The sequence below is a fragment of the uncultured Psychroserpens sp. genome (assembly GCF_947501425.1).
Classification (GTDB): Bacteria; Bacteroidota; Bacteroidia; order Flavobacteriales; family Flavobacteriaceae; genus Psychroserpens.
Map to the genome: position 1 here is coordinate 230,687 of NZ_CANMVN010000002.1, position 57,671 is coordinate 288,357.

At 34.0% G+C, this 57,671-nt stretch carries 62 protein-coding genes and 1 riboswitch (2 of these 63 running past the window's edge); of the genes, 33 read left to right on the top strand and 29 right to left on the bottom strand.

Going from position 1 to position 57,671, the window contains the following annotated elements:
- The 3 genes in view from Q0951_RS03525 to Q0951_RS03535 are tightly spaced (each overlapping or abutting the next) and all read right to left on the bottom strand, a layout consistent with a single transcriptional unit that may run on beyond the window.
- Positions 1-622, bottom strand: the 5' portion of a protein-coding gene (locus tag Q0951_RS03525) for a hypothetical protein (protein WP_299334318.1). It extends 542 nt beyond the left edge of the window; only the first 622 of its 1,164 coding nucleotides appear in the window; its start codon is at positions 620-622; its stop codon lies off the left edge, out of view.
- Positions 603-1,145, bottom strand: coding sequence for a hypothetical protein (locus Q0951_RS03530; protein WP_299334319.1), 543 nt, complete (start codon positions 1,143-1,145; stop codon positions 603-605). The genes Q0951_RS03525 and Q0951_RS03530 overlap by 20 nt, the downstream gene beginning before the upstream one ends.
- Positions 1,129-1,674: a sigma-70 family RNA polymerase sigma factor gene (locus tag Q0951_RS03535; RefSeq protein WP_299334321.1), complete on the bottom strand. Its 546-nt coding sequence runs from the start codon at positions 1,672-1,674 to the stop codon at positions 1,129-1,131. The genes Q0951_RS03530 and Q0951_RS03535 overlap by 17 nt, the downstream gene beginning before the upstream one ends.
- 109 nt (positions 1,675-1,783) lie before the next feature.
- On the opposite strand from Q0951_RS03535, the gene Q0951_RS03540 reads away from it, so the two are divergent.
- A complete protein-coding gene (locus Q0951_RS03540) occupies positions 1,784-3,100 on the top strand; it encodes a hypothetical protein (protein WP_299334324.1) in 1,317 nt (438 codons plus the stop codon).
- On the opposite strand, the gene Q0951_RS03545 is transcribed toward Q0951_RS03540, so the two are convergent.
- Together Q0951_RS03545 and Q0951_RS03550 are read right to left on the bottom strand one after the other, a co-directional pair.
- Complete coding sequence (locus tag Q0951_RS03545) at positions 3,097-3,510, bottom strand: hypothetical protein (RefSeq protein ID WP_299334326.1); 414 nt, start codon at positions 3,508-3,510, stop codon at positions 3,097-3,099. The two genes, Q0951_RS03540 and Q0951_RS03545, sit on opposite strands and share 4 nt — an antisense overlap.
- Complete coding sequence (locus tag Q0951_RS03550) at positions 3,491-4,081, bottom strand: sigma-70 family RNA polymerase sigma factor (protein WP_299334329.1); 591 nt, start codon at positions 4,079-4,081, stop codon at positions 3,491-3,493. The genes Q0951_RS03545 and Q0951_RS03550 overlap by 20 nt, the downstream gene beginning before the upstream one ends.
- A gap of 138 nt (positions 4,082-4,219) precedes the next feature.
- Between Q0951_RS03550 and Q0951_RS03555 the strand changes: the two genes are divergently transcribed.
- The 3 genes from Q0951_RS03555 to Q0951_RS03565 all read left to right on the top strand — a co-directional run bounded on the left by Q0951_RS03555 (position 4,220) and on the right by Q0951_RS03565 (position 6,009).
- Entirely contained in the window at positions 4,220-4,567 is a 348-nt protein-coding gene (locus Q0951_RS03555) for a DUF6249 domain-containing protein (protein WP_299334332.1), read from the top strand.
- 115 nt (positions 4,568-4,682) lie between these two features.
- Positions 4,683-5,663, top strand: coding sequence for a hypothetical protein (locus Q0951_RS03560; protein WP_299334335.1), 981 nt, complete (start codon positions 4,683-4,685; stop codon positions 5,661-5,663).
- The gene (locus Q0951_RS03565) at positions 5,656-6,009 is read left to right on the top strand and encodes a DoxX family protein (protein ID WP_299334338.1); all 354 of its coding nucleotides are present in this window, start codon (positions 5,656-5,658) and stop codon (positions 6,007-6,009) included. The genes Q0951_RS03560 and Q0951_RS03565 overlap by 8 nt, the downstream gene beginning before the upstream one ends.
- On the opposite strand, the gene Q0951_RS03570 is transcribed toward Q0951_RS03565, so the two are convergent.
- Positions 6,010-7,488, bottom strand: a complete 1,479-nt coding sequence (locus tag Q0951_RS03570; RefSeq protein ID WP_299334340.1) for an aminopeptidase P N-terminal domain-containing protein — start codon at positions 7,486-7,488, stop codon at positions 6,010-6,012.
- Positions 7,489-7,677: 189 nt separating this feature from the next.
- Here Q0951_RS03570 and gcvT point away from each other — a divergent pair, with 189 nt between their 5' ends.
- From gcvT to Q0951_RS03600, 6 genes are all read left to right on the top strand, one after another.
- A complete protein-coding gene (gene gcvT, locus Q0951_RS03575) occupies positions 7,678-8,748 on the top strand; it encodes a glycine cleavage system aminomethyltransferase GcvT (protein WP_299334343.1) in 1,071 nt (356 codons plus the stop codon).
- Between the two features lie 22 nt (positions 8,749-8,770).
- Positions 8,771-9,604, top strand: a complete 834-nt coding sequence (locus tag Q0951_RS03580) for a sugar nucleotide-binding protein (RefSeq protein WP_299334345.1) — start codon at positions 8,771-8,773, stop codon at positions 9,602-9,604.
- 117 nt (positions 9,605-9,721) lie between these two features.
- Complete coding sequence (locus tag Q0951_RS03585; RefSeq protein ID WP_299334348.1) at positions 9,722-10,012, top strand: 4a-hydroxytetrahydrobiopterin dehydratase; 291 nt, start codon at positions 9,722-9,724, stop codon at positions 10,010-10,012.
- 45 nt (positions 10,013-10,057) lie between these two features.
- Complete coding sequence (locus Q0951_RS03590; protein ID WP_299334350.1) at positions 10,058-12,115, top strand: S41 family peptidase; 2,058 nt, start codon at positions 10,058-10,060, stop codon at positions 12,113-12,115.
- Between the two features lie 2 nt (positions 12,116-12,117).
- Positions 12,118-13,152, top strand: a complete 1,035-nt coding sequence (locus Q0951_RS03595; protein WP_299334353.1) for a hypothetical protein — start codon at positions 12,118-12,120, stop codon at positions 13,150-13,152.
- A 73-nt stretch (positions 13,153-13,225) separates the two neighbouring features.
- Positions 13,226-13,948, top strand: a complete 723-nt coding sequence (locus tag Q0951_RS03600; protein ID WP_299334355.1) for a YebC/PmpR family DNA-binding transcriptional regulator — start codon at positions 13,226-13,228, stop codon at positions 13,946-13,948.
- 125 nt (positions 13,949-14,073) lie between these two features.
- Here the strand turns inward: Q0951_RS03600 and Q0951_RS03605 are convergent, their stop codons facing one another.
- A complete protein-coding gene (locus Q0951_RS03605) occupies positions 14,074-15,303 on the bottom strand; it encodes a glycosyltransferase (protein WP_299334358.1) in 1,230 nt (409 codons plus the stop codon).
- 11 nt (positions 15,304-15,314) lie between these two features.
- On the bottom strand, positions 15,315-15,782 hold the full coding sequence (locus Q0951_RS03610; protein ID WP_299334360.1) for a heme-binding domain-containing protein: 468 nt from the start codon (positions 15,780-15,782) through the stop codon (positions 15,315-15,317).
- Positions 15,783-15,830: 48 nt separating this feature from the next.
- On the opposite strand from Q0951_RS03610, the gene Q0951_RS03615 reads away from it, so the two are divergent.
- Positions 15,831-16,397 (top strand): adenylosuccinate lyase, encoded by a 567-nt coding sequence (locus tag Q0951_RS03615; RefSeq protein ID WP_299334363.1) that lies wholly within the window; start codon positions 15,831-15,833, stop codon positions 16,395-16,397.
- On the opposite strand, the gene Q0951_RS03620 is transcribed toward Q0951_RS03615, so the two are convergent.
- Positions 16,394-17,374, bottom strand: a complete 981-nt coding sequence (locus Q0951_RS03620) for a DUF1028 domain-containing protein (RefSeq protein ID WP_299334366.1) — start codon at positions 17,372-17,374, stop codon at positions 16,394-16,396. The two genes, Q0951_RS03615 and Q0951_RS03620, sit on opposite strands and share 4 nt — an antisense overlap.
- Positions 17,375-17,463: 89 nt before the next feature.
- Here Q0951_RS03620 and purB point away from each other — a divergent pair, with 89 nt between their 5' ends.
- Positions 17,464-18,807 carry an adenylosuccinate lyase gene (gene purB / locus Q0951_RS03625; RefSeq protein WP_299334368.1) on the top strand — a complete coding sequence of 448 codons (1,344 nt, stop codon included), beginning with the start codon at positions 17,464-17,466 and terminating at the stop codon, positions 18,805-18,807.
- A 4-nt stretch (positions 18,808-18,811) separates the two neighbouring features.
- Positions 18,812-19,009, top strand: coding sequence for a hypothetical protein (locus Q0951_RS03630; protein WP_299334371.1), 198 nt, complete (start codon positions 18,812-18,814; stop codon positions 19,007-19,009).
- Positions 19,010-19,156: 147 nt separating this feature from the next.
- Here Q0951_RS03630 and Q0951_RS03635 read toward each other — a convergent pair whose 3' ends face one another.
- Genes Q0951_RS03635 through Q0951_RS03650 form a run of 4 tightly spaced genes read right to left on the bottom strand, consistent with a single transcriptional unit; the run spans position 19,157 to position 21,294 of the window.
- Positions 19,157-19,699 carry a DUF4252 domain-containing protein gene (locus Q0951_RS03635; RefSeq protein ID WP_299334373.1) on the bottom strand — a complete coding sequence of 181 codons (543 nt, stop codon included), beginning with the start codon at positions 19,697-19,699 and terminating at the stop codon, positions 19,157-19,159.
- A gap of 10 nt (positions 19,700-19,709) precedes the next feature.
- Entirely contained in the window at positions 19,710-20,279 is a 570-nt protein-coding gene (locus Q0951_RS03640; protein WP_299334375.1) for a DUF4252 domain-containing protein, read from the bottom strand.
- A 12-nt stretch (positions 20,280-20,291) separates the two neighbouring features.
- Positions 20,292-20,798 (bottom strand): hypothetical protein, encoded by a 507-nt coding sequence (locus Q0951_RS03645; protein WP_299334377.1) that lies wholly within the window; start codon positions 20,796-20,798, stop codon positions 20,292-20,294.
- Positions 20,785-21,294: a sigma-70 family RNA polymerase sigma factor gene (locus Q0951_RS03650; RefSeq protein ID WP_299334379.1), complete on the bottom strand. Its 510-nt coding sequence runs from the start codon at positions 21,292-21,294 to the stop codon at positions 20,785-20,787. The genes Q0951_RS03645 and Q0951_RS03650 overlap by 14 nt, the downstream gene beginning before the upstream one ends.
- A gap of 169 nt (positions 21,295-21,463) precedes the next feature.
- Between Q0951_RS03650 and Q0951_RS03655 the strand changes: the two genes are divergently transcribed.
- Entirely contained in the window at positions 21,464-22,900 is a 1,437-nt protein-coding gene (locus Q0951_RS03655; RefSeq protein ID WP_299334381.1) for a S41 family peptidase, read from the top strand.
- 34 nt (positions 22,901-22,934) lie between these two features.
- Here Q0951_RS03655 and Q0951_RS03660 read toward each other — a convergent pair whose 3' ends face one another.
- Complete coding sequence (locus Q0951_RS03660; protein ID WP_299334383.1) at positions 22,935-24,905, bottom strand: TonB-dependent siderophore receptor; 1,971 nt, start codon at positions 24,903-24,905, stop codon at positions 22,935-22,937.
- A gap of 26 nt (positions 24,906-24,931) precedes the next feature.
- Positions 24,932-25,148, bottom strand: a riboswitch (cobalamin riboswitch).
- 239 nt (positions 25,149-25,387) lie between these two features.
- Here Q0951_RS03660 and Q0951_RS03665 point away from each other — a divergent pair.
- Genes Q0951_RS03665 through Q0951_RS03675 form a run of 3 tightly spaced genes read left to right on the top strand, consistent with a single transcriptional unit; the run spans position 25,388 to position 28,310 of the window.
- Entirely contained in the window at positions 25,388-26,494 is a 1,107-nt protein-coding gene (locus Q0951_RS03665; RefSeq protein WP_367179737.1) for an ABC transporter substrate-binding protein, read from the top strand.
- On the top strand, positions 26,495-27,505 hold the full coding sequence (locus Q0951_RS03670; RefSeq protein WP_299334389.1) for an iron ABC transporter permease: 1,011 nt from the start codon (positions 26,495-26,497) through the stop codon (positions 27,503-27,505).
- A gap of 10 nt (positions 27,506-27,515) precedes the next feature.
- Positions 27,516-28,310, top strand: coding sequence for an ABC transporter ATP-binding protein (locus Q0951_RS03675; RefSeq protein WP_299334391.1), 795 nt, complete (start codon positions 27,516-27,518; stop codon positions 28,308-28,310).
- A 4-nt stretch (positions 28,311-28,314) separates the two neighbouring features.
- Here Q0951_RS03675 and Q0951_RS03680 read toward each other — a convergent pair whose 3' ends face one another.
- Positions 28,315-28,674 carry a hypothetical protein gene (locus tag Q0951_RS03680; protein WP_299334392.1) on the bottom strand — a complete coding sequence of 120 codons (360 nt, stop codon included), beginning with the start codon at positions 28,672-28,674 and terminating at the stop codon, positions 28,315-28,317.
- 88 nt (positions 28,675-28,762) lie between these two features.
- Between Q0951_RS03680 and rmuC the strand changes: the two genes are divergently transcribed.
- Entirely contained in the window at positions 28,763-30,085 is a 1,323-nt protein-coding gene (rmuC, locus tag Q0951_RS03685) for a DNA recombination protein RmuC (protein WP_299334394.1), read from the top strand.
- An 8-nt stretch (positions 30,086-30,093) separates the two neighbouring features.
- Positions 30,094-30,645 carry an acyl-CoA thioesterase gene (locus Q0951_RS03690; RefSeq protein ID WP_299334397.1) on the top strand — a complete coding sequence of 184 codons (552 nt, stop codon included), beginning with the start codon at positions 30,094-30,096 and terminating at the stop codon, positions 30,643-30,645.
- Here the strand turns inward: Q0951_RS03690 and Q0951_RS03695 are convergent.
- Genes Q0951_RS03695 through Q0951_RS03705 form a run of 3 tightly spaced genes read right to left on the bottom strand, consistent with a single transcriptional unit; the run spans position 30,642 to position 34,400 of the window.
- Complete coding sequence (locus tag Q0951_RS03695) at positions 30,642-32,933, bottom strand: TonB-dependent siderophore receptor (protein ID WP_299334400.1); 2,292 nt, start codon at positions 32,931-32,933, stop codon at positions 30,642-30,644. The genes Q0951_RS03690 and Q0951_RS03695 overlap by 4 nt on opposite strands.
- Positions 32,917-33,828: a FecR family protein gene (locus Q0951_RS03700; RefSeq protein ID WP_299334403.1), complete on the bottom strand. Its 912-nt coding sequence runs from the start codon at positions 33,826-33,828 to the stop codon at positions 32,917-32,919. Before Q0951_RS03700 ends, Q0951_RS03695 begins: the two co-directional genes overlap by 17 nt.
- Before the next feature lie 47 nt (positions 33,829-33,875).
- Positions 33,876-34,400, bottom strand: a complete 525-nt coding sequence (locus Q0951_RS03705) for a sigma-70 family RNA polymerase sigma factor (RefSeq protein ID WP_299334405.1) — start codon at positions 34,398-34,400, stop codon at positions 33,876-33,878.
- A 107-nt stretch (positions 34,401-34,507) separates the two neighbouring features.
- Here Q0951_RS03705 and Q0951_RS03710 point away from each other — a divergent pair, with 107 nt between their 5' ends.
- From Q0951_RS03710 to Q0951_RS03735, 6 genes are all read left to right on the top strand, one after another.
- Positions 34,508-35,581, top strand: a complete 1,074-nt coding sequence (locus tag Q0951_RS03710) for a hypothetical protein (protein ID WP_299334407.1) — start codon at positions 34,508-34,510, stop codon at positions 35,579-35,581.
- A 136-nt stretch (positions 35,582-35,717) separates the two neighbouring features.
- Entirely contained in the window at positions 35,718-36,101 is a 384-nt protein-coding gene (locus Q0951_RS03715; RefSeq protein ID WP_299334408.1) for a hypothetical protein, read from the top strand.
- Between the two features lie 26 nt (positions 36,102-36,127).
- Positions 36,128-36,895 (top strand): T9SS type A sorting domain-containing protein, encoded by a 768-nt coding sequence (locus Q0951_RS03720; protein WP_299334410.1) that lies wholly within the window; start codon positions 36,128-36,130, stop codon positions 36,893-36,895.
- A 338-nt stretch (positions 36,896-37,233) separates the two neighbouring features.
- On the top strand, positions 37,234-38,082 hold the full coding sequence (locus tag Q0951_RS03725) for a DUF5777 family beta-barrel protein (RefSeq protein ID WP_299334412.1): 849 nt from the start codon (positions 37,234-37,236) through the stop codon (positions 38,080-38,082).
- Positions 38,083-38,093: 11 nt separating this feature from the next.
- Positions 38,094-38,459, top strand: coding sequence for a hypothetical protein (locus Q0951_RS03730; RefSeq protein ID WP_299334414.1), 366 nt, complete (start codon positions 38,094-38,096; stop codon positions 38,457-38,459).
- Between the two features lie 20 nt (positions 38,460-38,479).
- Positions 38,480-39,016, top strand: coding sequence for a YceI family protein (locus Q0951_RS03735; protein WP_299334417.1), 537 nt, complete (start codon positions 38,480-38,482; stop codon positions 39,014-39,016).
- Between the two features lie 48 nt (positions 39,017-39,064).
- On the opposite strand, the gene Q0951_RS03740 is transcribed toward Q0951_RS03735, so the two are convergent.
- From Q0951_RS03740 to rpmH, 4 genes are all read right to left on the bottom strand, one after another.
- Positions 39,065-39,835, bottom strand: a complete 771-nt coding sequence (locus Q0951_RS03740; RefSeq protein ID WP_299334419.1) for a T9SS type A sorting domain-containing protein — start codon at positions 39,833-39,835, stop codon at positions 39,065-39,067.
- Positions 39,836-39,964: 129 nt separating this feature from the next.
- The gene (locus tag Q0951_RS03745) at positions 39,965-40,840 is read right to left on the bottom strand and encodes a T9SS type A sorting domain-containing protein (protein ID WP_299334422.1); all 876 of its coding nucleotides are present in this window, start codon (positions 40,838-40,840) and stop codon (positions 39,965-39,967) included.
- 138 nt (positions 40,841-40,978) lie between these two features.
- Positions 40,979-43,831 (bottom strand): carbamoyl-phosphate synthase large subunit, encoded by a 2,853-nt coding sequence (gene carB, locus Q0951_RS03750; RefSeq protein ID WP_299334425.1) that lies wholly within the window; start codon positions 43,829-43,831, stop codon positions 40,979-40,981.
- 101 nt (positions 43,832-43,932) lie between these two features.
- Entirely contained in the window at positions 43,933-44,094 is a 162-nt protein-coding gene (rpmH, locus tag Q0951_RS03755; protein ID WP_033961596.1) for a 50S ribosomal protein L34, read from the bottom strand.
- Positions 44,095-44,344: 250 nt separating this feature from the next.
- Here rpmH and Q0951_RS03760 point away from each other — a divergent pair, with 250 nt between their 5' ends.
- The 3 genes from Q0951_RS03760 (at position 44,345) to Q0951_RS03770 (ending at position 46,626) form a co-directional block, all read left to right on the top strand.
- Positions 44,345-45,244, top strand: a complete 900-nt coding sequence (locus Q0951_RS03760) for a DUF6263 family protein (protein WP_299334428.1) — start codon at positions 44,345-44,347, stop codon at positions 45,242-45,244.
- Positions 45,234-45,794 carry a DUF2892 domain-containing protein gene (locus tag Q0951_RS03765; RefSeq protein ID WP_299334431.1) on the top strand — a complete coding sequence of 187 codons (561 nt, stop codon included), beginning with the start codon at positions 45,234-45,236 and terminating at the stop codon, positions 45,792-45,794. The genes Q0951_RS03760 and Q0951_RS03765 overlap by 11 nt, the downstream gene beginning before the upstream one ends.
- A 145-nt stretch (positions 45,795-45,939) precedes the next feature.
- The gene (locus Q0951_RS03770; protein ID WP_299334434.1) at positions 45,940-46,626 is read left to right on the top strand and encodes a hypothetical protein; all 687 of its coding nucleotides are present in this window, start codon (positions 45,940-45,942) and stop codon (positions 46,624-46,626) included.
- Here the strand turns inward: Q0951_RS03770 and cls are convergent, their stop codons facing one another.
- The 3 genes from cls to Q0951_RS03785 are packed head-to-tail and all read right to left on the bottom strand — an operon-like array spanning position 46,627 to position 49,734.
- Complete coding sequence (gene cls, locus Q0951_RS03775; RefSeq protein ID WP_299334435.1) at positions 46,627-48,081, bottom strand: cardiolipin synthase; 1,455 nt, start codon at positions 48,079-48,081, stop codon at positions 46,627-46,629.
- Positions 48,082-49,023 carry a lytic transglycosylase domain-containing protein gene (locus Q0951_RS03780; protein ID WP_299334436.1) on the bottom strand — a complete coding sequence of 314 codons (942 nt, stop codon included), beginning with the start codon at positions 49,021-49,023 and terminating at the stop codon, positions 48,082-48,084.
- A gap of 42 nt (positions 49,024-49,065) precedes the next feature.
- On the bottom strand, positions 49,066-49,734 hold the full coding sequence (locus tag Q0951_RS03785; RefSeq protein ID WP_299334438.1) for an alpha/beta hydrolase: 669 nt from the start codon (positions 49,732-49,734) through the stop codon (positions 49,066-49,068).
- Positions 49,735-49,850: 116 nt separating this feature from the next.
- Here Q0951_RS03785 and Q0951_RS03790 point away from each other — a divergent pair, with 116 nt between their 5' ends.
- Positions 49,851-50,147, top strand: coding sequence for an N-acetyltransferase (locus Q0951_RS03790; RefSeq protein WP_299334440.1), 297 nt, complete (start codon positions 49,851-49,853; stop codon positions 50,145-50,147).
- Positions 50,148-50,191: 44 nt separating this feature from the next.
- On the opposite strand, the gene mtaB is transcribed toward Q0951_RS03790, so the two are convergent.
- The gene (mtaB, locus tag Q0951_RS03795; RefSeq protein ID WP_299334443.1) at positions 50,192-51,517 is read right to left on the bottom strand and encodes a tRNA (N(6)-L-threonylcarbamoyladenosine(37)-C(2))-methylthiotransferase MtaB; all 1,326 of its coding nucleotides are present in this window, start codon (positions 51,515-51,517) and stop codon (positions 50,192-50,194) included.
- Between the two features lie 92 nt (positions 51,518-51,609).
- Between mtaB and Q0951_RS03800 the strand changes: the two genes are divergently transcribed.
- Positions 51,610-53,244 carry an ABC transporter substrate-binding protein gene (locus Q0951_RS03800; protein WP_299334446.1) on the top strand — a complete coding sequence of 545 codons (1,635 nt, stop codon included), beginning with the start codon at positions 51,610-51,612 and terminating at the stop codon, positions 53,242-53,244.
- Here Q0951_RS03800 and Q0951_RS03805 read toward each other — a convergent pair.
- The 3 genes from Q0951_RS03805 to Q0951_RS03815 all read right to left on the bottom strand — a co-directional run bounded on the left by Q0951_RS03805 (position 53,231) and on the right by Q0951_RS03815 (position 55,676).
- A complete protein-coding gene (locus Q0951_RS03805; protein ID WP_299334449.1) occupies positions 53,231-54,130 on the bottom strand; it encodes a hypothetical protein in 900 nt (299 codons plus the stop codon). The genes Q0951_RS03800 and Q0951_RS03805 overlap by 14 nt on opposite strands.
- Before the next feature lie 17 nt (positions 54,131-54,147).
- A complete protein-coding gene (locus Q0951_RS03810; protein ID WP_299334452.1) occupies positions 54,148-55,323 on the bottom strand; it encodes a GlmU family protein in 1,176 nt (391 codons plus the stop codon).
- Between the two features lie 101 nt (positions 55,324-55,424).
- The gene (locus Q0951_RS03815) at positions 55,425-55,676 is read right to left on the bottom strand and encodes a type B 50S ribosomal protein L31 (protein ID WP_299334454.1); all 252 of its coding nucleotides are present in this window, start codon (positions 55,674-55,676) and stop codon (positions 55,425-55,427) included.
- A gap of 161 nt (positions 55,677-55,837) precedes the next feature.
- Here Q0951_RS03815 and Q0951_RS03820 point away from each other — a divergent pair, with 161 nt between their 5' ends.
- From Q0951_RS03820 to Q0951_RS03830, 3 genes are all read left to right on the top strand, one after another.
- The gene (locus Q0951_RS03820) at positions 55,838-56,371 is read left to right on the top strand and encodes a DUF4199 domain-containing protein (protein ID WP_299334457.1); all 534 of its coding nucleotides are present in this window, start codon (positions 55,838-55,840) and stop codon (positions 56,369-56,371) included.
- A gap of 43 nt (positions 56,372-56,414) precedes the next feature.
- Positions 56,415-57,362, top strand: a complete 948-nt coding sequence (locus Q0951_RS03825) for a glycosyltransferase family 2 protein (protein ID WP_299334460.1) — start codon at positions 56,415-56,417, stop codon at positions 57,360-57,362.
- A 76-nt stretch (positions 57,363-57,438) separates the two neighbouring features.
- On the top strand, positions 57,439-57,671 hold the 5' portion of the coding sequence (locus tag Q0951_RS03830) for a phospho-sugar mutase (RefSeq protein ID WP_299334462.1). It continues 1,495 nt past the right edge of the window; 233 of the gene's 1,728 nt are visible here — the first part of the coding sequence; the start codon lies at positions 57,439-57,441; its stop codon lies beyond the right edge, outside the window.

The window sequence follows — 57,671 nt, forward strand, 5'->3', positions numbered from 1 at the left end:
CATTGGTCACATCATCTAAAAATGAAATTTGTGCCTGATTCCCTATAATTTTAACGTTTACAAAAGCAGGTAGTTTGATTACAAATCGGCTCTTATACATTTTAACACGTTTAAAATCTATATCTTTCTTCTCACCATTTTCACTGAGCATTTTTAAGTTTTTAAAAGGCAAATTTTTAAACTCACCTCCTCTTATCTCTTGTAATAAAGAATCTTTAGATTTTCTCTGAATGGTATCATTAGCTTTACCAAATTTAAAATCGGTATCCTCTAAAGTTAACCCAAAAGGAGCGTCAAGCTGGTAAGCCACTTTTGAAATATTTTGAAAACTGGAGGCATTAAGCGTTACCGTATTTTCAAATTGTACCGCTTCAATTTTAATGTCATTTAAAAAAGACTCCATTTCTTTTTTAGAATATTGGCTAAACTCAATAGTGTAGTCGAAATGAACTTTCCCATCTGTGGAGGCTTCAATAGCAACTGTAGTATTCTCTAAATTTAGGAGGGTTGCGGTGCTTTTATTGACCTCAAAACTTTGAGAATACACCGTTTTTTTCTGTGCGGAAACTGAAACTGATGTGATGAGCATCAGCGTCAATAGTTTAAATGTTAATCGTTTCATAGTGTTCGTTTTGTTGATTTAATGATTTGATATGTTCTTGAATATCTTTTAAAAGCTGAAGTCGGGTTTGAAGATTTTCAACTAAAGCTTCTATAACCATAATATTGTTATTGTCAGCTTTAAATTGTTTTGAGATATCCTTATAATCTTTATCCAGATCATCCAGTTTAGCTCTGTATCGTTTTACTAATTTATCATCATTAGCAATACTTATAAAACTCTGCCATTCTTTATCAATATTTGCCAGATATTGCTGTTCTATAAGCTCAATCTGAGTTTCTATTGGTGCTTCTTCTACAACTTGATTAGTGACATTTTCAGTAGTTTTGAAGATGGTAAAGGCCAGTGCCACAAAAAGGATCACAATAGCAGCTACTTTAAACATATAATTAGTACTGAGTTTTGACTCACGTCTTGGTCTTGACGCTTTCAACTTCTCATAAAATTCTTGTCTATGGCTATCTGGTAAACGTTTACCTGACGCGTCTTCGTCTTTAAAAAAATCTCTAATATCTTGCTTCATTGTAATATGTTTTTATAAGGTTTTGAAGTTGTAATCGACCTCGTCTTAAATGTGTTCTGCTGGTTTGTTTAGGAATATCAAGAATGCTTGATATTTCCTCGTGATCATAACCTTCAATAAGGTATAACTTAACTACAATCTGATACTTATTTGATAACTTCTCAATTGCATTGAGTACTTGTTGCTTGGTGATTTCTGAATGAAACTCCCAATTATTATCATCTTCTATCGTTAAATCATTTAGTTCTGATTCTATAAAATTCAATCGCTTCTTTTTCAATTGATCAATACACTGGTTAATCACTATTCGCTTGAGCCAGACTCCAAAAGTGAAATCAGACTGGTAACTATCCAATTTTGTAAATGCTTTTAGAAAGCTGTCTTGCATAGCATCCTTTGCGTCTTCTTCATTTAAGTATCGACAAGCAATTTGAAACATAGCATCACAGTAAAGATCGTATAGCTGCATCATTGCTGCTTCATCTCCTTTCTTGCAGCGATCAATTAAAATGGCATTTGCTTTAGACATTTGGTATTGGTTAGTGTTCAATATTAAAAACGACAGAAAAACTCCTGCGTTTCAAAATTCTTGATTTTTTTTCACAAAAGTGATTATCTTTAATCTCAAAATCCAACCAGTGAGTCAAGATTATAACAATCCTGCGTTTAAAAAACTACTTCAAAAACTCCAGGAAGAGAGTTGGCAGTTAGAACTGCTTATTTCTGGTTTTGCCATTTTTGGTTTGTTTCAGGCAGCTAACCCATTAGGTATTGCAGCACAAGAAGCTAGAAATAATGAACAAATATTCTTGTTTATTATTCTTATCGTAGCTTCAGTGTCATGTTATATTTTATTATTTAATCTTCTATTGCATGTCATTTTACGAGGACTATGGATTGGTGCTTTAGGACTCCGATATGTCTCTGGTGATATTGATTATGAAGAATTAAAATACAGTCCGAGATTCACAAAATACCTCAGAAAAAAAATTGGTTCTTTTGATCGCTATATTGGAAGTTTAGAAAACTATTGTAGCATTATTTTCGCAATATCTTTCCTATTGATTTTTTATGTTATTGCCTTTACACTAACAATAGCGTCTATAGCACTTATTGCTTTTTATCTCATAGATAATGACAACAGTATACTCATGACTGTTGGTATTATTCTTGTGATTTTTATTGTCTTTGGAATGTTTTTTACATTTATTGACTTTATTACCCAAGGATGGTTAAAGAAAAAGAAATGGACATCTGCTATTTATTTCCCAATTTATTGGGTTTTTAGTTTTATTACACTCTCTTTTTTATACCGACCACTAGTTTATAATTTTTTAGATAACAAATTTGGTCGAAGAATCAGTCTTATTTTAGTTCCTTTATATTTTCTTATTTTAATAGGAACAAGTCTTAGATATGAAAAGTCTAACTACATAAAACTAGGAACATCATCTAATGAATTTAGAGCAAACACATCTAATTATGAAGATTTATTAGACAAGGATAAAGGTCAGTTCATAAGAAATGCCGCTATTCCGTCTAAAGTGATTTCAGAAAATTATCTGAAAGTATTTATTGTCTATAATGAATATACCGAAGATGTCATTTTTGATTTCAAACCAGAATTAAAACCAAAAAACGATGTCCGTGGATTAGGATCTGACATTCGTTTTAGTAATGATTTTAGTGACAATTCAAGACGTGATAGCCTAAGACCTATATATATGAAAACTCTTAACGACATCTATTCGTTTAAAGTAGATTCTCTGGAGTTAGACTCAGAATTTGTTATTAGCGAAAGTAAAACTGGACAGTTTGGATTTGAAACCTATTTAGATTTAAAAGATGTGGCCAATGGGAAACACCTGTTGAAAGTCTATAGAAAGCGACTCAGAAATAAGGACACGTTATACAGCAGACGTGCAACCATCCCGTTTTGGCATTTTAAAGATTAAGCCTCCAGTCGCTTATCAAAATAACGCTTAAGCAACGGAATTTGCACACAAAACATGAGTCCGAATAATACTATCGAATATATCATAGTTTGAGACATATTAAAACCTGATAATGGATTGGAAATTTCATAATTCAGGAAACGATCAATACCTATCTCACTCAACCAGCCGCTTTCAACATTAGAAGAACCTAAAACCAAATATCCTAAAACACCAACAAAAACAATTGCAAGTAAAGACCAAACACGTTTAGATATCAAAGGCACGTAGGTCGTAGCTTTAGAACTATTTAAGGCCGTTATTTGAGACATGACCGTTTGTGTAAAATCAAATGACGGACTCTCTATTGCTGATTCCCCTATCACTTTTCGAGATAGGTTATCTAAATGTTTATCTGCGTTCTCGTTCATAATGTTCAATAATTTCTGGTTCTAATTCCGACTTTAATATAGTTGCCAATTTTTTTCGGCATCTAAACAATTTCACCTTAATTGAATTTACAGTGATACCTACTATCTGAGAAATGTCATCTAAAGATAGGTCATCAAAATAATATAAGGTCAATAAAAAACTATCTTGACTTGGCAATCGTTTAATACATCGCTGTATCGCTTCCTCTCGCTCTTTAGTTTCTATTTGGTCTAATGCGGTATCCATGGTTTTTACCTGATGTGCTGTAAATTCGTTGATTTCAACATCATTCAAATGCTTTTTGTTCTTCTTTATACGATCCAAACATGTATTGTAGGCAACACGATAGATCCACGTTGAAAACTTAGAATCACCTTTAAACCTATCTAAAGACCTATACGTTTTTATAAATGTATCTTGTGCTACCTCTTCAGCTTCTTCTCTATTTTTCAGCATTCGCAACGCCAAAGTGAACACCAGATCTTTATAATTATCCACCAGTATCGAAAATGCATTTGTATCGCCTTCGATGATTTGATTGATGAGTATTTGGTCGTTGTTGGTGGTCATTTTGTGTTAAGACGACTTCATTAACCTTTAGGTTACAGTTTCAGAAGAAAAAAAAATTAAAAAATCTGTAACCAAAATTCAAAACCTATCGTCATAAGCTCAGAACATTTAAAATTAATCAATTAAAAACGAAACATTATGGGATCAGAATTAATCATTATACCAATCATATTTGGTGCTATCTTTGGAGTCTTCTATTTATATTTTTCAACACGAAACAAGGAACGCTTAGCACTTATTGAAAAAGGCGCAGATGCCAGTATTTTTATGAAAGGCAAACAACAAACAGCACCAATTTGGAAGGTCCTTATACTCAACCTCGCTCTATTACTTATGGGAATAGGTGTTGGAACATTCATTGCATCTGTACTGGATAATTACACCACATTAGACGAAGACGCTGTGTATCCTGCCACTATATTTTTCATGGCTGGTGTTGGACTTTTTATTGGCTTTAACATGACCAAAAACTTAGATAAAGAATAAAACATATCTAACCAATCCATTTGAAAACCACTGTTAATCTGCAGTGGTTTTTTTATTTACATAGACTTAATGTGTATATTTAGCCATAATGAACTCCATTCTACACATCATGCAAATGAAATACAAACTATGCAACCTACTGCTTTTGAATCTCGTGTTTTTTTCGAATGCACAAACTAAAATCATTGATGAAGACACCAAATATCCTGTCTCATATGCTACGATTTCATTTGGTGACGGACAAGGCCTATTTGCTGATGATGACGGCATGTTCATCTTTACAAAAAAACTGTATCCTGATGTAGATTCCTTATTTATTTCAGCTCTAGGGTATAAAGATGTAGCTTTAGCAACGTCTAATATACCTGAGCTTATAAACATGCAGGTTGAAGCTGACAAACTTGATGAGATTATAGTTAACGCTAAAATAGATCGCAAGTATAAAAAGGAAAGTATAAAACCCTATCTGGATGATGATTATTACAAATGCTGGTTGCCAACCATAGAAAGTGAGATTGCTATATTTTTTCCTAACGGAAATGAGAAACTTAAAAAAATCACTTCTGTTGTTTTTCCTTTTGCCTTAGAATCCAGAGACTGGAAAAAGCGTAAACGTTCCAATGCTGATAAACGTAAATTTTCTACCCTATTTAAGGTGAAATTCTATGAGAATAATAATGGACTTCCTGGTAATGTAATGACTTACACAAACATTGTATTTAGAGTTACTGAAAAAAATGGAGATGAGTTTGAATTGGATGTATCTGAACACAACCTTTTTATACCAGACAACGGGTTTTTCGTATCACTTCAGGTATTAGGCTACACTGACCAAAATGGAAAGTTATTACCAAATAAAAAGTACAAAGAGATTAAAGGCAAAAACGGAACTGTTAAAATACCAACTAACTTTAGACCTCTACTCCCATTTACGGATGAAATCAACTCCTATAACACCTATGTAAAACGCGTGTTTATTAGTGGTAATAACTGGGTTCAGTTTAAAAAAGGTAATGGTATTGAATCTAGTTTGCTACGCACCAATCTCAATAATTATGGTGTTGGTATTAATTACAATGTTTATAAAGATGAATAATCCCTGGCATTTATACCTTATGGCTGCGATGTACTTTATTGCAGGTGTCATGCATTTTGTTAAGCCTAAAATGTACATGCGTATTATGCCAAAATATTTACCAAAACACAAACAATTGGTTTATCTCAGTGGAAATGCTGAAATGGCGTTAGCTCTTGGATTATGTATTTCCAGTTTACGAGATATAGCAATCTATGGTATCATAGCCATGTTAACTGTATTTCTATTGGTACACTTTTACATGCTCTCGAGTGAAAAGGCTGGAGCAGGTATTCCAAAGTGGATTTTGATCTTGCGTATTCCGTTACAATTTGGATTGATGTATTGGGCCTGGTGGTATTTGTAATTAATCCAACTTAGGTAATTTCAATTGTCCAAGCACACTTTTTTGCTTCATTAATTTTTCAATCTCATCTGCTGTTCGAGGAGCTTCGGCAGATAAATTAACTGGTCCATTTTCGGTGATTAAAATATCGTCCTCAATACGAACAGCTATTCCATACCATTTAGGGTCACAGTCACTTCCATCTGGAATATAAATTCCTGGTTCAACAGTAATAACCATATTAGCTTTTAAACCACCATAAGTCCCTGGATCATGGACATCTAAACCAATGTGATGTGAAGTCCCGTGAGGAAAATACTGTCGTGCATCACTAGCACTTTTTGCGATACCTAAATCAACTAAACCTTGATAAATTACTTCTCTTGCAGCCGTATCTGGTGAGCGCATAGTATTACCAATTACAGTAGCTGCAATACCTGCTTCCTGTGCCCTATAAACAATGTCGTAAATAGCACGTTGTTCATCATTAAATTTTCCGTTTGCTGGAATGGTTCGTGTAACATCTGCTGTATATCCGTGATATTCTGCTCCCAGATCCATAAGCACCAGATCATTCTCAACTTTCATTTTAGAGTTTTCAATATAATGCAGCACACACCCATTATTTCCTGCGCCAACGATACTAGGATACCCCTCATATTCACTCCCATATTTTTTGTAGATATACTCATGAACACCCTGAATCTCAGTTTCAGACATTCCGGGATGCATAGCCTTCATAATTTCGCGTTGTCCCATTGCCGAAATACGTACCGCTTTCTTTAGCAACACTAATTCTTCGGGAGTCTTTACTTCACGTAGAGAAGCCATTAATCGGTATAGTGTTCTAGTATCTGTCTTAACGGTTTCAGCCTCTACATTGGTGTTAGCATCTACTTCAACATCATCGGTTTTATTTTCAATAGTATAATTATCCACAAGTTTAATCTGCGTTTTAAACGATTGAATAAGATCGTATAAATCAGCATTGTTTCGCGTATTTCTATAATCATCTGCAAAATCAAAATACAACACACTATCAAAAGCGGTAAAATCAATACCAGAATTTAAAAATGAACTTCCTGCAGAAGCATGTTCAAAACCTAGCTTTACTTTAGCACCTTCTACACCTAGTCGTCTTCCTGTCCATTGCTCAGCTCTTGGGTTTCGTTCTTGCACGTATAGTTTTTCATTGAATTTATTTCCTGTTTCATCGGTTTGTTCTTCTGAAAAAATGACCAACACAGCATGAGGTTCTTTATACCCTGTTAAATAGTAAAAATTTGGGTCTTGATGATAGACATAATCAACATCATTAGCACGATTTCTCACTGGATTAGCGAAAAATACTGCAACGCTATTGGCTGGCATCGACTTGCGTAATGCATCCCGTCGCTCTTTGTGGAATTCCTTACTTAGATAATCTTCAGGTAAGCCCTCTTGAGCAAATCCGATAACTATGGAAAAAAAGAATATTAGAACTGTTACAATAGCTTTCATAATACAATCGTTTTAAGATTCTGAAAATTAAGAATAATTAAACGCTTCCAAAGAAAAGATTATAATATTAACATATTTTTAATGGCGTAATATGTATAAAACTCTTCCGAAGAATTAATTATTTTCGATACTTTTGCGAAACAAATTTTGAATACAAATTACCAAGTATTATCAACTAAAAACAATAAGATGAAAAACACAGCTTTAACCGCAACTCACGAAGCTCTTGGTGCTAAAATGGTACCTTTTGCAGGCTATAATATGCCCGTACAATACGAAGGTGTAAACATAGAACACGAAGCCGTAAGAACTGGTGTTGGTGTGTTTGATGTATCTCATATGGGTGAATTTTTAATCGAAGGTCCTAATGCTCTTGATCTTATTCAAAAAGTATGTAGTAACGACGCATCAAAACTAACTGTTGGGAAAGCCCAGTATAGTTGTTTACCTAATGACGATGGTGGCATTGTTGACGATCTTATTGTATATAGAGTTAAAGATGAAACTTACTTACTTGTAGTCAATGCTAGCAATATTGAAAAAGACTGGAATTGGATTAGTTCAAAAAATGATGTTGGTGCAGACATGCGTGATTTGAGTGAAGATTATTCCTTACTAGCCATTCAAGGTCCGAAAGCGGTTGAAGCCATGCAAAGTTTATCAAGCCATGATCTTTCAGGTATTAAATTCTACAACTTTGTGGTTGGTGATTTTGCAGGAATTGAACATGTGATTATTTCGGCAACTGGTTATACTGGTAGTGGCGGATTTGAAATCTATTGCAAGAACAATGAGGTAAAACAAATCTGGGATAAAGTAGTTGAAGCTGGTGCAAAACCTATTGGATTAGCAGCACGTGACACCTTGCGTTTAGAAATGGGCTATTGTCTCTACGGAAATGATATTGATGATACAACATCTCCTATTGAAGCTGGTTTAGGATGGATTACCAAATTCACAAAAACATTTACAAATTCTGAGGCCTTAGAAGACGAAAAACGTCGTGGACCAAAACGCAAATTAGTCGCTTTTGAATTGGATGAGCGTGGTATTCCTCGTCAAGGATATGATATTGTAGACTCTAGTGGAAAAACCATTGGAAATGTAACATCTGGAACCATGTCGCCAAGTTTAGCAAAAGGTATAGGCTTAGGGTATGTACCAACAATTTTTAGTGAAGTTGGTAGTAAGATCAATATACAAATACGTAAAAATGCAGTACCTGCTACTGTGGTTAAACTTCCATTTTACAAAGGATAGTTTATGCTTTGAAGTGTGATTAATGAAGGAATTTGAAAGTAAACATCGAATCTTAATTTTAGGCGCCAGCGGCTTTATAGGTAATGCCATCTACAAAGAGCTATGTGCTTATTTTAAGACTTTCGGTACCTATCGTATTCCGAAGAAACACTACCAGAACAACCATCATTTTTTCCAGTACAATGTTGAAGAAGACGATGTTTATGAAATCTTAGAAGCCACAAAACCTTCAATAATAATTTCATGCTTACGTGGTGATTTTCGTGCTCAAACCATTGCTCATCAACATATTGCCGAATACCTTTTAGAGCATGATAGTAAGATTATATTTTTATCTTCTGCTAATGTTTTTGATGCTTACAGTAAGTATCCGAGTTACGAATTCGACAAAACCTTAAGTGATAGCATTTATGGACATTTTAAGATCAAAATTGAAAATATGCTACTGCGCCTTCCAAAGGAAAAAGTAGCTATTGCCAGATTACCAATGGTCTTAGGTTCTCAATCACCAAGACTTCAGGAACTCAAACAGCATTTGGAAGATAAAACCGCTATTGAAATCTTTCCAAATATCATCATGAATGTGACAACCGACTCAAAAGTCACTCAACAAATTCATTACATGATCAATAGGAACAAATTTGGAATCTTTCATTTGGGCAGCACAGATCTTGTACATCATGATGAGTACATCAAAGATATTATCAAACAGTTATCTTCTAAAAACGGTGTGACTTTTAAACATGTATATACAACAAACGAAGATCGTTATCTCGCTGTACTCCCAAAATTCAATAAACTACCAAAACACTTAGAGATAACCAGCTCTGAAGTTCTTGATGATCTCTTAAAGTAAATTAAAGAGCCGTTTAAAGTAAAAATTATTCTGTTCGTCTTTTTTTATAGTTTCAAACACTTATATCTATTATTTTAGGTTAAAATATCTTACATTTAAATAAAAATAAGATTGACTATGAGTTTGATGAAAGACGAGAACATTGAAAAAAGACTACTTCGTTTTCCCGATTGGGAACACAGAAACAATACGTTGTATGCCGAATTTGAATTCGATAATTTTAAAGATTGCTTTAGTGCAATGAGCAGAATTGCTTTTGAATGCGAAGCTCAAAACCATCATCCTGAATGGACTAATGTCTATAACGTTTTGAAAATATCTTTATCTACACACGATGCTGACGGTATCACAGAAAAAGATTTTAAATTGGCCGAAGCTATTGAGGCCATTGTTGAAGTTCAAGACTAATTTTGGTTCGATTTTTGATCCTAAAACCCTATCTATTCAGTAGTTATGCTTAAACGCTTACTCTTATTACTTTTTGTTTGTACAATATCCTTTGCTTTTGGTCAAGAGGATAATTTGTTTTGTGAACAGGTACAAGCACTACAAAAAAAGGTGAGACAAAATCATTATCAACCTAAACGAATCAATGACAGCTTATCTACTTATGTATTTGATCTGTTTCTAAAAAGTTTAGATGATGATAAACGTTTACTTACTAAGAGTGATGTGGAAACTTTTGAAAAAGACCGCTATGCTATAGACGATTACATTAAAAATAATACTTGTGATTTTATCAATAAATACATTGAGGTATTGTCTGAACGCATTTACAATTCAAAAAAAATAATCAGCGCTTTAGAGAATGAAATTTTCGATTACTCTGGTAAAGACACACTTCGCTTTAAACCTGAATCCACTTTCCAATACTTTAAAGATGATGTTGCTATAAAACGCTATTGGAGCAAACGAATGCGTTATAATATTCTGCATACTTTAGTTGAAAATGATTCTACATTAGAGCGACTTGTAAAGAACTTTAAAACCTTAGAAGCTGACTTAAAACCTAAGCTAATTCAAAAAGAACTTTGTAAACTTGAGGAATTACAGAACCGACTGGGAAGTATTGAGAGTTTTGTAAAAGAGTCCTTTTTAAATGCTTATCTGCATTATCACGATCCCAACTCTACATTCTTCTCTGCTACTGAAAAAGACATCTACGAAAACTCCTTATCTAATGATGCTTTATCCTTCGGAATAACCACCGCAAAAAATGACAATGGAGATATTGTTATAGCTCATATCACTCCTGGTAGTGCAGCTTTTAATGATGGAAACTTTGAGGTTAACGATATAATAAAATCACTTCAAGCCGATTCTGAAACACTGGAAACCTATTGTGTATCCAATAATGATGTTCTGGCATTTACTACCGACAAAAAACACAATACAGTTATTTTTAAGATTAAAAAGCAAAATGGCGCAGTAAAAGACATCAAGCTTACCAAGACCAAGACTAAGATTGAAGAGAATACTGTATCTGGATATATTATCGAAGACAAAACAAAAATTGGATACATTAATATTCCAAGTTTTTATTCAGATTTTGAATCACCAAACGGATTAGGTATTGCAAATGATGTAGCTAAAGAGCTTTATAAGCTTCAAAAAGAAAAGATTGAAGGCTTGATTCTGGATCTTAGATTTAATGGTGGTGGCTCTATGAGAGAAGCTGCTAATCTTTCGGGAATGTTCATTAATAAAGGACCACTTTCAATTTTAAGGTATAACAATGGTGAAACATTCACCATAAAAGATTTTAATAGAGGATCTGTATTTACAAAACCAATTGTAGTACTGGTAAATAATTACAGTGCTTCTGCATCTGAATTCTTTGCAGCAGCTATGCAAGATTATAACAGAGCTGTAATTGTTGGAACTACAACACATGGTAAAGCTTCAGCTCAAGCTATTTTACCATTATCTAATAATGAAGCTCTTGGATACTCAAAACTAACAGTAGAAAAATTTTATCGAATAACTGGTAAAAGTCATCAAGCTAAAGGTGTTGTACCTGATATCATGTTACCAAATATTTATGACGGTTTTAAAACTCAAGAACAGTATGAAACTTTCGCGCTAAAAAACGATTCAATACCTACAACGGTTAAAATTCCGAAGTTAAAACCTTTACCAATTCAAAATCTTAAGAAGAGAAGTCTAACTCGTATTAGTGATGATTTACCTTTCAAATCTATCAAAGATCTTAATCAGCTTATTTTAGAGAACTACTTCAATTTAAATCAAGAGTATCAACTCACATTAGAAAATGTGCATAAGGACATGACAGACTATCGTAAACAATGGGAAGTTTTCAATGAGCCGATTCTTTCGCATCAATCTAATTTCGTAGTAAAAAATTCAGCTTACACTAAAGAAATCGTGAGTTATAATGAAGATCAGAAACTCCTAAACAAAACTGTATTAAACGATATCAAGCAAGACATTTACATTGAAGAGGCACAAGCCATACTTCAAGATTTAATAAATTTAATCCCTCTAAACTAAACATGAAAAAGTTTACCCTTATCACATCACTGGTTCTAGTGTTTGTGAGTTCTACATTGACTGCCCAAAATTTTAAAACCGCATCAGAATATCTAGATTTTGTTGGAAAAGAACAGCAAGCTGTAACTAAAAGCATGTGGAAATACACCAAAGCTGTTGCTCATAGTAAAAGTGATAGAAGTATTGATGGCAAACGAAAAAACTTATTAAAGACAGTCGATAGAGCAATTGCAAAAATTCAAAAAGCCAATGGTTTTGATGGCGATGATTATAAAAATAAGGTACTGAAACATATGACCTTTAATAAGAATTTGCTCAATCATGATTATGCTAAAATCATTGACATGAAAGAAGTTGCTGAACAATCCTATGATGCTATGGAAGCTTATATTTTAGCTCAGGAAATGGCTGACAAAAAAATGGAAGAATCACAACAAGACTATGAAAAAGACTTTTACGAATTTGCTGCTAAACATAATATCAATATTATAGAAAGTGAATCTGATCTTGGTAAAAAAATGAAAATTTCTAATGAAGTTTTTGAGCATTACAACGATCTGTATTTAACCTATTTTAAAGTCTACATAAATGAGGTATATCTATGGGAAGCTGTAGAGTCCAACGATGTAAGTGCCATTCAACAAAACGCTAATGCATTAAGTGCTGCAGCAAAGGAAGGCTTAGAAGTCTTGAAGACCAAAACCACTTATAAAAATGATACCTCAATTATAAATGCTACTAAAAAGGCATTTGAATTCTTCATAGATGAGAGTGAAAATCAAATTCCTAAAATAACCGAATTCCTGATCATCAATGAAGATTTTGAGAAGATCAAAACAACCTTAGAGCAAACTTCAGAACGTAAGCGCACCAAGGAACAAGTGGACAATTACAACAAAAAGGTAAAGTCTATCAATAAAGCGGTGAAAACTTATAATAAGGTTAACGCAGATCTTAATACAAAGCGTCAAAATATTATTAACGGACTTAATAATACTAACGCTAACTTTTTATCTAAACATATCCCTAAAGACTAGTAAGACGTATTGTCAATTCGATATAATTTCAATAATTTTGGGATTCATTAAAACTACTTAAAACAGAATACGAATGGGAAGAGCGTTTGAATTTCGCAAAGCAAGAAAAATGAAACGATGGTCTGCAATGAGTAAAGCCTTTACACGTATAGGCAAAGACATTGTAATGGCTGTAAAAGAAGGTGGACCAGATCCTGATAGTAATTCTCGTTTACGAGCAGTCATCCAAAATGCGAAGGCTGTTAACATGCCTAAAGATAACATTGAGCGTGCTATAAAACGTGCTTCAGATAAAAGTCAGGGAGACTTCAAAGAAGTGATTTTTGAGGGTTATGCTCCACATGGCATCGCTGTATTGGTTGAAACTGCAACCGATAATAATACACGTACTGTAGCCAATGTACGTAGCTATTTTAATAAGTGTGATGGTAGCTTAGGAACATCAGGGTCAGTTGTGTTTATGTTTGATCACACCTGTAATTTCAGAATCAATGCTGAAGGTTTAGATCCGGAAGACATTGAATTAGAATTTATAGATTATGGTGCTGAGGAAGTCTTTATTGACGATGACGGTATTTTAATATATGCACCTTTTGAGAGTTTTGGAGCTATTCAAGCCGAATTAGAATCTCGTGGTATTGAGATCCTATCCTCAGGTTTTGAACGTATTCCACAAGTCACAAAAAAGCTAACTCCCGAACAAGCTGCTGACGTGGAAAAACTTCTTGAAAAAATTGAAGAAGATGATGATGTACAAAACGTATATCACACCATGGAGGAATCTACTGAAGATTAATTATATCATACTGAGCGGAGTCTAAATGACAATGATATTTTATTTGTCACACTGAGCGTAGCGAAGAATCTCAACATACAATGTAGATGCTTTTCTCATGACTCCTTCCGAATGACACAGATACCTCAAGAATTTTTAGCTTCAATCCACTTACTCATAAACTTAGTACTTTGCATGGTATGATGCTGAAGCATTTGTCCGATAAAATTCTGTTGTCTATATGTTTCTAAATCTTCTAGTACATTGGTTAAACGTCTGGTGAATTCTGATTCATGTAGAGCTTTTGAAAATTGGTTTTGCAATAGTTCAAACCCAAGATCCTGCTGCGTCTTCCAAAGTGATTGCTCTTGATATAAAGTCACTGCATGAGAGACAAACTCGTCAGCAGTATCACAAATAAAAGGCTCTTTTACATCATCAATAATCCCTTCTACTCCAATGGATGTTGATACAAATGGTGTTCCATTTCTCATAGCATCAAACAGTTTTCCTTTCAATCCTGCTCCAAACCTGATTGGTGCTAAAAGCACCTTAGCCTTCTGCATGACGTCATCAACATTTTTAGTAAATCCCTTAATCAAAAATCCTTCTTGTTCATTATGCAATTGATGAACCTTTTGGGAAGCATAAGCACCATAATTGTGTAATTGAGCATTTGGAAGTTGTTGCCTTATACCTTTCCATATCGTATCCTTCAAATATAGAAGCGCATTGTAATTGGGTTCATGAAGAAAATTTCCAATACTTATAAAATGTTGACGTGATTCAAAATCAGGAATTGAAGCTCTTTTTTCTTCGGAAATATCTGCTATCAAAAATGGTAAATACTGAAGAATTGCCTCATCCATCTTAAACGTATTTTTGAGTAAGGACATTTCAGCTTTAGAAATGATTAAACTTAGATCACATCGGTAAATACTGGCAATTTCTCGCTTTGCAGTATCACTAAAGAGATGATGATTTGTTAACTGAGTACCAGATTTATATGCCTGTTGTCTTGCACGTCGTAAAAAGTGCAGATCTTCAGTGTCTAAAAGTTTTAGAGCTTTAGGACATTTGCTGGAAACACGCCAGCCAAATTGCTCTTCAGTCATAAAGCGATCAAACAAAACCACATCAGGTTTGAGCTTTAAAATGAAATCGTCAAAACCCGAGTCATTGAGCACTATAGTAACTTTCTCTACACCTACAGAAGAGAGGTCAAAAGCATTATCACTTTTAGCACATGCACTTGCAAAAGTGATATGATAATCTAGCGATTGAAAAAAAGAAATAAGCTGCATCATCCTGCTACCAGCAGCAGAACTCTTAGGCTCTGGCCAAACAAAGCCTATGATAAGTAACTTTTGTTTCAAAAGAGTGTTAATTATTGTGGCTTTGGTTCCAGGCTATATTTAAGTCGTACATTTTTAGCCCACTCCACAACAAGTTTAATTTGCTCATCAGTTAGATTACCATGAGTATAAGTATAAGAAGGCAGAGGCATATGGGTTTCTTCAACTTCTTCTATCAATTCTTCCAGTTTGTGATCCTTTTTCTTAAGAGAATATGATTCCCATTCAGAAACATTAAAATCACCTTTCCCATGCTCTATATGATCTGCTATCCAATAGTTGACAGGTGTAATGCTATTGTACCAAGGATATTTGGTCACATCACTATGACAATCAAAACAGTTGGTTTTTAAAATCTCATGAACGTCATTTGGCGGATTGGTATCTGCTATAAATGCATCTATGGACGCCATATCACCTTGATTCTTATCTGGAGCAAAAAATTGCATGATGATGAATACAATTAATAGCGCAACAAGGATTTTTTTTATAATTTTCATCTATTTAATATTATGTAATTTAGAAGCGTTAAAAATAAGAAAATCAATTTGACTACCGAAGAACTTTATGAAGAATTAAATTACGTTAATCACTCTCGTGAGAAACGCTTGTATTATGCAAATTTGGTCATTGCTAATCCTGAACTTATTCCAAAATTGTTGGATATTTTATTTATGGTAGATGACAAAATATCCTGCAGAGCTGCTTGGGTATTTGAATTTATGTGTGGAGAACGTCTTGAGGCTTCAATTCCGTATTTAGATAATTTTACTGAAAACATCCATCGTGTCCATTTGGATTCTGCAGTTAGACCAGTAGCTAAAGTTTGCGAGTATTTGATCACGGCTTACTATTCAAAACATAACAATCAAATCAAATCTGTGTTACTTGCTAAACATAAAGAGCGCATTGTAGAAGCTTGTTTTGATTGGATGATTAATGATGAAAAAATTGCACCCAAAGCTTATGCTATGAATACCTTATATCTTCTGGGTCAAGATTATGATTGGATTCATCCAGAGTTAGTCATGATTCTGGAACGCGATTACCAAATGCAAAGCTCAGGATTTAAAGCCAGAGCGCGACATATTTTAAAGAAAATAAAAAAACACTAGAGTTTTAAAATCTGTTTCAATTCCTCTTCGGAAATTGCTAAGAGTTTACTTTTCATCAATCGTGCAGTCAATTCTCGCCAATTCTCATCTTGCTTAAAGATTGATTTCAAAATTGGGAAAGCCTTTTCAAACTGCCTGTTATTTAGCAAGTTTATGGCATACCAGTATTGCATTTCCAGGTTTTCAGGAAATAATTGCTGCGCATTTAAATACATGTTTTCAGCCAGTTTAGAATCTCCAGCTTCCATTGCCAGATCGCCTTTATTCATAAAATCGTAAGCCTTATGCATTTCTATTAAACGCTCCAATTCGGCAACAGGATTCTCATGGTCTTCAACCCGAAGATCCATAATGGTATCTTCCCATGAATTGCCTGTGGCTTCCCCTTTCACTATTAATATTGCTGCAGATTGTTTTCCGCGAATATCTCCTTTTTCACTTTGAGCTGCTTTCATCGCAGCCATAATTCGCTCACTCAAGGATCCTTGTGTGTTTTCAAAAGTATCAGCCATAGCATCCCAAACTGTATTTTTGAGCATCATATTGGCTTGAACAGAAAAGTTTTTTCCTTGTCGATGCCCAGCAGCTTCAATACATAAATTGCCAGTATGCGTCGCGACATCACCATTAGCATTCAAAAAGGCAACTTGTCTATACATTTTTCCCTCATCATTAGCAATTAATGCATCAAGAGCTTGTTGCGGACTTAGACCTTGCTCCATCAATGCTAATCCTTTTGGCCCATAACTAGGATTAACTAACGATTGTGTAGCTACTACACCAACTCCTGCCTTACCATAAGTTACCGTAGTTCCAACACTAAACCAATGCGACTGCACTGCAACACCAATATCACCAGTTACAGAGTCTCTGGCAACAATAGAATAGGTATGTGTGAACGGTTCAGATTGTTTATACATTTGAGAATACATGGATTGGAAACTTAAAATAATTATGAATAAAAATACCTTGTTCATTGTAAATAATTTTATGTCCTAAGATAACCAAATTATCTTCAATTTACGGCTTGATTTTGCTATCTTTGCTGCTTCAAAACACACAACTAATGTCAATATCATCCCTTAATGCCATCTCTCCTATCGATGGTCGATACAGAAGTAAAGTCAGTAATCTCGCTCCATATTTCTCAGAAGAAGCACTTATAAAGTATCGTGTTCTGGTTGAAATCGAGTATTTTATTGCTTTGTGCGAATTTAATTTACCGCAACTCTCAGATATTGACTCTACTGTGTTTGATGAGTTAAGAGCCATTTACAAAACTTTCACACCTGAAGATGCTCAGGCTATAAAAAACATTGAAGCTGTTACCAATCATGATGTTAAAGCCGTTGAATACTTTATTAAAGAACAATTTGATAGATTAAATCTAAGTAAGTATAAGGAATTTATTCACTTCGGATTAACTTCACAAGACATAAATAATACGGCAATTCCATTAAGCATCAAAGAAGCGATGAATGATGTGTATGTTCCAGAATATTTTGAGCTTTTAAAAAAGCTTAAGGCTCTTGCTGAAGATTGGAAAGCCATTCCTATGCTTGCCAGAACACATGGGCAACCTGCTTCACCTACTCGATTAGGTAAAGAAATACAAGTATTTGTTGTTCGTTTAGAAGAACAATTCAATTTACTTAATGATATCCCAAGTGCTGCAAAATTTGGTGGTGCTACCGGAAATTATAATGCTCATAAAGTAGCCTATCCTGACATGGATTGGAAGAGCTTTGGAACCAATTTTGTACAATCAACACTAGGGTTACAACATTCCTTCCCAACCACGCAGATAGAGCATTATGATCATATGGCAGCTTTATTTGATGCATTAAAACGAATCAACACCATTATTATTGACCTCGATCGTGATATTTGGACTTATGTGTCGATGGACTATTTTAAACAGAAAATCAAAAAAGGAGAAGTTGGAAGTAGTGCTATGCCACACAAAGTAAATCCGATAGACTTTGAAAACTCTGAAGGTAACTTAGGTATTGCTAATGCTATTTTTGAGCATCTATCTGCTAAATTACCAATATCGAGATTACAGCGTGATTTGACCGACAGTACTGTGTTGAGAAATGTAGGTGTGCCTTTCGCACATACACTTATTGGATTTAAATCAACACTGAAAGGACTGAACAAATTACTACTTAACGAGTCAAAGTTTGCTCAAGACCTAGAGAATAACTGGGCTGTGGTTGCTGAAGCCATTCAAACCATTTTGCGTCGTGAGGCCTACCCTAACCCTTATGAAGCACTGAAAGGTCTAACTAGAACTAACGAAACAATCAATGAACGCTCTATTTCAGAATTTATTAATACCTTAGATGTTTCCGAAGCAATTAAAGCTGAATTAAAAGCCATTAACCCAAGCAATTATACTGGAATCTAAACCGTTGAAAACACCTACTAGAAATACATTGACACTTGTCTTCTCTGGACTTATCGTCTCTGGATTCTTCTTATCTGGTCTTTTAGATATTCTGGATTACCTCATTGTTAAAGCTATTTTATTTTCATCATTTGCCTTACTCGGTATTTATTTAATACTTATTATTTTAAAAGACTCTGAAAAACCAACAGATCAGAAATGACTTCGGTAATTTTTGATATAGATGGTACATTGATATATTCAACAGTTGAAGACACCCTGTGCTTTTCTAAAGGCATATAACCCTAAAAGCAAAAACCACCTCAAAATATTGAAGTGGTTCCCTATTAACATTTTAAATAAGGGTCAGTTATTTAAAAAACTTTGTAATGCTTTTGATTTGGCTTTCTTCAATATTACTTTCATCGAGTACTTTAGCCAATTGCATGATCTTAGTAAAATTCATATCATCTCCAAGAATTCTTACAACTGCAAATCCTGTATCAAATGAATGTCCGAGAAGTACAAATTCATCCACGTCATCACCATCTCCAATACATTTAACTACGAATTTCCCTTCGGTTGCATTTCCGCGCATTAACTCTTCATACTTAGGATCTTCAAGGATCTCTTTCAATATCTCATACTCGGCCTGCATTTTATCCTGATTTGTATCATCGGCAACATAAGCGATCATGCTTAACTTATCTACAGATTCATAAGCTTCCTTTTGCTCTTTTGTCAATGCTTCTTCGTCAATTTTAAGCATACTTACCGGGACATCTAATGATGTATATCCTGGCTGTAATTCATTGTCCACGTAGAACGTTTGCAATGTTAGATCCTGGTTGCAACTTTGTACAGTCACAACCAGAATTAACATCTTGATTATAGTTTTGATTGATGTTTTCATGAGGTTCATATTATTGTTTTTTACCTACTTTTTCTAAATTCTTTCCTCCAGGAACATTCATTGAGCTTGTAATTTTAGAGATTTCTCTTAAATCAATGTCTCCAGTGATAGATACTACAACAGTTTCAAACTCACGCTTTTCACCATTAATTGTAATATCAGAATCTTTAGTAAGTTCTTTCAAACCCGAAATATGCATGAACAACTCTTTAACATGATTTTCATCTTTTCCTTCTTTGACATAAAACTTCACGGTTTGATTCCCATCTTTGAAACGCATTAATTCTGCAAGATTAGCTGTTCTGATGTGCTTTTCTGCATCTGCTTTCATGCTGGCAGCAATACCTTTATCACCAGTGCTTAAGATTTTTACGCTTTCAATCTTCTTTGCCATTTCCATGAATTTCTGAGCATCAGGATCATCAAGATCGATGTCGATACTTGCGATCATACTGAACATTTTCTGATTGATAACTCCAGAGCTTACGCCTTTCATGTCTTCGTATTTTTCAAACATACTCTGACCAAAAGACACTGCACTTGTTAAAGCTATTGCGATGATTAATATTAATTTCTTCATAATTTCTAGTTTTTACTTGTTTTGTTTTTTCTTTGATTTAAAAATTTTATTGGTTGTTTCTGAAAATTCAGAAACGTGTTCGAATTTCTCCACACCTTCAGAAAGTTTGTTAGACATCAAGCCAAAAGCTGCAATGTTACTTTCTCCCTGACTGAATTTTGATCCTACAAGATCAAAAACTTCTACAGCTTGGTTATAAGCCATTCGTTCTTCTTGTGTAAGATCTGATAGAGGATCTGTATTACCTCCAATTTGTGTAAAAATTCCTAAAGACAGAACTAATAATGCGGCGACAGAAATCCATTGATATATGTAGTTTTTTCTAGGTTTTAATGGAACGTCCTTTGTATATAGTTCTTGTTTAGTGTTGTTAAAGTATTGAAACATGGTTTGGTACGACTCTAAATGAGGAGCGACATTGTCTTGAGCAAAATACGTCTTGAGTTGCTGCTCTTCCTTTAGGGTTGTTTCACCATTGTCATACTTTTCCAGTAATTTTTCTATACTATTTAATACCATAACGATGTGTATTAGTTAATTTTTCTCGTATTGTTTTTCTGGCTCTTGATAAAGCGACTCTAATGGCTGTAGGATTCATATCTACTACTTTCGCAATCTCGTCAAAGTCATAATCTTCTATATCTCTGAGCTGTAATATTATTTTTTGCTGTTCTGGCAATTCTTCAATAATTCGCGATACCCAATCTACACTATCTTTATTTTCAACCTGCTTTTGTAACGCGGTGTTATTATCTTGATAATTACTATGAACGATTTTCAAATTTTGTGCCTGTTTTGATTTTAGTCTATCTAAACAAAAATTCTTTGTCATGGTCATCGAAAAGGCTTCTACATTTTTGTATTCGGCGATTTTCGCTTTGTTCTTCCACAATCTCAATAAAATCTCCTGCGTAGCATCTTCAGCTTCTTCTGTAGAAACTAAAAGTCGTTTCGCTAGTCTAAAGACCTTATCCTTAAAAGGCATTACTAATTTTGTAAAATCAGTTGTTGTCATTTGTGGTTTGTTAGTTCAAAACGAGTGATTATTTCGCTTCTTATCATTACGACGAGTATGTATCAATTTTGTTACACGATATTTTTTAATTTACAATAATGTAAGTAAATTTATAGTTTAATAGACCAATAGCCCATTGGTTTATGTTATAAAATTGAAAAAGAAAATTATGCGACTACTCAAACTAAGTCTACTGTTACTGGTAGCCCTGTCACTTACAAATTGTTTTGAAGATAGAGATGATAATGCCATTTCAGCCAGTGAGATTAATGATTTTGTATGGAAAGGCATGAATGTAGTATACCTTTATAAAGATGATGTTCCTGACCTGTCTAATGATCGTTTTACGTCTAATGAGGAATATGCAAACTATCTCAACAGCTTTGCAATGCCAGAAACTTTATTTGAAAGCCTGATCTATGAACGTGAGACCATTGATCGTTTTAGTGTAATTATTCCTAATTATATCGAATTTGAACAAGCATTGGCCGGAACTTCTAAAAGCAACGGATTAGAGTTTAATTTTTATTTAAAACCAGGTAGTGACACAGAAGTCTTTGGTATTATAAGATTAGTACTTAACAATAGTGTTGCAAGTGGTTTAGGATTACAACGCGGACAAGTTTTTGATGCTGTAGATAATACACCATTGAATACTAATAACTTAAACACATTATTAAATCAAGACACTTACACGCTTAACTTAGCTGCTTACAATGATAATGGTACCGAAACTGTAGATGATGATACCATCGATTCTTCTACTGAAACCGTCATGCTCACCAAAGAAGTTTATACTGAAAACCCTGTACATCAAACTGAAATTATTGATGTAGATGGTGAAAATGTTGGATATCTGGTATACAATGGGTTTAATTCAAATTTTAATAATCAGCTTAATTCTGCATTTGCTGAATTTCAGGCCAACAATATTCAACACCTAGTTTTAGATCTCAGATATAATCCTGGAGGATCCGTAAACACCGCATCACTACTTGGAAGTATGATTACTGGACAATTCAATGGCGATATCTACTCTAAATTGGTGTATAATAACGACTTGCAAGAATTAAATTCAAACTTCAATTTTGTAAATAGTTTTGATGGTAATTCTATTAATAGTTTGAATTTAAATAAAGTTTATGTACTCACTACGCAAAGATCTGCATCTGCCAGTGAGCTTGTAATAAACAGTTTAAGCGCTTACATTGATGTGGTTCAAATTGGTGATGCTACCACAGGTAAAACTCAAGCCTCAGTAACCATTTACGACTCTCCTGATCTATCAGCAAATGGTGTCAATCCTAATCATACTTATGCAATGCAGCCTTTAGTTGCCAATTCTTTAAATGTGAACGACCTTGCAGTACCTTCAACAGGTTTAACTCCAGATATAACGCTTGTAGAATCCCCTAGAAATTTTGGAACCTTAGGCGATGTAAATGAGCCGCTTTTGGCTGCTGCTATTGCAGACATACAAGGTCTAGGTCGATTTAGTTCACAAACTGAATTTAGATCACTGAAAAACAGGGTTAATATCAAACCTTTTGAAGAAAGCATGTATATTGAAAACGACTTGTTTCTGGATCGATTACAATTTGAATAACATAAAAAAGCCACTTTTTCAAGTGGCTTTTTCATTATAAACTTAGCGTAAACCCTATATTAATATTTCGTCCCCTGGTTGTATAACCAAATAACTCTTCATACGCTTCGTTCAATACATTGTTCATATTTGCAAAAATTGTTACCCTATCTTTTGCTATTTTATGGCTCACATAAAAATCTAATAGGCTAAACGACTCTAAATTAACGGTTTCACTTGCAAAAGTATCACTGTTAAAAAAGGCATCGTCACGATCATCATTAAACTGATAGCTTAAACTCATAAACGTTTTGTCATTTACTTGATAATTTAGAGCTGCATTGACTTTAATTTCCGGAATTCTTAAATTCAGGTCGTCATCTACCTTAGTATAAGTAGCATTAGTTCTCAACTTTAAAGATTTTGTCAATGCTACGTCAGCTACCAATTCTATTCCGCTTGCGGTAAATTCATCTTCTATGTTTGTATACTGAAATACAAAATTTCCTTGATCTACGAAATCCACAAAGTTTTTTTCATTTCGGTTGAAATATACTACACTAATAGTAGCTTTATCTTTAACGCCTAACTCTGCTCCAATTTCAATTGTAGCATTCTCTTCTGGTTGTAATTCTGCATTTCCGAAGGAGGGTTCAAACAACTGAAATAGTGAAGGTGCAATAAACGCTGTACTATAACTGGCTAAACCTTTAACGTAGCCAAAATTGAGATCTTTTTTAAATGACGGATTCACGCTATACACCAAATGTGTTCCATATTCACTATGATTATTAATTCGTAAACCAGCGTTGACATTTAATCCAAAATTTGAAACATATACTGCATTGACATAAGGATCAACAATAGTAAATGTAGCATCCTCAGGATTGATATCCTGGTTAAAATCTGAACTTCCAAAAGGAATGGAGAAGCTTTCAATGTCATTTTGCTGAGCATTAACACCCAGAACTGTATAGAACTGATCATTAAAATTATAACGATTGTACAAATCGGCAACATAGCTATCAGCATTAAACTTTGTTGGAAATCCCGATTCAATTTCTCTCTCTACATTGTTATATGCAGCATTAAGTGTAATGCTTCCATTCTTATATTTAAATTCTGGAGATATACCAATTCTATACTGATTGGTCAATGACACATTATCTGCATCTGAAAAGTTAAAACCGTCATCAAATTCAGCTTTAAAATCGTCAAAACTTGCATAAGCATTCAGTTTGAATGTATTAGAAAACTTGTAGCCCAATTTCAAATACCCATTGTAGGTATTGAAAGCGTCGGCCTCTTCACCAGCTGCTAAAGCCGAGAGTCCGTTTGTAAATTGATGTCCGAAACTTGCCAAATAAGTAAACGCATCCAAAGTTCCATTGATAGAAATACTGTTTAAGAAATTCTCTATAGCATAATCATTCTCGTCTTGTGATTGATTGCTACCCAAGGTACTTCTCAAATTAACAGCAAAATTATCTTTTGAAGCTTCTTTCAGTTTAATACTAATTACAGCAGTTGCGGCTCCAGTACCATAGAGTGAACTAGATGCTCCTTTTAAGATCTCAATACTTTCCACCTGATCAGCATTAAGTAAACGGAGGTCATAATCATTGGCAATCTGCGACGCATCAGTTACAGCAATCCCATCGATAAGCACCAGTACTTGTCGGTTTCGACCACCACGCACAAAGTAATTCAAGTTCTGACCTGCATTACTACGTGTACCATTAATTTCAATACCAGCAGTAGCATTAATGACGTCTGCAACTGATCTTCCTTGCAGATTTTTAAGTTCTTTTTGTGTGATCTTGGTAATGACCTTACCAGAATTTTCTCGTTTTAACTTGAATTTTGAATCGGTGATCACCACCTCATCTAATTGTTCAATGCTTAATGAATCGGTTTGCTGTTGTGCAAAACCCAAACTAGATATACCAATAGCCAGTATACCAAAAAGTCCTGTTTTTGTGTACATTGTAATATAATAATTACTCGGAATCGCATGGATTATCATACGCAAACTTTTATCCCGAAAGTTTAACTTTGATGTTTGAATTTGGCAGGTCTCCTGACTTGCGTCTTGCTATTGGTCTTCCCATTCTGAAACTATTAGAACAGTGACATTGAAGGTAATAGCAAGCTTTGTAGCTTACAGTTGCGGGAACAGTTCTGGACTTGAAAATAATTTTTCGCACCAGATTCCCTTTTAATCAATACCAATTAAAATTAGTATTGAACCTAAATTCGCAGCTAAGGTAGATGCTTTTATAAATAGAAACTAATAAATTCTATTTTTTCTTATTCATTTTATAAAACAGATAAATAAATCCAATTAAAAAATGAAGGAATATGAGGGCACCTGCTATATATATTATTACATTTGAATTATCACTCATAATCATAATTTTAATCAAATTTAGAAATCATATTTCGATCTTGCAGTTACAAATGTTACACAACAAACACATAATTATTATCTGTTTCTTACTTCTCATTGTGACAAGTTGCAAAGAGGATAAAGGCTTAAGTAGAACACTTCCGCCTTTACAAGAACAAAACACAAATCTATATGCTGAAGGATTTGCAATTGATCATAGTGAGCTCTTCGATGTGCTGCATATTAAAAACCCATGGCCTAAAGCAGATAAACATTATAAGTTTGCTATGATACCGAAGGAAAATGCGCCTAAAGTAACACTAAATAAGAATGAGTTTGATGGGATCTTAACCACACCTATTCAGACTATTGTAGTGACTTCTACCACGCATATTCCAGCACTCGAACTGCTTGGTGTAGAGCAAACCTTAATTGGTTTTCCCGGAACGGATTATGTATCTTCGGAAAAAACCAGAGCCAGAATCGATAATAATAGCATAAGAGAATTAGGAAAAAACGAAGGTATTAATACTGAAGTACTTTTAGAATTACGTCCTGATGTAGTAGTTGCCTTTGGTGTTGATGGCACCAATAAGAGTATGGAAACCATAGAAAAAGCAGGAATAACAGTAATTTACAATGGTGATTGGGTAGAAAAATCACCTCTAGCTAAGGCTGAATGGATCAAGTTCTTTGGAGCGCTGTATAACAAAGACGACAAAGCCAAATCTATTTTTAAGCAAATTGAAACTGATTATTTAGAAGCCAAATCTATAGCATCTAATGCCACTTCCCAACCAACAGTATTGTGTGGTGCTATGCACAAAGATGTGTGGTATCTCCCAAGTGGTACAAGTCCGGAAGCGCAATTTTTAAAAGATGCCAATGTGAATTACCTATGGAGTGACACTAAAGATGCAGGAAGTTTGGCGCTAAGTTTTGAAGCGGTTTATGAAAAAGCTCAAGATGCCCAATTATGGTTAAGTCCATCTTATTATATAAGTTATGAAGCTCTAGAAGCCTCCAACGCTCATTATACAGCGTTTGATGCGTTTCAGAATAGATCTGTTTTTACATTCTCTAACACGACTGGTAAAACTGGTGGTGTATTATATTATGAATTGGGAATTTCAAGACCTGATCTGGTGCTCAAAGATATGATTAAAGTATGTCATCCTGAATTACTTTCAGATTACGAAACCACATTTTTCAAACCCTTAAAGTAATTGAATACTAAATTTACATATTCGTTTATAGGTCTTACAGTTATTTTATTGCTGTGTTTCTTTGCAAATATTAGCTTAGGATCTGTAAGTATTCCTTTGGATGATGTTTTCGGAAGTGTTTTTGGTCTCTCAGATAATTATATCATTCAGAATTACAGATTACCCAAAGCCCTTACTGCAATTTTAGTAGGTTCAGGATTGGGTATTTCTGGGTTACTCATGCAAACCTTATTTAAAAACCCTCTGGCTGGTCCTTTTGTACTAGGTATAAGCTCTGGAGCCAGCTTAGGTGTCGCTTTGGTAATTCTCGGTTCTGGATTATTTGGTGGTGCGTTCGCAGTAGCATTAGTCTCAAAATGGAGTATAGTTATCGCAGCAAGTCTCGGTAGTTTTTTAGTGCTTCTTGCAGTTTTATTGGTATCATCCAAAGTGCGTGATACTATGGCTATCCTCATCATTGGTTTAATGTTTGGAAGTATTACGGCTGCAGTTGTGAGTGTACTCTCCTATTTTAGTTCTGCGGAACAGCTTCAACAGTATATTTTTTGGGGATTTGGAAGCTTGGGCAACCTAGCCTGGAGTGAACTTCTGATTTTCTTTTGTATTTATCTCATCGGAATACTATTGACTACATTTTCCATTAAGGCATTAAACACCTTATTACTTGGGGAAAATTATGCTAAAAGTTTAGGCTTAAACATCAAACAGAGTCGCTTGATCATCATTTTAGCCACCAGCTTATTAGCGGGAACCATCACGGCTTTTGCTGGACCGATTGCTTTTATCGGACTCGCAATTCCGCATATGACCAGACAAATTTTTAATACTTCAAATCATAAGATCCTTTTACCAGCCGTCTTTTTATTTGGCGCTATTGTGATGCTTATTTGTGATAGTATAGCACAAATTCCAACCAGCGATTATACCTTACCAATAAATGCTATTACCTCTTTAATTGGAGCTCCTGTGGTGGTTTGGCTATTAGTAAGACAACGAAAAATGGTATTTTAAACAGTTATTAGTGACAGAACACAAACCACATATCATCCTTAAAACCAATAATCTTTCAATAGGTTATAAATCGAAGACCTCTACTTCTGTGATTGCTGACCATATTAATATTGAATTGAAACAAGGTGAACTTATTGGATTGGTAGGTGCTAATGGTATTGGAAAATCTACACTGCTTAGAACTTTAACTACCATACAGCAATCACTAGCTGGACAAGTTCATCTTAATGGCAGATCACTAGATAGTTACTCGGCATTAGATCTGGCCAAAACAATGAGTCTGGTATTGACAGAACAGCTGATGTCTAAAAATCTATCGGTTTTTGAATTGGTGGCTTTAGGTCGACAACCATATACCAATTGGGTTGGTAACCTTAGTGAGGAGGATATCAATATCATCGACAGATCGATTGAGCTTACCAATATCACCGACTTAAAACACCGTAAATGTTTTGAATTAAGCGACGGTCAATTACAAAAAGTAATGATTGCTCGTGCACTGGCCCAAGACACCAATTTGATTATTCTAGATGAACCCACCACACATTTAGACATGTATCACAAAGCCTACATACTAAAGCTTTTACAGAAATTAGCCAAAGACACTAATAAGACCATATTATTCTCTTCACATGAGATTGATCTGGCCATTCAATTGTGCGATACCATGGTGGTTATGACTAAAGATCAAGTGATCTCAGATGCACCATGCAACCTGATTACAAAAGGTGTTTTTGACACCTTATTCCCAAAAGACCTAATTGGTTTTGATGAAAAAACGGGGAGCTTCAGAGTAAAAAAGTAATAATCTATTGGCTTTTGTTTTTCCGATTCCAAATCAAAAAAAATACTGAATTCAAAAGTATCGTGTATACTACAATGGGCCATATTTCTTTTGAAACGATACATAATCCTATGTGCAATAATGTAGGAAAGTATAAGGTCGCTATTTTATCTCTGGACGTAATAAAATCTGGAATCAAGAAATACACTGCATAACCAAGCGCATTGAAAATAACTAAAACGGTTACACTTATATATAGAAATTGAATTTCTCCTGTTTTATCGCCAACTATAATCCTCACATATACCAACGGAAAAACCACATTGAGAAGTAGTGAAACCAAATAAAACTGCTTAACTAATCGTTTTTCTTCTGAAATTGTCATTTGTAATAAACTTCCTTAAATTTAAATAATTCCATGAGTTCATTTTGCAAACAAATCATTTATCTTTGAATAAATTTCTATTCCATTTATGAACGACAATCTCATTCTCATTTTTGCCATTATTATTTCAGCAGCTATTGGTGCGTATTTAGGTATGCTTTTTATTAAGCTGAAAAGTAAAAGCGAACAGAGTACTTTGGAGGAACGCCAAAATCAGATGTCGGTTACCATTGAAGATCTCAAACAAAACTTATCACGTCTGGAAAGTGAACGTGAAGCGATTAGACGTGAAAAAGAGTTTTTAAATACCGAATTAACCAGAAAGAATACAGAGTACGAAAATCTTCAGCAGCAAAACTTAAAGCGTGATGAAGAACTTGAGGAACGTCAGGAGCAACTGCGTAAAGATTTTGAACTTCTTGCCAATAAGATCTTAGACGAAAAATCAGAAAAATTCACCCTTCAGAATAAAGAGAACATCAAGAATATCTTGAATCCGTTGCAGGAAAAAATTCAGGTATTTGAAAAGAAAGTTGAGGATACACAAAAGGAAAGCATTAGTATGCATTCGGCTTTAAAAGAACAATTATTAGGACTAAAAGACCTCAACCAGCAGATGACTAAAGAGGCTACTAATTTAACCAAAGCGTTAAAAGGCGATAGTAAAATGCAAGGAAATTGGGGCGAATTGGTTCTGGAGCGTGTCCTTGAAAAATCTGGTTTAGAAAAAGATAGAGAGTATTACGTCCAGCAAAGTTTCACCTTGCCAGACGGAACACGCGTGCTTCCAGATGTGGTGTTGCATTTACCTGATAAAAAGAAAATGATCATAGATAGTAAAGTATCGCTTACCGATTACGAGCGTTATGTCAATGCTGATGATTTGGAACGCGATCAATATTTGAAAGCGCATATCAATTCCATAAGAAAGCATGTTGATCAACTTTCAGAAAAGAACTATCAGGATCTTTATGATATAGAATCGCCTGATTTTGTGTTATTATTTATTCCTATAGAACCTGCTTTTGCAGTAGCAATCAACAAAGACAATACACTTTACAACAAAGCATTTGAGCAAAATATTGTGATTGTTACACCTGCTACGCTTTTAGCAACACTACGTACCATAGATACCATGTGGAATAACGAAAAGCAGCAACGAAATGCTATTGAAATTGCCAGACAAGCTGGTGCATTATACGACAAGTTTGAAGGCTTAGTGAAGGACCTCACTGGTGTTGGTAAAAAAATTGATGATGCTAAACGCGATTATTCTTCAGCAATGAATAAACTTGTTGAAGGTCGTGGAAACCTCATCACTAGCGTTGAGAAACTTAAAAAAATGGGAGCTAAAGCAAAAAAATCACTTCCTGAGACCATCATCAAACGTGCGAAAAGTACAGACGAATAACTCATCATATGACTTACAAAACCATAGATTCATCACGAATTAGCATATCGCAACTCATGCAACCATCACATTCCAATTTCAGTGGAAAAATTCATGGTGGTTATATTCTAAATCTCATGGATCAAATTGCCTTTGGTTGTGCTTCAAAACATTCTGAAACCTATTGTGTAACAGCTTCTGTGGAAACTGTAGACTTCCTTAATCCGATAGAAATTGGTGAATTAGTCACTATGAAAGCCTCCATTAATTATGTTGGTCGCACCTCAATGGTTGTTGGCATACGCGTAGAATCTGAAAACATTAGAACTGGTGAGGTCAAGCATTGTAACTCATCCTATTTTACTATGGTTGCTAAAGATGATGATGGTAATTCTGTGGAGGTTCCGGGTTTGATCGTTAATGACAAAACCGAAGTTAAACGGTTCCTAAAATCTATTAAGCGTATTGAAACTAAAAAATCCAGACAAAAAGAGTTTGACAGTGAAGATTTCTCTCATATTGATTATCTCGACGAATTAAAACAATATCGTGTTAAGGTAGAATTGCCAGATAATTATTAAAAATAAATACGCAATACGGCATTAGGTGTGATTCCTAGTGAAGTCTGTACAGTTTCAGTAAGATTATCATTGGCAATGCCATAAAAATTATTGATCTGATTGGTTCGGTTTAAAACATTCCATACTGAAATTCCAAAATCAGCTTTTGTGGTTTTCAATAACTTGAAATCATAAAGTGCTGACACATCCATTCTTAAATAATCTTGTATTCGACTCGAATTAGATGCTTCAAAGTTAATAGTGTTATCTATAATAGCATTCCCATTAACTGGAAGCGTTATAGGTCTTCCGGTACGCCAATTTAATCCAGCCGAAAGTTTGAAATGCTCAAGTGTATATACAGCACCAAAAGCGATGGTATGGGTAATGTCAAAGTTGTTTGGAAAACGTTGCTCTTCTAAAGTATCAAAGCGATAATCACTATTGAGATACGAATAACTAAGCCATGCTGTAACATCTTTAATTTGCTTTCTCAAGATAAGATCAACTCCAAAGGCACCATAACTCCCTCTGGTTTTTACAAACTCATATTGATTTTGAAACCCCTGACTTTGGGTCGTTATCCCATTTACATATTTGTAATAGCTATCAGCGCTGAGCAACCATCCTTTTTTACTGAAACTTAATCCTGCGGAAATTTGCTTACTTCGAATAACAGGAATGTCTTTATCATTAGATAACTGCCAACGCCTTTTTTCTATTCCCAGAAAATCATTCTGAAAGTTAATGACCTGTGACGTGTTTTGATGTTTGAATTCACCCAACACATCCAAAGAAAAATCATCAAAAAACTTATGACTAAATGCTAATCTGGGCTCAAGAATATGCTTTTTGAATTTACCGATATAGTTATATCTCAAACCAAAATTTAAGTTGGTTTTTCTATCTGAAGATCTATAATTCAATTGCGAAAACAAACCATGTGTTCTTACAACTTCAGACACTAAGGATCTAAAACGTGGCACATCAACATCATCAAGATTTGTAATTTGAGTTTCTACGAAATGATAGCCATTAAGCCATTGGAGCTTATCATGTATTTTATAATTTATTTTCAGTTTTAAACTGGTTTCAGAAATTATATTTTCTTGTAAAAACCGTTGTTCATCTAACACATTAGCATTAATAGCTTTGAGTTTATAATCGGTTTCATAGGCTTCAAACGTAGTTTGCCATGTGTTATTCCATATCCTTTTATATTGCACTGCACCAGCAATACTATTCTGCCTTAAACTACTTTGACGAGATGTCATGATATTATCAGTATTGGACGTTTCATTAAATCTCAACTCATTGCTGGCATTTAAGAAATTGACTCTGAGTTGATCTTTTTCAGAAATAGTATAAATCCAGCGCAAAGACGTATCATAGAAATCAAATTCCTGATCAGAATTAACAATATCCATAGCATTATTCTCAACTTCAGTGTCCTGTGCTATACGTTCAAAGTAATTGCTGTAGGTGGGTGTTTCGGTAAAATCGCTTATTGATTTTCGGGCAGCTATCTGGAGTGAGGATGTTTCGCCTAAAGGAATATCTGCAAAACCATTGGCATCAATAAAATTGACACCTATACTAGCATTAAAATCATCATTGACCTTAGTCTCGGTTTTCATAGCAATTGTTCCAGATACACCATCAGTTAATGCCGTTTCTGTCCCATTTTTAAGAACACTAACTTTTTGAGTGATTTGTGGATTGAACATAGAGATCAATCCGAAAAAATGTCCAGACTGATACATTTTAATGCCATCCCAAAGAATCAGATTTTGATCATGAGATCCACCTCTGATATTGATATTAGAAACTGTTTCATTTATGCTTTGAATTCCTGGAAAAGCTTGTACAGCTTGTAACACATCAGTATCTATTAATCCAGGAAGAATACCAAACTGAGAGAAATCAATCTCATAAGATCCATCACTTATTTTAGTAATGCCTTTAACGATGTATTTAGACAATACAATTTCTGAGAGTTGCTGAAGTTCAAAAGGGACATCTTTTAAACCAACCAGAATAAACCTACCATCCAGATCTTTAAATGAAAACTCAGTATTCATTTCGAGGTAAGACAATACTTCAGCTAATGTTAAATCTTCTTCAGGTGGAATGATCAATATACCATCTAGGCTATCTTCAGCATAATTAAATTGAATATTGTATAGACTTTGGAGTGTTATAAAAACTTCAGTTAGTGGCAACTTGATCTTAGCCTCTTGAGCATTAATCTCAAAAGCACTCATACTCAAAAGGAAACATAAACAACAGAGTTTATTTCTTATCGCCATGAATTACAACGTCATTTGATGCATTAACTTTATAAGACAAACCCATTGGTTGCGTCACAGATAACAGTGCGTTTTCAATATTATCATGCATAAATCCTCCTGTAAATAATCGGTTATCATCTACATTTTCTAGTTTGATCTTTATGTTATATTGACGTTCCATTTCAGCAATAACTGCATTAAAAGGAATGGCTTTAAAATTACTTCTGTTTTGAATCCATTGTGGTTTAGAAAATGTTGTTTTATCCTGAGAGAAATTATCATTTAGCATTCTGAATGTATCACCAGCCAATAGTTGCTCAGTAATTGCTCCTGAAGTTACTTTAACAATACCATCAAAACAGTGGACTTCAAATAGCTTGTCTCGTTGTTTTACATTGAACTCTGTTCCCACGACTGTGACTGTTCCTTGTGAGGTTATCACATCAAAAGTTTTTCCTTTAGCGACCTTAAAATAGGCTTCACCTTTAAGTTCTAATTGCCTATTGTTAGTCCAATCTTTCTCACTGTATTCAATTTCGGAATCCGCATTTAAAGTCACTTGAGATTGGTCTGGAAGTTCAATGGTAGTTTTCTCACTTACCAAAGTTTGTATGTGAGTCATATTAGTATTAAAAAAACTAAAATATACAGCTAAAGCAATAACGACTACACTAGCAATGCGCAATAATGGCTTAAACCAATCTATAGATTTAGTTGTTGATGCTTTAGCATCATAAACCTCCTTTAAATCATCAAAGGTCTTTGCTTGTGAAAACTTAGAGGCTTCAAATTGTTTTGCTCCATCGATAATAGCCCTGTGCAATGGAAAGTCGTCTCCTTGCTCGAAAGCTTTTCTTTCGGCAGGAGTTAACTCATCATTTAACCACTTTTTGATTTGATCTTCTTTATTCATAAATCGATGTACTACTTATATAACAACTTCACTTCTATTATTCCTGATTATTTTATTTTAAATCCTTCCAATTCTGTTTTTAGAATTTTAAAAGCACTATAAATTCGGTATTCTACCACTTTTTTTGTGACACCTAAAAATTCTGCTATTTCACTATGCTTCTTTCCCTCTACCTTACTTAATAAAAATGCGACACGTTGTTCTTCAGTTAAACGTTCTAAAACCGCTTGATAACGCTTAAAGAACTGTTCTTGCTCTAAAATAAACTCTGGTGTTTCATTGGTATGTGATTTTGGTGCTTGTTTTTGATGATTGAGCACGACCTTATGATGCTTTATATCATTAAGCACCATATTATTTGCTACAGTGAATAAAAAGGATTTTGCTTTGCTTAATGTGACTTTCTTACAGTTATCCCATAGTTTAATAAACGCATCCTGAGCTTTATCACTAGGATTAAATTGTTCCCCATATTTATAATATAAGAAATCATGTAAATCTTTTGAATATGTATTATAGACATGTTCAAATACTTTTGCTTCGCAAATATTATCGTTTAAGTCTTTTGGCAAGGTTTATTTTTTTAAAGATTAAAGGTAAATAAATATTTATTTTCAGGAGTTTTTAAAGTTAAGTTGTTTTATATTAAAATGCATTAGATATAACGAAATGCAAAATCATGAAAACAACTACTAAAATACTTTTATTATCTATACTGTCTTATACATTGCTATTTACATCATGTAGAAAAGAAGAGATTGAATTTATAGAAACGCCTCCTGAAGAAGTCATACAGCCTAATTCTAATGTTTCTAATTTGATACAAAGAACTGCTTCAAATGATGGCTCTAAAGATAATATATTAGATTTCGCCAATTGTTTTAACATCAAACTACCAGTAAATGTAACCGCAAATTCTGTGAATTTAGAGCTTATTACCGAAGCAGATTACTATATGGTTGAATCTATATTTGATGAAAACATCGATGATACAGACGCTTTGGATATCACATTTCCTATCACAGTTATTGGAACTGACTATTCGGAAACTACAGTAAACTCAATATCCGAATTGAATACTCTTGCCAATACTTGTAATGGTGAAAATGTAACTGACAATGACATTGAATGTATTGATTTTGTGTATCCATTTTCGGCTTCAAAATTTAACACCAATAATGAGGTGATATTGACGGAAACCTTCTCAAATGACAATGAATTGTACAGTTTTGTTGAAACTATTTCAGCAAATGACATCACAACTATAAATTTTCCTATTTCAGTAAGGCTTTCAGACAATTCTCAAATAGAAATCTCCACCTTAACTGAACTTGAATCTACCATAACTGACCAACAAGATACATGTGATGAAGATGATGACTTTGACTATAACGATGACGATTGTGACAACTGTACTCAAGAACAGTTAATAGATGTGCTTACAGGATGTCAGGATTGGTTTACTGATAAAGTGAGACAAGATAACATCAACTATAATGATGTCTATGATGGTTATGATTTTAATTTTTCTGAAGATGGCACAGTAAATGTCTTTTGGAATATGACATCAGCAAACGGAACTTGGTCAACGGCTGGGACTGGAAATAACATCACCTTACTCATAAACATCCCTGCACTTCCATTTTGTAATAACAATTGGGAATTGCAAGAGATTTATGATAGTGATCTATCAAAAATCGATCTTAGAATTAACGATGAAGATCGATTGCGATATAGAAATCCCTGTAATTAGCATAAAACAATATTGAAAAAGAAAAATTAAAAGGGTAGACAATTTCGTAATTAGGGATTATAAATTGTTATGGTTAAGCTGCTTTAGTCATTAGTCGCTAGAGCAGTTTAAAACCCGATCAAAAAAAACTGTAAGTATGCGTAGGCGAATAATCATTCTAGTCTTTTTAATTATAGCTGTATTATTTGGATATAATTATATCTACCAGGACCATCGGGACATTGAAAGTGAAGTTACCAAATTTGAGGTTACAACTGAAGATATCGCTTCAAGTTTTTCTGATAATGTTACAGTAGCAGAAACGACATACCTAAATACAACTATTGAAGTCTCAGGAAAGGTGTCAGAATATAATAACAACTCTATTACGCTGGACGACAAAGTGTTTTGTCAATTTATAGACAACATCAAACACAACATAGAAAGCAATACTGAAATAAAAATTAAAGGACGTGTTATTGGTTATGATGACCTTTTAGAACAAGTCAAACTAGACCAATGCACAATTAAGAAACAATAAATTACTAACACCAAAAATTATACACTATGCAAACAAATTACATTATTAAAAGCCTTTTTACATTTCTATTTGCCGTCGTCTTAAGTCAGCAAACTCAGGCACAAATTAAAATCTCGGTAGTTGATCCTGCTGCAGATACAATAACCATCAAGAACTTTGGAGGTTCAACTGTAAACATCGGCTCATATAGACTATGTACACTATTTTCATACCGAACTTTATCAAGTCAAACCACAGTTGTAGATGGATCGTTAAATCTTGCTCCAAATGCTGAAGTCACAGTATTTGCTGCTAATTATTTAAGCTTTAGTGCTTCTGCGGCAGATCTCGGACTCTATTTACCTACAGGTAATTTTGCATCAGCAAGTGCCATGGTGGATTTTGTTCAATGGGGAAATGGTGGTCTCGGACGTGAAAGTGTTGCAGTTTCCAAAGGCATTTGGACTGCTGGAACATTTGTAAATATTGCGCCACCATACGAATTTACAGGAGGTGCTTCAGATTTTGGAGTAAATTTCTGGAACACGCTTTTAAGTGTTGATGACCTAGAAGCATCTTCAAGTTTTAGCCTATATCCTAATCCGACAAATTCTGTATTACATATAGAACTAACAAACAGCGCCTCTGGTTTGCAATATGAAGTTTTTGATATTCTTGGAAAACAGATCATTTCAAAATCATTAGATACTAATAGTCCTTCTCAAATTGATGTATCTGATTGGAACAGTGGCCTATATCTCATCAGGATATCAAACGGAGATAAAGCAGAAACCAAACGCTTTATAAAACAGTAAATTAAAATCAAAGCCAAATGCTATTTGGTATTTGGCTTTTAAATATGTTTCAAAATGAAAAGAAAAATTCATTTCTCTTTAGAAATGCAACTGACATACATGGATTTGATCCTTTGTCCAATAGACAAAGACGGTCAACCCAATTTAGGAAATTCTCAAGTCTCTGAATGATGTGCAAATTTTACTATAGCTAACATTTTACAAAACAAAAGAATTCTAATTATTAGCAAAAACACTATGTAACCCCTCAGTAATTCAAGACTTCTAGCTACTGAAATACGCTGTGAAAAACGAATTTCCAAAAGCATAAACAACCATTAAAATCTAATTTATTATCTATGAAATATCTATTCATACTGCTATTCCTTGTGCCAATTTTAAGTGTTGCACAAGATGATTTACTTAGTGAAATTGACACTGAAACAACTGATAATCAATTTGCAACAGCAGCATTTAAAGGGTTGAAAATTGTGAATTTTGAATCGACAAAGCTTGTTGCAAAAAAAGAGTTAACCTTCATTGTATCACATCGTTTTGGAAGTATTGAAAACGGATTTGATAGTTTCTTCGGATTAGATGATGCAGTTACAAGACTAAACTTTGTTTACGGAATTACAGACGGCTTAAATGTTGGAGTATCTAGGAGTTCATTTCAGAAGACCTATGAAGCGTCAATCAAATACAGACTAGTAAGACAACAAGACAATGGGTTTCCATTTACTATTGTTGGATTCAATTCAATACTGGTCAACTCCGCTCTGGAAAAAGAGAACTTACCAAAATTAGAGTTTACAGATCGATTAGGATACACAACTCAGCTTCTAATTTCTCGAAAGGTCAATACCAATCTGTCATTAGAATTAGCTCCAACATATTTCCATGACAACTTTGTCCAACAGGATAATCAAGACAACTCTCAATTTGCCCTCGGAATGGGAGCACGCTATAAACTAACAAAACGATGGTCTATTAATGCTGATTATGGGTGGCATCTCAATAGAGCAAGTAATTCGCCATTTAAAAATCCGTTGTCAATAGGTTTTGATCTGGAAACTGGAGGTCATGTATTTCAAATGCACTTCTCGAATGCTCAAGCCATGAATACTAATGGGTTTTTAGGACAAGCTACTGGAGATTGGAGTGATGGAAATATCTACTTTGGGTTTAATTTAAGTCGTGTATTTTAAAATAAAATCATATGAAAACGATAAACAAACTTTGTATTCTAATTGCAGTCGTATTTATATACAGCTGTACTAACAACAGTGTAGATGACCTTATAGATGCTACACCCATACCAACAATAGTAACTTACAATGACAATGTAAAATCAATTATAGACAATAACTGTATCTCATGTCATAGTGATCCTCCTGTCAATGGCGCACCTATTTCTTTAGTCACTTTTGAACAGGTAAGAAATGCGGTAGAAAATAATGGTTTAATTTCCCGTATTTCGAGCAATGACCAGGGGTTTTTAATGCCATTTGGCGGACCAAGATTACCGCAAAACTTGATAGATATTATTACACAATGGGAAACTGACGGTTTACCTGAAGACTAATTAGTTAAAATACAAATACCATGAAAAAGATACTTTACATACTATTTTTCGCCTGTATTAGTGGTACAGCTCAAAATAAATTCATTACCAAAACTGGTCAGATTAATTTTGAAGCCTCGGTTCCTTCTTTTGAAGAAGTTGCTGCAAAAAATAATTCAGTAACAGCCATTATTAATACTGAAAATGGCGAATTTGCAGCCTTAGCACTTGTTAAGGGGTTTCGTTTTAAAAATGCATTGATGGAAGAGCATTTCAACGAAAACTATGCTGAATCTGATCAATATCCAAAAGCGACGTTTAAAGGAACCATTAATGAGTTAGATCTGAACACATCTGAGGCTGAATATACTATAAATGGTGAACTCACATTTCACGGACAGAAAAAAATCATGAATGATGTTAAGGTAAAAATCAATGTAAATGGAAACCTGATAACAATGTCGGGACAGTTTACTGTAAAAGCATCAGGTTTTGATATAGACATTCCCAAAATTGTAAGTAATAAGATAGCTGATAAAATTGACGTAAGCTTTCTATTTGAGCTTAGTAAAAAATAAACCACTCATTGAGATTGGTTAAGACAGTATTAGTTTAGGATTGGATATTTATTGTTTTATAAAGCGTTTGGTTTGTGTAATATCGTCACTCGAAACACGAACTACATAAATACCTGTATTCCATTTACTCACATCTATAGATATAGAGTGTACATTACTCAACTCTCTTTCTAAAACTCGTTTTCCTAAAAGATCAAACACTTTTAGGGTTGCATTTTCAATAGAATTAGGTATAGTAATATTAAGGTTTAAAGACGCTGGATTAGGTGATATTTCAAATTTAGTAATATCGTCCACTTCACCTACATTCAAAAGTGTATCCCAGAAGGCAACACCAGAATCAGAGACTCCTCCAGTAAACTCATATGGTGCCGACACATTAACAAATGTTCCAGCAGTCCATATGCCTTTGGTTACAGCGACACTTTCCCGACCATTAGGTGAACTTCCCCATTGCACAAAATCAATCATGTTTGCAGCCAAACCAAAACTACCTGTAGGCAAATAGAGTCCTAAATCTGAAGCGGAATCATTTAATACACTCCCACCAGAGAGTGCCACAGTGACAACTACTTCAGCATCAGCAGCCAGATTTAATGATCCTTCTTGGACAGTCATGCTTCCTAGAGAACCATATTTGAACAATGCACATAATCTGTATGAGGATATATCTATGGTTGTTGACCCAAAGTTTTTAATGGTTGCTGTTTCCTGCGCAGGATCAACCTCAACTATTCTTAATTGAGCATTAGCATCCTGAATATTTAATCCGAAACAAACTATTAAAAAAAGAAAATATAACGCGTATTTTTTTATCATAAACCCTTGATTTATAGATTTAGTTATCTACAAGTTAATGATTTTTTTTAATGGATTGAGAAAATTAACACAAATAAAAACCCATCAATTGAATTTGATGGGTTTTAGATATGATATATTTTGTGGTATTTATTGCTTCACAAAACGCTTAGTAATGGTTTGATTATCTGTAGACAGTCTCACTAGATATACTCCTGAGTTCCATTGAGACACATCAATTGAAGACGTCATAGCACTCAATGTTTTAGAATACACTTTCTTCCCTAGCACATTGTAAACTACAATATTAGCATTGTTCAAAGAGTTAACTAATTTAATATTTAATTTCGATGTAGCTGGATTTGGAGAAATCTCAAAGCTATCTTCAACTTCTAAATCATTAACATCTAAAGTTGTTGAAGCTGTAATATTATCTAAGTCTATAGTTGCAGTAAATACGTCTGGATTAGCCCATGTAGGAGACTGAGCACTCATAATTCTCATAGTATTTACATTAGCTAAAACTTGATCGATGGTAGTTGGACCACCAGAAACCGAAGTGAAATCTGAAGTTGAAATTGGAATCGTAACAGAATTCCATCCGGTACCAGCTCTAACTTCTACAGCATTTGTTGTACAAAACCTTTTTCCGTTAGGACCTTGAAATGCTACTCTAACCTGAAGATCTTCATCAGAAGCTCTAACATCCATTTTAATAGCTACAATACCTTGAGCTGTATAATTTGAACTATTTGCCCATTGAGAGGCACCAGCACTAAAAATAATCATTTTACTTCCTGCGCCACTAGCAGAAGGTTGCGATGTATATGTCAAGTAATTATCATCAACACCAGCAGGTCCACCAGATGCAACATTGGCAGGAGGAGATACAGCCTGAGAAGGACTACCAATTGCCCAACTTTGAGTTGTTCCATCTTCAAAATCATCAACTTGACCGGCTACAACTTGCGATAACGCAATTGCTGATATTAAGAATAATGATAAAAAAAGTAGTTTTGTTTTCATAGTCTATATTTTCTGTTTAGAATCTATTCATAGTTGTTTATCTAACAAAAATGATTCCAGTTTAACAGTTTTTTCAAATTTTAAGCTAAAATAGTGATTTCAATACAACTAAAAGGTGTAGTTTATCGAAAAAAACTACTATTTGCTCAAATACATTTTACGTCTTGAGTATAGATTGTAAAATTCGTCATCTTTCAAACTATCTATAAACAAGATGCTTTCACCTGTACTCTTCATTTCTGGTCCTAATTGTTTATTCACATTAGGGAACTTATTAAATGAGAATACTGGCTGCTTTATCGCATAGCCATCTAAGTGAGGTTTAAAATCAAAATCAGTTACCTTTTTATCTCCAAGCATTACTTTGGTTGCATAATTCACATAAGGCTCTCCATAAGCTTTTGCAATAAAAGGCACAGTACGAGATGCTCTAGGATTTGCTTCAATGATATATACCATATCGTCTTTAACAGCAAACTGAATATTAATTAATCCAACAGTGTTAAGCGCCAAAGCAATCTTTTTAGTATGATCTTTTATTTGCTGCATCACAAATTCTCCTAAATTAAAAGGAGGTAAAGTTGCATTACTATCTCCTGAATGTATACCACATGGTTCTATATGTTCCATTATACCAATAATGTAAACATTTTCGCCGTCACAAATAGCATCAGCTTCGGCTTCTATTGCACCATCAAGATAGTGGTCTAACAACAATTTATTATTTGGAATCTTACGAAGTAAATCAACGACATGCTCTTCTAATTCCTTTTTATTGATTACAATTTTCATTCCTTGCCCTCCTAACACATAAGATGGTCTCACCAGAATTGGAAAATCTAATTTATCTGCTACTGCAAGTGCCTCATCAGCAGTAGAAGCTGTGTCGAATTCAGGATAAGGAATATTATTTTCTTTCAGTAATGTTGAAAAACTTCCTCTATCTTCAGCAAGATCAAGTGATTGGTAGGTTGTACCTATGATTTTGATGCCGTAGCGATCTAATTTTTCGGCTAGTTTTAAAGCGGTCTGCCCTCCAAGTTGTACAATGACTCCCTCAGGTTTTTCATGGCGAATAATATCGTAAATGTGCTCCCAGAACACAGGTTCGAAATACAGTTTATCAGCGATATCAAAATCTGTTGATACAGTTTCAGGATTACAGTTAATCATAATAGTTTCATAACCACATTCTGCACTCGCTAAAACACCGTGAACACAACAATAATCAAATTCTATTCCTTGACCAATTCGATTTGGTCCTGAACCAAGTACAATGATCTTCTTTTTATCTGATACTACACTCTCGTTAGCTGAAAACTTTTTACCATCTGGTGTTTCAACTTCATTTTCAAATGTTGAATAATAGTAAGGTGTTTGCGCTTTAAATTCAGCAGCACATGTATCTACTAATTTATAAACACGATTGATATTAAATTCGTCACGTTTATTATACACTTGACTCTCAAGGCATTTGAGCATATGTGCTATTTGACGGTCGCCATATCCTTTTTGTTTCGCTTCCAATAATAGATCACGCTCAATGGTATCAATAGTAAAGTTGGAAATTTCCTTTTCCAATTCATGGAGTTCTTCATATTGTTTTAAGAACCACATATCTATTTTAGTGATCTCATGGATACGACTTAACGGAATTCCCATTTGAATGGCATCATAAATAGCAAATACACGGTCCCAGCTTGCATAGGTAAGTTTATCTATGACTTGCTGGTAATCTTTATAGCCTTTTCCATCTGCTCCTAATCCGTTTCGTTTAATTTCCAGTGATTGCGTAGCCTTGTGAAGTGCTTCCTGGAATGAGCGTCCAATAGCCATAACTTCACCAACAGCCTTCATTTGGAGTCCGAGAGTCCTATCTGATCCTTCAAACTTATCAAAATTCCAACGTGGAATTTTTACAATTACATAATCTAAAGTAGGTTCAAATAAAGCTGACGTTGATTTTGTTATTTGATTATTTAATTCGTCTAATGTATAACCTAAAGCTAATTTAGCTGCAATTTTAGCAATTGGATAACCTGTTGCTTTACTTGCCAATGCAGATGATCTAGAAACTCGAGGGTTAATTTCAATAGCTATTATTTCCTCTTCTTCGTCAGGACTTACAGCAAATTGCACATTACAGCCACCTGCAAAGTCACCAATACTGCGCATCATATGGATAGCCATATCACGCATCTTTTGTAATGTTTTATCAGACAAGGTCATTGCTGGTGCAACAGTTATAGAATCACCTGTATGGATTCCCATAGGATCCATATTTTCTATTGTACAAATAATAACAACATTATCGTTTTTATCTCTCAATAGTTCAAGTTCATATTCTTTCCATCCCATCATAGCCTTATCTATCATAACCTCATGAATAGGAGAAATTTCTAAACCTCTTGTTAATGCTTCATCAAATTCTTTTTCATCATAGACAATCGATGCTCCAGCACCTCCTAAGGTAAAAGAGGCTCTAATACACAATGGGAATCCAAATTGCTGTGCTATCTCTTTTCCTCTTAAAAAAGAAGTTGCTGTTTCTTGTGGTGCCATGCCAACACCTATTTTATTCATTAAATCACGAAACTTCTCTCTATCTTCTGTGATATTAATTGCATCAATGTTTACTCCAATGATTTCAACATCAAAATCCTCCCAAATTCCTTTTTCATCTGCTTCAATACAAAGATTTAAAGCAGTTTGTCCTCCCATTGTTGGTAAAACTGCATCAATTTGAGGGTGTTCCTTTAATATTTTAATTATCGATTTTGTAGTCAAGGGCAATAGATATACATGATCTGCCATTGATGGATCTGTCATGATAGTTGCAGGATTAGAATTGATTAAAACAGTTTCAATTCCGTCTTCTCTAAGTGAACGTAATGCTTGTGATCCAGAGTAATCAAATTCGCAGGCTTGACCAATTATAATGGGCCCTGAGCCAATAATAAGAATAGATTTTAATTTTTCGTTTTTTGGCATGTTTTATCTTTTTTAATAGTTGCAAAAATAGGTAACAAATAGGTACAAAAAAAGGTGCTACACCTAAGTAACACCCTTAAAATATTAACAATTGTTAATCATTATTTCTTATGTCTTGTTTCAGATGATACAGACAATTTTTTTCTTCCTTTAGCTCTTCTACGTGCTAAAACTTTTCTTCCGTTTACAGAAGCCATTCTTTCTCTAAAACCGTGTTTGTTTCTTCTTTTTCTTTTTGACGGTTGAAACGTTCTTTTTGGCATTGTCTTATATTTTTAGAAAACTTATATCTTTTTTATTTGTTTCGAGCTGTTCTCAAAACTGCGTGCAAATATACAAAGAGTTTTTACTTTGCCAAACCTAAAATTAAAATATTTTTTTATTGTGACTTTTACTGAAATCAGCTTAATAAAAAATTAATGACTCTTACACATGATATCACATATGCCTAATTTACTAGTTACAAATTGACAAAAAATTAGTTTCTTTGTAATCTAAAATTCAAAGCGAATAATGAAGTCTTTTTTTATTTATCTTTTTACTGTTTTTGTGGCCTCTACCTGCCATTTGGATGCACAAACAAATTTAACTTACAATCTAAATGTAGGTGATCGTTTCAAAGTATATCAGGTTGCAAACCAAGATATAGTTCAGGAAATGAATGGTACTAAACACGAAATGACCAATGCGTTAGAAGGTGATTTTACATTTACAGTACAGAGTGTAAATGACAGCATTTACAACATAAAATTTAAGTTTGACCGTTTTAAAATGCTTTCTACTTCAAATCTAGCAGGTGAACTTTTTAATATTAACACTAATGATTCAATTGCTGATAATGATATTCAGGGAAAAATCTTTTCGCAGTTAGTTACCTGTGATCTTTACATGGAAATGTACAAAAATGGTAAAATAAAATCCATAAAAGGGTCACAAAAGCTAATTGATAAAATGATAAGTGCCTCAGGTGATTTTGACAGTTTCACTAAAGAACTTATGAAGGAATCCATGAAAAAAGAATTTAGCAATGAAAGCTTGGCTATGAGCTTTGAGCAAATGACCTATATTTATCCTTCAGAGGCTGTTTCTAATGGTGACTCCTGGAAAAATAGATTTAAAGGTGACTTATCAGCAGATAATTTATGGACTTTAGAAAACATTGCTAATAATGAAGTTACTATTAATGGTGAAAGCTCTATCATCTTTGCAACTAAGGATGATGATATTGAAATGAATCTTAAAGGTGATATGACCTCAAAAGTAGTGACTTCCTTTGATACTGGGTTTGTTAAAACAATGACAACTTACTCAACAGCTAAAGGGAATTCAATCATGCATAATATGAATGATCTAGATGTACCAACAACAATTACCTCTAATATAACTTACAAAATAGAAAAGGATGTTCAATAAAAATATAAAACTTGTTATTGCTGGATTAATCATAGCATATGCCATATATCAATTTACCGAAGGCTATATTGGTAATGGTATTATGTATATTTTATTATCATTAATATTCGTTTTCCTGTACTTTAAAAACGAATTTATTCTTTTAGCATTTTTAAGACTTCGGAAGCAAGATTTTGAAGGTGCCAAAAAGTGGTTAAATAAGATCAAAAACCCATCGAGTGCTTTAGTCAAAAAACAAGAGGGATATTATAATTATCTTCATGGTGTGATGGTATCTCAAACCAATATGAATGAAGCTGAAAAATATTTCAAAAAGGCTTTAGGTTTGGGTCTATCTATGGATCATGATGTAGCAATGGCTAAACTTAATCTTGCAGGTATTGCTTTTAGTAAACGTAGACCAATTGAAGCTAAACAGTTACTCAACGAAGCCCAAAAGCTTGACAAACGTGGCATGCTGACAGAACAAATCAAAATGATGAAAGATGGTATGAAAAAGTCACAAGGGCCAAAGCAACACTACGGAAATCGCAATATGAGAAGACGTTAACGATAGTGCTCGCAACGTACTTTTCGTCGATTTATTGTTCAAAAACACTTCATTACTCCATATTTTTAGCATTTTAACGACTTTTTTTGCTACGCCATTTAGTGCCCAATACATTTGCAACTAGTTAACCTACAAAAAATTAGGCATGCGAGTATGTATTTTTACATTTATGTTTGCATGTATGTTTTTAGCGTTCCCTCAGCAGCAAAAAATATACTTCGATACCCAAATCGCCAAACATTTGAAAGCTTACAAGGATAAGTCTGAAGTTGCTATACAAAATGGCGACATGGCTCGTGCTGAGTTTCTATTCGATTCCCTATTCAACAACCACTTAAAATTTAGTTACATCCGTAATATTACATTAAATAAAGTCAATGGAAGTACATTAAAAACAACTTCTTTGGATACCCCTTTTCTTTTAGTGACAAAATCTTCTTGGGAACTAATTAATCAAGAAGAGATTAATGAGATCAATAGAATGTCAAAAATGTATAAAGATCAAATTAACATCATTATTTTGTTTTGGAATTCGAAGTCAAAAGCTAAAACACTTTCCAAAGATTACAATTCTAATGTGATTGTAACTTACGTCGATGAACGTGAAAATGCTTCAAACCATATTATAAAGCCTTATAAACATTCATTTGGAGCTCCAGCATGTTTCTTTATTTCCGAAGAAAAACAGCTTCTTAAAATTGATAGAAAATTTACGATCTCTAAAGACAAAAACAGAACTGAAGTGGCTTTTAGCGTTATTCATGAAAAAATTAAGTGGATGCTCTTTGACAACGAGCCTACAAAAGAAGGTATTATATCAATTATTGATTGATTATAATAATGGTGCCCACAACCTACTGAAAGACTCTTTAAGTTTTTGACTATTTGGCCTTTGCATCCACAATTCCTGTTCAATGATTTCACAATCCTCTAAATCGGTTTTAAATTGTGATTTCATGAGTTCACTTTTTTCAGTATCGTATATTAATGCATTGATCTCAAAGTTTATATTAAAGCTTCTGTTATCCATATTGCAGGTTCCAATGGTACAAAATACATCATCGACAACCATGGTTTTAGCATGAACAAATCCTTTTTTGTAACGATATATTTTCGCTCCTGCATTCAACAATGGCTCTATAAATGAATTTGTTGCATATTTGGCTACCCAACTATCAGATTCTTTTGGAATTATTAACCTAACATCCACTCCAATTTTTGCAGCTATTTGTAATGCTGTGATAACCTGATCATTTGGAATAAAGTAAGGTGTTGTGATGTAGATATAAGATTCAGCATTATTTATAGCTGTGAGTATGGCTTCCATAATGTTAGCCCAATCTGTATCAGGTCCACTTGCAGCAATTTGAACAGGAATACCTTTTTTACATTGAATTTCAGGAAAATAACTCTCTTTGATTTCTATAGAATCATTTGTCACAAAATCCCATGTCGTCAAGAAATGAAACTGAAGCACTTTTACAGCTTCGCCATGAATACGCAAATGTGTATCTCTCCAATATAATTTTGAAGATGGACTATTGACATAAGTATCCGATATATTAATCCCTCCAACATATCCAATTTCTCCATCTATAACTGCTATTTTTCTGTGGTTTCTATAATTGGATTTCCCTGTTAAGCTTGAAAAAAACACAGGCATAAAAGGGCAATGTAATACACCGCTTTCATCCAGCTGATGTTTCATTACAGATGATAATTTACTACCAACATCATCATAACTCAATTTAACCTCTACTCCAGCCTTGGCTCTTTCGCAAATGATATCCAGAAGCTCAGTACCAATCCCGTCGTCTTTTAGGATATAGTACTCTAAATGAATGTGGTGTTTTGCTTGCTTTAGGTCATCTAAAAGGTATTCAAATTTCTCTTCGCCATTGATTAATAACTTTACATCATTTCTAATTGTAAGTGGTGATTTCTCACTATTTTTAAGGAGCTTTATTAGTTTTATTTTATCGTCTAATTCCTCATTAATGACTTTAAGGTCTCTTCCATCCAACTGAAAACTATTACTTGCAGACTGGATGACTTTTGAGTTAATGACGTGTTTTCTATCAAAAATTTTTGTCTTTCTGTATTGCTGTCCGAATAAGTAATAAATCACTAAACCAAAAAATGGAAAAAGTGCAAGAATTATAATATAAGTTACAGTTTTAGACGGATTGATATTATTCAACAAAACAGTTATGATAGCAGAAATTGCCAACAAATAGTTGATAATTATCAGGATGGTCCAAGAGTGGTCTTTTAAAAATTCAATCATTTAAGGTTTTACTGAATAGTAGCCTTCTTTTGGAATCTCGATATAATAGGTCTTTCTTGACGCGTTATTTAACTTAGGCTCACGTAACCAAGGATTGTGAATCTTTAAGATCTTGTAATTGATTCCGTAGCGTTGCGCAAATTTGGTAAAATCTGTTACAGCAGTATCAACTTCGACTTTATAAGTTGGAATAGTTTTGTATAAATCATCCGAAGTAAAATTGAAACCATACTTTTTAGGACTATTCAATATTTCCTTAAGTGCAACAATTCTAAATAGATAACGACCTGTTTCTTCACCAAGTAATAAATCGTAGTAATTAGAAACACCTTGCTCTTTTAAACGTCTTGAAATTCCAGCATTACCAGCATTATAAGCTGAAGCTGCTAGTGTCCATGATCCTAATCGTTCTTTTGCTTTCTTTAGGTATTTACAAGCAACCTCCGTAGCTTTTTCCAAATGGTAACGTTCGTCAACATTAGTATTGATCTCTAGTCCGTTTTCTCGACCAGTTGTTTTCATGATCTGCCAAACACCTCTGGCTCCAGCAGGTGATACAGCATTGGTTAGACCACTTTCTATGACTGCCAGATATTTAAAATCTTCTGGCACACCGTTCTTTTTTAAGATAGGTTCAATAATAGGAAAGTACTTTTCGGCACGTTTAAACATTAACAGTCCATTAGATTGCCAGTAAGTATTTACCAATAATTCTCTATCCATCCGTTCCAGAATATCTGGATCTTCAAGAGGCATTGGCTCACCAGCAAAATTAAGATTTTCAGGCACTGATAATGCATATACATTATAATCGTTTACAACTTCTGGTTGTGCCGTAATTTCTTTGTTAGGAGTTGCTTCATCTGCCTGGACAGCAAAAATAAAAAGTCCAGACACACATACTAAACCAATTGCCGCTAAAATATTCTTAATCATCTTCATAGGTCTTATTTTTTACTAATGTATAAAATTAAATGTTTGTCATCAAGCATCCTGAAGGATTAGTTTTGGTAAATTTTCATTAAACCATTTATACTTATTAATAATCATTATATGCGAGCCACCTTTTATGATAATACAATTTCCAGTACATGAATGTGGAAATACAGCATCTTTATCACCATGAATATAGATAGCATCTTTATTAGGTTCGTGCTGATCCCATTCAATAACATTCTCGATAGCCCAATCCAGATAACGCTTATCGTTAACAGACAGATATTTTTTATAGAGCTCTATTCGCTTTGTGATGGTTTCCCCAAAGGCATATTTAGCTAAAACATCAATATTACTTACCAATTGCGTTGGGAGTAATTTATAGGCTTTAGTAAATTTCATCACTTTCATTCGTTTTGGGAGTTCATGCTTAGATTTCACACTTGAAACAACAAATAGTTTTCTCAAACTCATATACTTACTCATTTCTTGAACAAGAATGCCCCCAAAAGACACACCTAACAAAACAACATTTTCATGCTCTATTTTTTCAATCATTCGTTTTGCATAGGATTCTAGAGATTCATTTTTATGAGGAATCATCCACTCTAACCAATGTATTTCAAATTGATCTTTAGGTAATTCAATATGTTCAAATATTGATGGATTTGCAGCCATACCAGGCATTAAATACACATGTATAATTTCTTGTTGCATAAGTATTTATAAAGAACCGTTTTTAATATCTGTGATATTTTTCGTAAATTTGCACTACAAAACTATACAAAAGTATAGTTCCACCCTACCGACCATTGAATTAAATACAAATTATTATGATTGATGCTGCTGAATTAACAGACAATGACTTTTTACGCCAATTCGAATTAAAAGTAGACGGTGAACTTGCCAAAATTGAGTATTCTTTACAAGACAGAAAAATCTTTTTGACAAAACTTATTGTTCCTGATGGAATTTCAAATGATGATTTTGAAGAAGAATTCTTGACAATCGTTTTTGAAAATATTGCTGAACGCAATATAAGTGTTGTCCCTACTAGTCCTGAAATTGCGAAATTTATTAGACGACACAGAAAATATAAAAAGATGCTACCAGTCGGTATCAGAATATAACTTAAAAAAATCCGAAGTTAAAACTTCGGATTTTTTTTATCACTTTATATCACTTGCGCTTCAACAAATTCAAACCTCACTAGACCATCAGCATCAATTTCTGTAAGTTCTACTTTTTGTAAGGTATTGACAAGTTCAGGATTCCATGGTGCTTTTACTTTTATATAGTTTTCAGTAAATCCATGAATATAACCCTCTTTGTTTTCACCTTCAAAAAGCACTGTTCGCCTTGTTGACAATTGACTCTCGTAAAAGGCACGACGCTTTTTAACCGACAAACCTCTAAGCATTTTACTACGTTTGGCTCTTACATTTTTAGGAACAACGCCTGGCATTGATGCAGCAACCGTATTGTCACGTTCTGAATAGGTAAACACGTGTAAATAGGAAATATCCAGTTCATTTAAAAAATTATAGGTCTCTAAGAACAGTTCATCAGTTTCACCAGGAAATCCAACAATCACATCCACACCAATACAAGCATGTGGCATAACTGCCTTTATTTGTTTTACACGATCTACATACAGCTCCTTCATGTAACGACGACGCATTAACTTAAGAAGTTCATTGCTCCCACTTTGCAATGGAATGTGAAAATGCGGTACAAATGTTTTGCTGTTAGAGACAAACTCTATTGTTTCATTTTTTAACAGATTGGGTTCTATAGACGAGATACGCAAACGCTCAATACCTTCTACATCGTCTAAAGCCTGAACTAATTCATAAAAGGTATGCTCATGTTTTTTGTTTCCAAACTCCCCTTTTCCGTAGTCACCAATATTAACTCCCGTAAGAACAATTTCCTTGATATTTTTTTTAGAAATCTCTTCAGCATTACGAAGTACATTTTCTAAGGTATCACTTCTGGAAATTCCTCTAGCCAAAGGAATCGTACAATACGTACATTTATAATCACAACCATCCTGCACTTTCAAAAACGCACGCGTACGATCTCCAAAAGAATAACTCCCAACATAGAAATCGGCTTCTTCTATCTCACAACTGTGGACTTCTCCCATATCGTTCTTTGAGAGATCATTGAGGTAATCGGTAATTTTAAATTTTTCGGTAGCACCAAGTACAAGATCAACACCATCAACATCAGCTAATTCTTGTGGTTTTAATTGCGCATAACACCCAACAGCTGCTACAAAAGCATCTGGATTTATCTTTTGCGCTTGCTTAACAATGGATTTAAATCGTTTATCAGCATTTTCGGTAACAGAACAAGTATTAATCACATAAATATCTGCCTTCTCTTTAAAATCGACACGCTCAAAGCCTTCCGAAGAGAAATTTCGAGCAATGGTTGATGTCTCAGAAAAGTTTAGCTTACAACCTAAAGTATAAAATGCTACTTTTTTATTCATATATCTGTTTAGAGTTTCTGATAGCTCAGAAATCTATTTATATTTACTTGCGTTCTGAATTAGAGCGAACAAAGTTACAATTAATGAGCAATATGGTAAAACTAGTGCCTGTAAAATATAGAGGTTTAAAGATATTTTTGAGTGTTTTTGTTGTTTTTACGCTCTTTTCCTGCGGAAATGATGCCAACACCAATAAAGACCATTTGGTTTTTAGGTATAACGAACACAAAAATATTGGCTCTCTAGATCCAGCGTTCGCAAAAGACAACGCTGATATCTGGGCCACTAATCAATTATTTAACGGATTGGTACAAATGGATAAAAATCTAAATGTACAACCTTGCATATCCAAATCCTGGACCATATCTGAAGATGCGCGCTCTTATGCATTTACACTAAGAAACGATGTAAAGTTCCATCCTCATGAATTATTCGGAAAGGATTCTACACGTTATGTGATTGCAAAAGATTTTGAATATAGTTTTAATCGGTTACTCGATAAGAAAGTAGCCTCACCAGGACGCTGGACACTTAACAAAGTAGACTCATTTAAAGCGCTTAACGATAGTGTATTTCAAATAAAGCTTAAACAACCATTTCCTGCATTCTTAGGTTTACTGACTATGAAATACTGTTCTGTTGTTCCAAAAGAAATTGTAGACTTTTATGGTAACGATTTTCGTTCTCACCCTATTGGAACAGGTCCCTTTAAATTTAAGCGATGGGAAGAAAATCTAAAGTTAGTTTTCCGAAGAAATGATCGGTATTTTGAAAAGGATAAAACAGGACAAGCACTTCCCTATCTTGAAGCAGTTGCAATTACATTCTTACCTGATAAGCAAAGTGAGTTTTTACAATTTGCACAAGGCAATATCGATTTTGTATCTGGCTTGGACGCATCTTACAAAGATGACATACTAACTGCAAGTGGTACCTTAAGAGACAGATACTCTAAAGATGTAAATATGATTCGTGGACCTTACCTTAATACTGAATATTTGGCTTTTTACATGGACTCTGAGCTTACCGAAATACAATCTCAAATTCTACGGCAAGCTGTTAACTATGGATTTGACAAGAAAAAAATGATGACCTATTTACGTAATGGTATTGGAATACCAGCTTATGGCGGATTTATACCAAAAGGATTACCTGGCTATGATGCATCCATAGGTTTTACATTTCAACCAGAAAAAGCGAAGCAATTGGTTCAGAGATTTAAAACTGAAACCGGTATTTCTAATCCTGAAATTACCATTACAACCATCAGTAATTATTTAAGTTTTTGTGAATACATTCAAAGAGAACTTCAAAAAATTGGGATTAATGTCAATATAGATGTGATTCCTGCAGCTACTTTAAAAGATGCAAAAGCTAATGGAAAGTTAGACCTGTTTAGAGCAAGTTGGGTTGCCGATTATCCTGATGCAGAGAATTACTTATCATTGTATTCTAGTAAAAATTTTGCGCCTAATGGTCCAAATTATACACATTTCCGAAGCGAACAATTTGACACATGGTATGAGGAAGCCTTTAGTGTAACAGATACTAAAGCTCGTGAAGCACTTTATACAAAAATGGATAGCTTAGTGATGTCTAAAACACCTGTTGTTCCATTGTTTTATGACGAAGTGGTTAGGTTTACAAGAAAAAATGTAAGTGGATTAGGCATTAATCCAATTAACTTATTGGATTTAAAACGTGTAAAGAAATCTAATCCAGAGTAAAATAATAAATATCATCCTCACCTTTACCTTTTGGTCGTCTTGACGCAAAATAACCTTCGGTCATCTCATCGTTCAGGATATAGCAAAAATCATCACTTCTACTATTAATTGGTTTTGGTAATAATACTGGTTTTGTCGTTTCCGGATCTCCATTTAAATCATAGCTATAAATATCTAATCCACCATATCCTCTAACGCGGTCTGATGCAAAATACAGGACATTATCTTTACTTACAAACGGAAACATATCCTTACGAGGGGAATTTATTGTTTTCCCTAAATTTTCAACCTCTCCGTATTCACCATTTCCCAAAATCTTTACTTTAAACAAATCGGTTTGACCATGTGCACCATCGGCATTTGAAGTAAAATACATTGTGGATCCATCAGGACTTAACACAGCGTGTCCATAATTATAATTTGGCTTACAAAATGGTAAAGCTTCAAAGTTGGTCCAACCTCTTCCTTCAATATATTCTCCTCTTTGGATGTTAAGGTTTATGGATTTTACTTTTCGCTTATACGACTTACCACGCTTCATAAAATTAGTAGTGATGTACATGTATTTTCCGTCGGGACTAAATGCTGCACTTGAAGTGTTGAAAACAAACTTTTCAGATTTGTTGAATTGTTTAGGGTTGATGATTTCACCATCTTCAGTTTTTTCCCCTTCAAACATGGTAAAAATTAAGCGCTTGTCCTGATCGCGCCTTGCTCTGTTTCTATTATCGAGCATATATGATGTATAATAAACTTTATTGCCTTTATAATACACAACACCATATTGGCTCTTGTCATCATTAAGTTTTAGGTTTTTGATCTTGTAGGTTTGGGAAAACCCGAAATTAATTGTCAATACTAAAATGATACTACAAACGAACTTCATGTTTTTATTGTTTAATATTATCCTTTTCTCCATTGTTTTGTGTCTTCAAAGACGTGCTCTAAAATGGCTTTATCTTCTTCGGAAAAATCAATATTCCTGCGTTTCATTACAACTTGTGCAACTTCAAACGCCTTTTTAGTCAAGTATGTTGTAAATCCGGAGTGTCCTCCCCAGGAAAAACTCGGCACAAAATTTCTCGGAAATCCGCTTCCGAAGATATTAGCACTTACTCCAACAACTGTACCAGTATTGAACATGGTGTTGATCCCACACTTACTATGATCTCCCATCATGAGTCCGCAAAACTGCAATCCAGTTCTGGCAAAACCTTGAGTTTCATAATTCCAAAGTCGTACTTCTGCATAGTTATTCTTAAGGTTAGAATTATTAGTATCTGCGCCCAGATTACACCATTCACCTAACACCGAATTACCTAGAAATCCATCGTGCCCTTTGTTAGAATACCCAAATATGACAGAATTATTGATCTCACCTCCAACTTTACTGTGTGGTCCAACTGTAGTTGGTCCATAAATCTTTGCTGCTAATTTTACAGTGGCATGGTCACATAATGCAAAAGGCCCTCTAATTACGCTACCTTCCATAATTTCAGCATTTTTACCTATGTAGATAGGTCCAGAGTTTGCATTTAAGGTCACAAATTCCAATTTAGCACCTTCTTCAATAAAAATATGCTGAGCACCAAGTATGTTATTTGAATTAGGAATAGGCTGTGAGTTTCTATTGTTAGTAAGCAGCTCAAAATCTGCCTGGATAGCATCTCCATTTTTAGCAAAAATATCCCAAGTATGTTCTATTTTAATCAACGTATCATCGTATTCAATAGCGTGATATGTTTCAAAATCAATATCGTCCTGGGCTTCTTTTGCAAAAAAAGCAATAACCTCTTCACCATGAAATACCGCTTGATTTTCTTCAAGGCTTGTTATAAGTTTAACAAGTGATGGATTAGGCAAATAAGATGCATTGATCATTACATTCTCATCCAGTTCTACCATTGGGTATTTTTCTGACAAATAATCCTCTGTTATGGTAGTGATGGTATTACCAAGATACTGTTCCCATTTTTCTCTTATGGTTAGTATACCTACTCTAATATCGGCTACTGGTCTGGTAAATGTAAATGGCAATAAATTATTGCGCGACGGACCATCAAAAAGGATATAATTCATAATCTCAACTAAAGTTAGATGTTAAAAGTAAATCAATTATAGAAAACAAAAAAGCCTCCGAGGAAAATCCTGAAGGCTTATAAAGTATGATTAGACTAAGCTTACTTTTGAAACTTAGCGTATTTATTTTTGAATTTATCAATACGTCCTGCTGTATCAACTAATTTAGATTTACCAGTATAATATGGGTGAGATGTTCTAGAAATTTCCAATTTAATTACTGGATACTCAACACCATCAACTTCAATTGTTTCACTAGTCTCAGCAGTAGATTTAGTTAAAAATACGTCATCATTAGACATGTCTTTAAATGCTACTAATCTATAATTTTCTGGATGTATTCCTTTTTTCATCTCTTTAATCTTTAAAAATCCTTACTATTTTGGAGGTGCAAATTTAAGTAATTTTTGTAAATTACCAATAATTTATTTCTTTTTTTATTTCTAATTCTATTGTAACAAATTGTTACTATTAGACACTAACTAACATAATAACTAAATAATCAACTCAAATTATGGAAAAATCAATTAAATCATCATCAATAAACTATGGTATATATTTAGCCATAGGTCTTGTATTGTATACTGTGTTATGTTATGCTTTTAATGTAGAACTGGTGGTCAACTTTTGGATAAACATCCTTGTTGTTCCGTTAGCAATCATAACAATTGGTGTTATTTCAAGTGCAAAAGCAAGAAGCTTACTCGGTGGCTTCATGTCCTTTAAACAGGCCTTTATGACTTATTTTATTCCAATTGTATTGGGAGTATTAATTAATACTGTAGTGGTGGTGGTTCTCTATAATTATATTGATCCTGATACTGCCGACTATGTAAAAGAACTTGTGATAAATCAAACTAGAGACTTCATGGAAGGTTTTGGTGCTCCACAAGCTCAAATCAATGAGTCATTGGCTGAAATTGAGAGCCAGAACATCTTTTCACCTGGTATGCAATTAAGATCACTAGCACAAGGACTTATCTTCTTTACTGTTATTGGTTTAATCGTTGCTTTAATCATGAAGAAAAAAGACCCTAATCAAGCTTAAATAAAATCCCTATTTTTGAACTTTAAACATTCAAAATCACTAGATGAATATATCAGTAGTCATACCACTACTTAACGAACAAGAATCATTAACAGAATTACACGATTGGATTGCTAATGTCATGCAATCCAATCGTTTTTCGTATGAAATCATTTTTATTGATGATGGTAGTACAGATGAGTCTTGGGCAACAATTATGCAGTTATCCCAAAAAGATGCAAGTGTTAAAGGGATTCGATTTTTAAAGAACTTCGGAAAATCTCAAGCATTACACGCTGGCTTTGCAAAAGCCGAAGGCGATGTAGTTATCACTATGGATGCTGACCTTCAAGATAATCCAGAGGAAATCCCTGAACTCTACAACATGATTGTTGTTGATAAATTTGATCTGGTATCTGGTTGGAAAAAAAAGCGATACGACTCTGTTATTGCTAAAAATCTTCCTTCTAAATTATTTAATTGGGCTGCACGACGAACTTCTGGTGTTAAACTAAATGATTTTAATTGTGGTCTAAAAGCTTACAACAAGACTGTTGTAAAGAACATAGATGTTAATGGTGAAATGCATCGCTATATTCCTGTATTAGCTAAGAATGCTGGTTTTAAAAATATAGGTGAGAAAGTGGTGAAACATCAAGCTAGAAAATATGGTGAAACAAAATTTGGAATGGATCGTTTTATCAATGGCTTTTTAGACCTTATCACTATATGGTTTTTATCACGCTTTGGTAAACGTCCAATGCATCTATTTGGTGCTTTAGGTGTTATTATGTTTGGTATTGGATTTCTTTTTGCGCTTTATTTAGGTATTGATAAACTGTTTCTCAATCCTACAGGACGACTTATCACTGACAGGCCACAATTTTATTTGGCATTAGCCACCATGATCTTAGGGTCTCAATTTTTTATCGCTGGGTTTCTAGGGGAATTGATCTTACGTTCTAAAAGAGATAAAAGCCGTTACCTAATAAAACAGGAGCTTAATTTCTAACATTGTCATCGAATTAACGATATCTTATTCATTCAAAATTATTGAATTACGTACTTTTGTAGCATAATTATTACACATGAAACATATTGAACCGCAACTACTAGAACGCGTTAATACATGGTTAACGCCAACTTTTGATCAAGAGACTCAAAACTACATAAAAGACCTCATTGCAAATAACCCAACCGAACTCAAGGAAAGTTTTTATAAAGACCTTGAATTTGGCACAGGCGGAATGCGAGGCATCATGGGAATTGGTACCAATCGTATCAACAAATTTACTCTTGGTAAAAATACTCAGGGATTAAG

What these genes read in the sequence shown, in the direction of transcription:
- Q0951_RS03530 (WP_299334319.1), bottom strand. Translation starts at nt 1,145, where the DNA reads ATGAAGCAAGATATTAGAGATTTTTTTAAAGACGAAGACGCGTCAGGT.
- Q0951_RS03535 (WP_299334321.1), bottom strand. Translation starts at nt 1,674, where the DNA reads ATGTCTAAAGCAAATGCCATTTTAATTGATCGCTGCAAGAAAGGAGAT.
- Q0951_RS03545 (WP_299334326.1), bottom strand. Translation starts at nt 3,510, where the DNA reads ATGAACGAGAACGCAGATAAACATTTAGATAACCTATCTCGAAAAGTG.
- Q0951_RS03550 (WP_299334329.1), bottom strand. Translation starts at nt 4,081, where the DNA reads ATGACCACCAACAACGACCAAATACTCATCAATCAAATCATCGAAGGC.
- Q0951_RS03555 (WP_299334332.1), top strand. Translation starts at nt 4,220, where the DNA reads ATGGGATCAGAATTAATCATTATACCAATCATATTTGGTGCTATCTTT.
- Q0951_RS03560 (WP_299334335.1), top strand. Translation starts at nt 4,683, where the DNA reads ATGAAATACAAACTATGCAACCTACTGCTTTTGAATCTCGTGTTTTTT.
- Q0951_RS03565 (WP_299334338.1), top strand. Translation starts at nt 5,656, where the DNA reads ATGAATAATCCCTGGCATTTATACCTTATGGCTGCGATGTACTTTATT.
- Q0951_RS03570 (WP_299334340.1), bottom strand. Translation starts at nt 7,488, where the DNA reads ATGAAAGCTATTGTAACAGTTCTAATATTCTTTTTTTCCATAGTTATC.
- gcvT (WP_299334343.1), top strand. Translation starts at nt 7,678, where the DNA reads ATGAAAAACACAGCTTTAACCGCAACTCACGAAGCTCTTGGTGCTAAA.
- Q0951_RS03580 (WP_299334345.1), top strand. Translation starts at nt 8,771, where the DNA reads ATGAAGGAATTTGAAAGTAAACATCGAATCTTAATTTTAGGCGCCAGC.
- Q0951_RS03585 (WP_299334348.1), top strand. Translation starts at nt 9,722, where the DNA reads ATGAGTTTGATGAAAGACGAGAACATTGAAAAAAGACTACTTCGTTTT.
- Q0951_RS03590 (WP_299334350.1), top strand. Translation starts at nt 10,058, where the DNA reads ATGCTTAAACGCTTACTCTTATTACTTTTTGTTTGTACAATATCCTTT.
- Q0951_RS03595 (WP_299334353.1), top strand. Translation starts at nt 12,118, where the DNA reads ATGAAAAAGTTTACCCTTATCACATCACTGGTTCTAGTGTTTGTGAGT.
- Q0951_RS03600 (WP_299334355.1), top strand. Translation starts at nt 13,226, where the DNA reads ATGGGAAGAGCGTTTGAATTTCGCAAAGCAAGAAAAATGAAACGATGG.
- Q0951_RS03610 (WP_299334360.1), bottom strand. Translation starts at nt 15,782, where the DNA reads ATGAAAATTATAAAAAAAATCCTTGTTGCGCTATTAATTGTATTCATC.
- Q0951_RS03620 (WP_299334366.1), bottom strand. Translation starts at nt 17,374, where the DNA reads ATGAACAAGGTATTTTTATTCATAATTATTTTAAGTTTCCAATCCATG.
- purB (WP_299334368.1), top strand. Translation starts at nt 17,464, where the DNA reads ATGTCAATATCATCCCTTAATGCCATCTCTCCTATCGATGGTCGATAC.
- Q0951_RS03635 (WP_299334373.1), bottom strand. Translation starts at nt 19,699, where the DNA reads ATGAAAACATCAATCAAAACTATAATCAAGATGTTAATTCTGGTTGTG.
- Q0951_RS03640 (WP_299334375.1), bottom strand. Translation starts at nt 20,279, where the DNA reads ATGAAGAAATTAATATTAATCATCGCAATAGCTTTAACAAGTGCAGTG.
- Q0951_RS03645 (WP_299334377.1), bottom strand. Translation starts at nt 20,798, where the DNA reads ATGGTATTAAATAGTATAGAAAAATTACTGGAAAAGTATGACAATGGT.
- Q0951_RS03650 (WP_299334379.1), bottom strand. Translation starts at nt 21,294, where the DNA reads ATGACAACAACTGATTTTACAAAATTAGTAATGCCTTTTAAGGATAAG.
- Q0951_RS03655 (WP_299334381.1), top strand. Translation starts at nt 21,464, where the DNA reads ATGCGACTACTCAAACTAAGTCTACTGTTACTGGTAGCCCTGTCACTT.
- Q0951_RS03660 (WP_299334383.1), bottom strand. Translation starts at nt 24,905, where the DNA reads ATGATAATCCATGCGATTCCGAGTAATTATTATATTACAATGTACACA.
- Q0951_RS03680 (WP_299334392.1), bottom strand. Translation starts at nt 28,674, where the DNA reads ATGACAATTTCAGAAGAAAAACGATTAGTTAAGCAGTTTTATTTGGTT.
- rmuC (WP_299334394.1), top strand. Translation starts at nt 28,763, where the DNA reads ATGAACGACAATCTCATTCTCATTTTTGCCATTATTATTTCAGCAGCT.
- Q0951_RS03690 (WP_299334397.1), top strand. Translation starts at nt 30,094, where the DNA reads ATGACTTACAAAACCATAGATTCATCACGAATTAGCATATCGCAACTC.
- Q0951_RS03695 (WP_299334400.1), bottom strand. Translation starts at nt 32,933, where the DNA reads ATGGCGATAAGAAATAAACTCTGTTGTTTATGTTTCCTTTTGAGTATG.
- Q0951_RS03700 (WP_299334403.1), bottom strand. Translation starts at nt 33,828, where the DNA reads ATGAATAAAGAAGATCAAATCAAAAAGTGGTTAAATGATGAGTTAACT.
- Q0951_RS03710 (WP_299334407.1), top strand. Translation starts at nt 34,508, where the DNA reads ATGAAAACAACTACTAAAATACTTTTATTATCTATACTGTCTTATACA.
- Q0951_RS03715 (WP_299334408.1), top strand. Translation starts at nt 35,718, where the DNA reads ATGCGTAGGCGAATAATCATTCTAGTCTTTTTAATTATAGCTGTATTA.
- Q0951_RS03720 (WP_299334410.1), top strand. Translation starts at nt 36,128, where the DNA reads ATGCAAACAAATTACATTATTAAAAGCCTTTTTACATTTCTATTTGCC.
- Q0951_RS03725 (WP_299334412.1), top strand. Translation starts at nt 37,234, where the DNA reads ATGAAATATCTATTCATACTGCTATTCCTTGTGCCAATTTTAAGTGTT.
- Q0951_RS03730 (WP_299334414.1), top strand. Translation starts at nt 38,094, where the DNA reads ATGAAAACGATAAACAAACTTTGTATTCTAATTGCAGTCGTATTTATA.
- Q0951_RS03735 (WP_299334417.1), top strand. Translation starts at nt 38,480, where the DNA reads ATGAAAAAGATACTTTACATACTATTTTTCGCCTGTATTAGTGGTACA.
- Q0951_RS03740 (WP_299334419.1), bottom strand. Translation starts at nt 39,835, where the DNA reads ATGATAAAAAAATACGCGTTATATTTTCTTTTTTTAATAGTTTGTTTC.
- Q0951_RS03745 (WP_299334422.1), bottom strand. Translation starts at nt 40,840, where the DNA reads ATGAAAACAAAACTACTTTTTTTATCATTATTCTTAATATCAGCAATT.
- carB (WP_299334425.1), bottom strand. Translation starts at nt 43,831, where the DNA reads ATGCCAAAAAACGAAAAATTAAAATCTATTCTTATTATTGGCTCAGGG.
- rpmH (WP_033961596.1), bottom strand. Translation starts at nt 44,094, where the DNA reads ATGCCAAAAAGAACGTTTCAACCGTCAAAAAGAAAAAGAAGAAACAAA.
- Q0951_RS03760 (WP_299334428.1), top strand. Translation starts at nt 44,345, where the DNA reads ATGAAGTCTTTTTTTATTTATCTTTTTACTGTTTTTGTGGCCTCTACC.
- Q0951_RS03765 (WP_299334431.1), top strand. Translation starts at nt 45,234, where the DNA reads ATGTTCAATAAAAATATAAAACTTGTTATTGCTGGATTAATCATAGCA.
- Q0951_RS03770 (WP_299334434.1), top strand. Translation starts at nt 45,940, where the DNA reads ATGCGAGTATGTATTTTTACATTTATGTTTGCATGTATGTTTTTAGCG.
- cls (WP_299334435.1), bottom strand. Translation starts at nt 48,081, where the DNA reads ATGATTGAATTTTTAAAAGACCACTCTTGGACCATCCTGATAATTATC.
- Q0951_RS03780 (WP_299334436.1), bottom strand. Translation starts at nt 49,023, where the DNA reads ATGAAGATGATTAAGAATATTTTAGCGGCAATTGGTTTAGTATGTGTG.
- Q0951_RS03785 (WP_299334438.1), bottom strand. Translation starts at nt 49,734, where the DNA reads ATGCAACAAGAAATTATACATGTGTATTTAATGCCTGGTATGGCTGCA.
- Q0951_RS03790 (WP_299334440.1), top strand. Translation starts at nt 49,851, where the DNA reads ATGATTGATGCTGCTGAATTAACAGACAATGACTTTTTACGCCAATTC.
- mtaB (WP_299334443.1), bottom strand. Translation starts at nt 51,517, where the DNA reads ATGAATAAAAAAGTAGCATTTTATACTTTAGGTTGTAAGCTAAACTTT.
- Q0951_RS03800 (WP_299334446.1), top strand. Translation starts at nt 51,610, where the DNA reads ATGGTAAAACTAGTGCCTGTAAAATATAGAGGTTTAAAGATATTTTTG.
- Q0951_RS03805 (WP_299334449.1), bottom strand. Translation starts at nt 54,130, where the DNA reads ATGAAGTTCGTTTGTAGTATCATTTTAGTATTGACAATTAATTTCGGG.
- Q0951_RS03810 (WP_299334452.1), bottom strand. Translation starts at nt 55,323, where the DNA reads ATGAATTATATCCTTTTTGATGGTCCGTCGCGCAATAATTTATTGCCA.
- Q0951_RS03815 (WP_299334454.1), bottom strand. Translation starts at nt 55,676, where the DNA reads ATGAAAAAAGGAATACATCCAGAAAATTATAGATTAGTAGCATTTAAA.
- Q0951_RS03820 (WP_299334457.1), top strand. Translation starts at nt 55,838, where the DNA reads ATGGAAAAATCAATTAAATCATCATCAATAAACTATGGTATATATTTA.
- Q0951_RS03825 (WP_299334460.1), top strand. Translation starts at nt 56,415, where the DNA reads ATGAATATATCAGTAGTCATACCACTACTTAACGAACAAGAATCATTA.